Source organism: Streptomyces sp. NPDC057099 (assembly GCF_042671245.1).
Taxonomy (GTDB): Bacteria; Actinomycetota; Actinomycetes; order Streptomycetales; family Streptomycetaceae; genus Streptomyces; species Streptomyces purpurascens.
In genome coordinates this window covers 226,915-284,371 of the sequence record NZ_JBHUTX010000002.1, presented here as the reverse complement: position 1 = coordinate 284,371, position 57,457 = coordinate 226,915, and the positions used below count along the sequence as shown (strand labels likewise).

The 57,457-nt window shown below is 71.5% G+C and carries 49 protein-coding genes (1 of these 49 cut by a window edge); 26 read left to right on the top strand and 23 right to left on the bottom strand.

What is annotated here, in order from left to right:
• Positions 1-280, bottom strand: the 5' portion of a protein-coding gene (locus ACFT4A_RS03690) for an ArsR/SmtB family transcription factor (RefSeq protein WP_382825952.1). Its footprint begins 68 nt before the window's first position; 280 of the gene's 348 nt are visible here — the first part of the coding sequence; its start codon is at positions 278-280; its stop codon lies beyond the left edge, outside the window.
• 182 nt (positions 281-462) lie between these two features.
• Between ACFT4A_RS03690 and ACFT4A_RS03685 the strand changes: the two genes are divergently transcribed.
• The 6 genes from ACFT4A_RS03685 (at position 463) to ACFT4A_RS03660 (ending at position 6,355) form a co-directional block, all read left to right on the top strand.
• Positions 463-1,290, top strand: coding sequence for an SAM-dependent methyltransferase (locus ACFT4A_RS03685; RefSeq protein ID WP_382825612.1), 828 nt, complete (start codon positions 463-465; stop codon positions 1,288-1,290).
• Positions 1,291-1,504: 214 nt separating this feature from the next.
• Positions 1,505-2,509, top strand: coding sequence for a substrate-binding domain-containing protein (locus tag ACFT4A_RS03680; protein ID WP_382825610.1), 1,005 nt, complete (start codon positions 1,505-1,507; stop codon positions 2,507-2,509).
• Positions 2,510-2,655: 146 nt separating this feature from the next.
• Positions 2,656-4,977: a nitrate- and nitrite sensing domain-containing protein gene (locus ACFT4A_RS03675; protein WP_382825608.1), complete on the top strand. Its 2,322-nt coding sequence runs from the start codon at positions 2,656-2,658 to the stop codon at positions 4,975-4,977.
• Between the two features lie 14 nt (positions 4,978-4,991).
• On the top strand, positions 4,992-5,423 hold the full coding sequence (locus ACFT4A_RS03670) for a roadblock/LC7 domain-containing protein (protein ID WP_020271575.1): 432 nt from the start codon (positions 4,992-4,994) through the stop codon (positions 5,421-5,423).
• A gap of 1 nt (position 5,424) precedes the next feature.
• Positions 5,425-5,784, top strand: coding sequence for a DUF742 domain-containing protein (locus ACFT4A_RS03665; protein ID WP_215117859.1), 360 nt, complete (start codon positions 5,425-5,427; stop codon positions 5,782-5,784).
• Positions 5,771-6,355, top strand: coding sequence for an ATP/GTP-binding protein (locus ACFT4A_RS03660; protein ID WP_189721573.1), 585 nt, complete (start codon positions 5,771-5,773; stop codon positions 6,353-6,355). Before ACFT4A_RS03665 ends, ACFT4A_RS03660 begins: the two co-directional genes overlap by 14 nt.
• A 55-nt stretch (positions 6,356-6,410) precedes the next feature.
• Here ACFT4A_RS03660 and ACFT4A_RS03655 read toward each other — a convergent pair whose 3' ends face one another.
• From ACFT4A_RS03655 to ACFT4A_RS03630, 6 genes are all read right to left on the bottom strand, one after another.
• Entirely contained in the window at positions 6,411-7,367 is a 957-nt protein-coding gene (locus tag ACFT4A_RS03655; protein WP_382825606.1) for an ABC transporter substrate-binding protein, read from the bottom strand.
• A 63-nt stretch (positions 7,368-7,430) separates the two neighbouring features.
• Positions 7,431-8,096, bottom strand: a complete 666-nt coding sequence (locus ACFT4A_RS03650; protein WP_359888500.1) for an ABC transporter permease — start codon at positions 8,094-8,096, stop codon at positions 7,431-7,433.
• Positions 8,093-8,791 (bottom strand): ABC transporter permease, encoded by a 699-nt coding sequence (locus ACFT4A_RS03645; protein WP_382825604.1) that lies wholly within the window; start codon positions 8,789-8,791, stop codon positions 8,093-8,095. Before ACFT4A_RS03645 ends, ACFT4A_RS03650 begins: the two co-directional genes overlap by 4 nt.
• Positions 8,788-9,921 (bottom strand): ABC transporter ATP-binding protein, encoded by a 1,134-nt coding sequence (locus ACFT4A_RS03640; protein WP_382825602.1) that lies wholly within the window; start codon positions 9,919-9,921, stop codon positions 8,788-8,790. Before ACFT4A_RS03640 ends, ACFT4A_RS03645 begins: the two co-directional genes overlap by 4 nt.
• 67 nt (positions 9,922-9,988) lie before the next feature.
• Positions 9,989-11,482 (bottom strand): sensor histidine kinase, encoded by a 1,494-nt coding sequence (locus ACFT4A_RS03635; protein WP_382825600.1) that lies wholly within the window; start codon positions 11,480-11,482, stop codon positions 9,989-9,991.
• Entirely contained in the window at positions 11,479-12,177 is a 699-nt protein-coding gene (locus ACFT4A_RS03630) for a response regulator transcription factor (RefSeq protein ID WP_382825598.1), read from the bottom strand. Before ACFT4A_RS03630 ends, ACFT4A_RS03635 begins: the two co-directional genes overlap by 4 nt.
• A gap of 152 nt (positions 12,178-12,329) precedes the next feature.
• Between ACFT4A_RS03630 and ACFT4A_RS03625 the strand changes: the two genes are divergently transcribed.
• From ACFT4A_RS03625 to ACFT4A_RS03610, 4 genes are read left to right on the top strand one after another with little or no spacing between them, the layout of a single operon-like run.
• Positions 12,330-13,670: a ferric reductase-like transmembrane domain-containing protein gene (locus ACFT4A_RS03625; RefSeq protein WP_382825596.1), complete on the top strand. Its 1,341-nt coding sequence runs from the start codon at positions 12,330-12,332 to the stop codon at positions 13,668-13,670.
• Between the two features lie 13 nt (positions 13,671-13,683).
• Entirely contained in the window at positions 13,684-14,097 is a 414-nt protein-coding gene (locus ACFT4A_RS03620; RefSeq protein WP_382825595.1) for an FMN-binding protein, read from the top strand.
• Positions 14,098-14,101: 4 nt separating this feature from the next.
• Positions 14,102-14,845: an FAD:protein FMN transferase gene (locus ACFT4A_RS03615; RefSeq protein WP_382825593.1), complete on the top strand. Its 744-nt coding sequence runs from the start codon at positions 14,102-14,104 to the stop codon at positions 14,843-14,845.
• Between the two features lie 41 nt (positions 14,846-14,886).
• Positions 14,887-15,429: an MOSC domain-containing protein gene (locus tag ACFT4A_RS03610; RefSeq protein WP_382825591.1), complete on the top strand. Its 543-nt coding sequence runs from the start codon at positions 14,887-14,889 to the stop codon at positions 15,427-15,429.
• 25 nt (positions 15,430-15,454) lie between these two features.
• Here the strand turns inward: ACFT4A_RS03610 and ACFT4A_RS03605 are convergent, their stop codons facing one another.
• The 6 genes from ACFT4A_RS03605 to ACFT4A_RS03580 form a co-directional block, all read right to left on the bottom strand.
• Positions 15,455-16,393, bottom strand: a complete 939-nt coding sequence (locus ACFT4A_RS03605) for a Dyp-type peroxidase (RefSeq protein WP_382825589.1) — start codon at positions 16,391-16,393, stop codon at positions 15,455-15,457.
• A 133-nt stretch (positions 16,394-16,526) separates the two neighbouring features.
• A complete protein-coding gene (locus ACFT4A_RS03600; protein WP_382825588.1) occupies positions 16,527-18,581 on the bottom strand; it encodes a beta-galactosidase in 2,055 nt (684 codons plus the stop codon).
• Positions 18,582-18,610: 29 nt separating this feature from the next.
• Complete coding sequence (locus ACFT4A_RS03595) at positions 18,611-19,429, bottom strand: carbohydrate ABC transporter permease (RefSeq protein WP_382825586.1); 819 nt, start codon at positions 19,427-19,429, stop codon at positions 18,611-18,613.
• The gene (locus ACFT4A_RS03590; protein ID WP_382825584.1) at positions 19,426-20,367 is read right to left on the bottom strand and encodes a carbohydrate ABC transporter permease; all 942 of its coding nucleotides are present in this window, start codon (positions 20,365-20,367) and stop codon (positions 19,426-19,428) included. The genes ACFT4A_RS03595 and ACFT4A_RS03590 overlap by 4 nt, the downstream gene beginning before the upstream one ends.
• Before the next feature lie 12 nt (positions 20,368-20,379).
• On the bottom strand, positions 20,380-21,729 hold the full coding sequence (locus tag ACFT4A_RS03585) for an ABC transporter substrate-binding protein (RefSeq protein ID WP_382825582.1): 1,350 nt from the start codon (positions 21,727-21,729) through the stop codon (positions 20,380-20,382).
• 23 nt (positions 21,730-21,752) lie between these two features.
• Entirely contained in the window at positions 21,753-22,811 is a 1,059-nt protein-coding gene (locus tag ACFT4A_RS03580) for a LacI family DNA-binding transcriptional regulator (RefSeq protein ID WP_382825580.1), read from the bottom strand.
• A gap of 234 nt (positions 22,812-23,045) precedes the next feature.
• Here ACFT4A_RS03580 and ACFT4A_RS03575 point away from each other — a divergent pair, with 234 nt between their 5' ends.
• Entirely contained in the window at positions 23,046-26,168 is a 3,123-nt protein-coding gene (locus ACFT4A_RS03575; protein WP_382825578.1) for a beta-N-acetylglucosaminidase domain-containing protein, read from the top strand.
• 55 nt (positions 26,169-26,223) lie between these two features.
• Here the strand turns inward: ACFT4A_RS03575 and ACFT4A_RS03570 are convergent, their stop codons facing one another.
• Positions 26,224-26,988 carry a sugar isomerase domain-containing protein gene (locus ACFT4A_RS03570; RefSeq protein WP_382825576.1) on the bottom strand — a complete coding sequence of 255 codons (765 nt, stop codon included), beginning with the start codon at positions 26,986-26,988 and terminating at the stop codon, positions 26,224-26,226.
• Positions 26,989-27,108: 120 nt separating this feature from the next.
• Between ACFT4A_RS03570 and ACFT4A_RS03565 the strand changes: the two genes are divergently transcribed.
• The 6 genes from ACFT4A_RS03565 (at position 27,109) to ACFT4A_RS03540 (ending at position 36,363) form a co-directional block, all read left to right on the top strand.
• A complete protein-coding gene (locus ACFT4A_RS03565) occupies positions 27,109-27,993 on the top strand; it encodes a MurR/RpiR family transcriptional regulator (protein ID WP_189721595.1) in 885 nt (294 codons plus the stop codon).
• Positions 27,994-28,101: 108 nt separating this feature from the next.
• Complete coding sequence (locus ACFT4A_RS03560) at positions 28,102-32,310, top strand: NEW3 domain-containing protein (RefSeq protein WP_382825574.1); 4,209 nt, start codon at positions 28,102-28,104, stop codon at positions 32,308-32,310.
• Positions 32,307-32,960 carry a peptidyl-prolyl cis-trans isomerase gene (locus ACFT4A_RS03555; RefSeq protein WP_382825572.1) on the top strand — a complete coding sequence of 218 codons (654 nt, stop codon included), beginning with the start codon at positions 32,307-32,309 and terminating at the stop codon, positions 32,958-32,960. Before ACFT4A_RS03560 ends, ACFT4A_RS03555 begins: the two co-directional genes overlap by 4 nt.
• A 114-nt stretch (positions 32,961-33,074) precedes the next feature.
• Complete coding sequence (locus ACFT4A_RS03550) at positions 33,075-34,448, top strand: extracellular solute-binding protein (RefSeq protein ID WP_382825570.1); 1,374 nt, start codon at positions 33,075-33,077, stop codon at positions 34,446-34,448.
• 2 nt (positions 34,449-34,450) lie between these two features.
• On the top strand, positions 34,451-35,488 hold the full coding sequence (locus ACFT4A_RS03545; protein WP_382825569.1) for a carbohydrate ABC transporter permease: 1,038 nt from the start codon (positions 34,451-34,453) through the stop codon (positions 35,486-35,488).
• The gene (locus ACFT4A_RS03540; protein WP_382825567.1) at positions 35,485-36,363 is read left to right on the top strand and encodes a carbohydrate ABC transporter permease; all 879 of its coding nucleotides are present in this window, start codon (positions 35,485-35,487) and stop codon (positions 36,361-36,363) included. The genes ACFT4A_RS03545 and ACFT4A_RS03540 overlap by 4 nt, the downstream gene beginning before the upstream one ends.
• Here ACFT4A_RS03540 and ACFT4A_RS03535 read toward each other — a convergent pair.
• Positions 36,327-38,633, bottom strand: coding sequence for a glycoside hydrolase family 3 N-terminal domain-containing protein (locus ACFT4A_RS03535; protein WP_382825565.1), 2,307 nt, complete (start codon positions 38,631-38,633; stop codon positions 36,327-36,329). The two genes, ACFT4A_RS03540 and ACFT4A_RS03535, sit on opposite strands and share 37 nt — an antisense overlap.
• Positions 38,630-39,811, bottom strand: coding sequence for an N-acetylglucosamine kinase (locus ACFT4A_RS03530; protein WP_382825563.1), 1,182 nt, complete (start codon positions 39,809-39,811; stop codon positions 38,630-38,632). The genes ACFT4A_RS03535 and ACFT4A_RS03530 overlap by 4 nt, the downstream gene beginning before the upstream one ends.
• Before the next feature lie 18 nt (positions 39,812-39,829).
• Here ACFT4A_RS03530 and ACFT4A_RS03525 point away from each other — a divergent pair, with 18 nt between their 5' ends.
• Positions 39,830-41,098 (top strand): glycosyl hydrolase, encoded by a 1,269-nt coding sequence (locus ACFT4A_RS03525; protein ID WP_382825561.1) that lies wholly within the window; start codon positions 39,830-39,832, stop codon positions 41,096-41,098.
• Between the two features lie 4 nt (positions 41,099-41,102).
• Here the strand turns inward: ACFT4A_RS03525 and nagZ are convergent, their stop codons facing one another.
• A complete protein-coding gene (gene nagZ / locus ACFT4A_RS03520; protein ID WP_382825560.1) occupies positions 41,103-42,566 on the bottom strand; it encodes a beta-N-acetylhexosaminidase in 1,464 nt (487 codons plus the stop codon).
• Between the two features lie 208 nt (positions 42,567-42,774).
• Here nagZ and ACFT4A_RS03515 point away from each other — a divergent pair, with 208 nt between their 5' ends.
• Positions 42,775-45,672, top strand: a complete 2,898-nt coding sequence (locus ACFT4A_RS03515) for an ABC transporter substrate-binding protein (RefSeq protein ID WP_382825558.1) — start codon at positions 42,775-42,777, stop codon at positions 45,670-45,672.
• An 8-nt stretch (positions 45,673-45,680) separates the two neighbouring features.
• Here ACFT4A_RS03515 and msrB read toward each other — a convergent pair whose 3' ends face one another.
• The 4 genes from msrB to ACFT4A_RS03495 form a co-directional block, all read right to left on the bottom strand.
• Entirely contained in the window at positions 45,681-46,088 is a 408-nt protein-coding gene (gene msrB, locus ACFT4A_RS03510) for a peptide-methionine (R)-S-oxide reductase MsrB (RefSeq protein ID WP_382825556.1), read from the bottom strand.
• Positions 46,089-46,102: 14 nt separating this feature from the next.
• Entirely contained in the window at positions 46,103-47,494 is a 1,392-nt protein-coding gene (gene murC / locus ACFT4A_RS03505) for a UDP-N-acetylmuramate--L-alanine ligase (RefSeq protein ID WP_382825554.1), read from the bottom strand.
• An 81-nt stretch (positions 47,495-47,575) separates the two neighbouring features.
• Positions 47,576-48,049, bottom strand: a complete 474-nt coding sequence (locus tag ACFT4A_RS03500) for an indole-3-glycerol phosphate synthase (RefSeq protein WP_189721608.1) — start codon at positions 48,047-48,049, stop codon at positions 47,576-47,578.
• 164 nt (positions 48,050-48,213) lie between these two features.
• Complete coding sequence (locus tag ACFT4A_RS03495; RefSeq protein WP_382825552.1) at positions 48,214-49,020, bottom strand: pyrimidine reductase family protein; 807 nt, start codon at positions 49,018-49,020, stop codon at positions 48,214-48,216.
• 37 nt (positions 49,021-49,057) lie between these two features.
• Between ACFT4A_RS03495 and zapE the strand changes: the two genes are divergently transcribed.
• The 7 genes from zapE to ACFT4A_RS03460 all read left to right on the top strand — a co-directional run bounded on the left by zapE (position 49,058) and on the right by ACFT4A_RS03460 (position 56,532).
• Positions 49,058-50,158, top strand: coding sequence for a cell division protein ZapE (zapE, locus tag ACFT4A_RS03490; RefSeq protein ID WP_382825550.1), 1,101 nt, complete (start codon positions 49,058-49,060; stop codon positions 50,156-50,158).
• A 199-nt stretch (positions 50,159-50,357) separates the two neighbouring features.
• Entirely contained in the window at positions 50,358-50,783 is a 426-nt protein-coding gene (locus ACFT4A_RS03485) for a hypothetical protein (protein ID WP_382825548.1), read from the top strand.
• A gap of 82 nt (positions 50,784-50,865) precedes the next feature.
• Entirely contained in the window at positions 50,866-51,447 is a 582-nt protein-coding gene (locus ACFT4A_RS03480) for a carbonic anhydrase (RefSeq protein WP_382825547.1), read from the top strand.
• Between the two features lie 8 nt (positions 51,448-51,455).
• Entirely contained in the window at positions 51,456-52,955 is a 1,500-nt protein-coding gene (locus tag ACFT4A_RS03475; RefSeq protein ID WP_382825545.1) for a SulP family inorganic anion transporter, read from the top strand.
• Positions 52,956-53,149: 194 nt separating this feature from the next.
• Complete coding sequence (locus ACFT4A_RS03470) at positions 53,150-54,070, top strand: slipin family protein (protein WP_382825544.1); 921 nt, start codon at positions 53,150-53,152, stop codon at positions 54,068-54,070.
• Between the two features lie 90 nt (positions 54,071-54,160).
• On the top strand, positions 54,161-55,543 hold the full coding sequence (locus ACFT4A_RS03465; protein WP_382825542.1) for a PhoX family protein: 1,383 nt from the start codon (positions 54,161-54,163) through the stop codon (positions 55,541-55,543).
• Between the two features lie 158 nt (positions 55,544-55,701).
• On the top strand, positions 55,702-56,532 hold the full coding sequence (locus tag ACFT4A_RS03460) for a PPK2 family polyphosphate kinase (protein ID WP_382825950.1): 831 nt from the start codon (positions 55,702-55,704) through the stop codon (positions 56,530-56,532).
• A gap of 12 nt (positions 56,533-56,544) precedes the next feature.
• On the opposite strand, the gene ACFT4A_RS03455 is transcribed toward ACFT4A_RS03460, so the two are convergent.
• Positions 56,545-57,030: an SRPBCC domain-containing protein gene (locus ACFT4A_RS03455; RefSeq protein WP_382825540.1), complete on the bottom strand. Its 486-nt coding sequence runs from the start codon at positions 57,028-57,030 to the stop codon at positions 56,545-56,547.
• Positions 57,027-57,410 carry an ArsR/SmtB family transcription factor gene (locus tag ACFT4A_RS03450; RefSeq protein ID WP_382825539.1) on the bottom strand — a complete coding sequence of 128 codons (384 nt, stop codon included), beginning with the start codon at positions 57,408-57,410 and terminating at the stop codon, positions 57,027-57,029. The genes ACFT4A_RS03455 and ACFT4A_RS03450 overlap by 4 nt, the downstream gene beginning before the upstream one ends.
• Positions 57,411-57,457 lie beyond the last annotated feature (47 nt).

Sequence of the window (57,457 nt, the reverse complement as noted above, 5' to 3'; positions counted from 1 at the left end):
CGACGTCGACGATGTCGGGGTCGTCGACGTAGTACACCTGTCGGCGGCCCTCGCGGCGGGAGCGGACGAGGCCGGCCAGTTTCAGCTTGGTGAGGTGCTGGCTGACCGCGGGCAGCGCGCCGCCGACCCGCTCCGCGAGCCCGGTCACGTCGCTCTCGCCCTGGGCCAGCGCCCAGACGATGTGCAGCCGGGCGGGCGAGGCAAGCAGCCCGAAGGCCGCGGCCGCCTGGGCGAGCACGTCGGCGGAGGGGTCCTCGAAGCCACTGCCGGCTGCCGCCACCGTCACCGCCCCTTCCGTCGTGTCCGTCGCGCCCGTCGTCCCGCGAGCCGCACCAGTTTAGGCGGCCCGCGGCACCCGCCCCGGAAAGCCGTTTCTTCCCTCGCGGGGCCGGGAGTGATGGAATCGCGCGCGACGGTCCAACTGTGGCCGGTGACAGCCGAGTTGTGTACAGGGAGGCCCGGATGCCGGAGCACCGTATCGACACCGAGAGCGCGCACTCCGCGCGGATCTACGACTACATCCTCGGCGGCGACGACAACTACCCCGCCGACCGGGAGGCGGGCGACGCCATGTGCCGCGAGTGGCCCGCCCTGCCGGTCCACATGCGGGCCAACCGCGACTTCATGCACCGCGCCGTGCGGTATCTGGCCGCCGAGGCGGGGATACGGCAGTTCCTCGACGTCGGCACCGGCATCCCGACCCCGCCCAACCTGCACGAGATCGCCCAGGCGGCGGCCCCGGACGCCCGGGTCGTCTACGTCGACAACGACCCGCTCGTCCTCTCCCTCTCCCAGGGCCTGCTGTCCGGCACGCCCGAGGGCGGGACGGCGTACGTCGAGGCGGACATGCGCGACCCGGCGGCCATCCTCGGCGCCCCCGGCTTCCGGGAGACCCTCGATCTGTCGGAGCCGGTCGCGCTGACCGTCATCGCGATCGTGCACTTCATGCTGGACGAGCACGACGCCGTCGGCATCGTCCGCCGGCTCCTCGACCCGCTGCCGCCCGGCAGCTGCCTCGCGATGTCCGTCGGCACCGCCGACTTCGCCCCCGACGAGGTCGGCCGGGTGGCCCGGGAGTACGCCGCGCGCGGCATGCCGATGCGGCTGCGCACCCTGCCCGAGGCGGCGGAGTTCTTCGAGGGGCTCGACCTGGTGGAGCCCGGCATCGCGCAGGTCCACAAGTGGCGCCCGAACCGCACGGACGGTACGGAAAGCGGCGGTGCCGGAAACGGTGTCACGATTCGGGACGAGGACATCGCGATGTACGGGGCGGTGGCGCGCAAGCCCTAGCCCCGGGAAGGGGCCCTGACCTCGCCGTTCGGCCCGTCGGACGGATCATCACGATGCGGCAGCATCAACTCACGGCTTGTGGCCGCTCACTTGACGACCAGTGGTCACACACGGTTGGCTCCGGGCCAGAGAGAGTCATCGGGTCGTGCACGTTCACGGCCCCGCTGTGCTCTCACCCTGCTCTTGCTCGGCCGCACAGCGAGGTCCACCCCCCATGAACACTCCTCCCCCGCAGCCCACCACCGTGAGACTCTCCCGAACCGTGGCCCTGGCCTCCGCCGCGTGTCTGCTGGTGTCCGGCTGCTCCGTCCTCGGCGTGGCCGACGACGGGGCGGACACGGCGGACACGTCCGGCGCCGGGATGAAGGTCGCCCTCGTCACGCACGGCGGCAAGGGGGACGCCTTCTGGGACCTGGTGCGCAGAGGCGCGGAGACGGCGGCCGCCAAGGACGGCATCGACCTGACGTACGCCGGCGACTCGGACCCGGCGGCGCAGGCCGAGCTGGTGCGGGACGCGGTCCGCGACAAGGTCGACGGCATCGCCGTGACGCTGGCCAAACCGGCGGCGATGCGCGGCCCGGTCGCCCAGGCCAAGGCGGCCGGCATCCCCGTCGTCGGGCTCAACTCCGGCATCGACGCCTGGCGGCCGACGGGACTCCTGGAGTACTTCGGCCAGGACGAGTCCGTCGCCGGCCGGGCCGTCGGCGACAAGCTGGACGAGGTCAAGGCCAAGCACGCCCTGTGCGTGGTGCACGAGCGGGGCAACGTGGCGCTGGAGGCCCGCTGCGCCGGCGTGCGGAAGACGTTCGGCGGCGACACCGACAACCTGTACGTGGACGGCGCCGACATGGACGCGGTGACCGCCACGATCGCGTCCCGGCTGCGGCAGGACACGAGCATCGACGAGGTCGTCACCCTGGGCGCCCAGTACGGGCTCAGCGCGGTCAAGGCCGTCGAGCAGGCCGGCAGCAGAGCCGACGTGGCCACCTTCGACCTGAACAAGGACCTGGTCAAGGCGGTCCAGGGCGGCGATGTGCAGTTCGCCGTGGACCAGCAGCCGTATCTGCAGGGCTATCTCGCGGTGGACGCCCTGTGGCTGTACCGCACCAACGGCAACGTCAGCGGCGGCGGGACGGCTCCGGTGCTCACCGGTCCGGCGTTCGTGACCAGGTCGAACGTGTCCGCTGTGGCACGGTTCGCCGCCGCCGGGACCCGGTGACCGGACACTTCCTGTGACGGTGTCGCCAAAGATTCGGTCAGGCCCGGTTCGCACGCCCACTTGTACGGATAACATCCTGCGCATCCCATCTTCCCCGTTCCTCGCTCCCCGTTCCTCGCTCCCCGCTGATCGCCCCTAGGACGACGATGTCTCGACGGACAGGTGCCCGGCGCCGTCTCGGTTCCATACGCCTCTCCCTGTGGCTGCTGGCCCTGGTGCCCAGCGTCACCCTCGCCGCCATGTGGGGCGTGACGACGATCCAGATGTTCTCGGAGGGCCTGCGGCTGCGTGACCAGACGGAGCTGAGCCGCTCGACCGGCGCCATGGGCACCGACGCGACGCTCGCGCTGCAGCGGGAGCGCAGCCTGTCGGCCGCCTGGCTGGCCTCCCCGCAGGGCTCCCGCACCGCCCTCGACGCGCAGCGCGAGGAGACCGACAAGGCGGTCGCGAAGCTGGTCGGGCAGGCGGACGCGATCGAGAAGGCGCCCGCCCGCATCTCCGACCGGCTGTACTCGGTGCTGGGCTCGGTGGGAAGCCTCGAGTACTACCGGGACCAGGTGGACGACCCCACCGACATCACCCCCCAGCAGGCGCTGGACCAGTACTCCTCGATCATCGACGACCAGATCCACGCCTTCCAGGAGCTCTCCCAGGTCGACGACGGCGACCTCACCTCGCAGGCCGGCCCGCTGGTCGCGCTGGAGCACGCGGCGGAGCTGGTCTCCCGGGAGGACGCGCAGCTGACCCTGGCCTGGCCGTCCGGGCATCTGGACGACAAGGCGTGGGTGCAGTACGCGGAACTCGTGAACACCCGGCGCTGGCTGGTCCAGGACCAGGTCGTGCCGCAGCTCACCGGCGAGGCCAAGGCACAGACCGAGCGGATCCTGGCGAGCCCGGAGTGGAGGACGCTGGAGTCGATCGAGGACCAGGTGCTGGCGGCCCGGAACTCCGGCACCGACGCGGACCGGATCGCCCTGCCGGACGCGCAGAAGCGGTGGAACGCCGCCATGGACAAGCTGTCCGCGCACTACGCGAGTCTCATCGAGCAGCAGACGACGGGGCTGCTGGAGCGCAGCGCCGACAAGGCGGACGGGACGCTGATCAAGGCGGCGTCCCTGAGCGCCGGCGGGCTGCTCGCGCTGCTGCTGTGCGTCGGCATGTCCTGGCGGATCACCCGCTCGCTGTCCCGGCGGCTGCGCGGTCTGCGCCTGGCCACGCTCAGCCTCGCCAAGGAGCGGCTGCCGGACGTGGTGGCCCGGCTGGAGCGGGGCGAGAAGGTCGACCCGGAGTCGGCGACGACCCCGCTGGACTACGGGCACGACGAACTCGGCCAGGTGGCGCAGGCGTTCAACACCGCCCAGCGCACGGCCGTGCACACCGCGGTCGAGCTCGCCGACACCCGGCGCGGCTTCCAGAAGGTCATCCTGGGCATCGCCCGGCAGAGCCAGAACCTGGTCAACCTCCAGCTGAGCAAGCTCGACGCGCTGGAGCGCGAGCACAGCGACCCCGACATCCTCAAGGGCCTGTACGAACTGGACTCCACGGCCAGCCAGTTGCGCCGCTACGAGGAGAACCTCGTCATCGTCAGCGGCGAACGGCCGGGCCGCAGCTGGACCGAGCCGGTCGCGCTGATGGACATCCTGCGCAGCGCGGTGGGCGAGGTCGCCGAGTACCAGCGGGTGGAGGTGCACACCGAGGAGGAGGTGTACGTCGCCCCGCCCGCGGTCGCCGACGTGATCCATCTGCTGGCCGAGCTCATCGACAACGCGACCGCGTACTCCCCCGCCCCGAGCCCCGTCACGGTGCGGGCCGGGATGGTCGCCAAGGGCCTGGCCGTCGAGGTCGAGGACCGCGGCCTCGGCATGTCGGAGGAGGACTACGCGTCCTTCAACGAACAGCTCGCGGTGCCCCCGCAGTTCGACGTGGTCGCGCTCGCCGACGATCTGCGCCTCGGCATGTTCGTGGTCGCCCAGCTGGCCCACCGGCACGGCATCGCCGCCACCCTGCGCCTGTCGCCGTACGGCGGGACCACGGCGATCGTGCTGATACCGCACGACATCGTGGTCCGGGAGACCCCGTCGCCCGAGCAGGACTCAGTCGGCGTAGAGCCGCCTGCCAAGGTGTCCGAGAGTGTCACCGGCAGAGCCGAGGACGCCGGTTCCGCTCGTGAGGAGCCTCGGCCCCTCGTCGCGGCCCGGACCGCACCCGCCGCTCGCACCCCCCGCGGGGACGGTCTCGCCCCGCTCCCCCGTCGCGTGCCGCAGACCAGCCTGGTCGAGGAACTGCGCGAAGAGTCCGTGCCCGACGGCGACGACTGTTCCCTCGACGACTTCACCGCGGAAGCCGCCGCCTCCTCCCTGGCGGGCTTCCAGCGCGGCACGCTCCGGGCCCGTGACGAGGACCCGGACGCACCACCCCGGCAGGCCGCCGCCGACGCCGTCCCCTCGACTCCGCCCGCCGACCGCTGACGAAGGACTCCGCAATGACACGCCCCATCCCCGCCACCCACACCCAGCTCGACCAGCTGCTGACCGGACTCGTGGAGCGGGTCGCCGACGTGAACCAGGCCGTGGTGCTCTCCGAGGACGGCCTGGTGGTCAGCAAGTCCACCGGGTTCCTGCGCGACGACGCCGAGCGGCTCGCGGCGACCGCGTCCGGTCTGATGAGCCTGAGCAAGGGCGTCAGCATGGACTTCCGGGGCGGTCCGGTGCGCCAGGCGCTCATCGAGATGGCCAACAGCTATCTGATCCTGACCTCCGCCGGCCCCGGCGCCCATCTGGTCGTGCTGACCGGCCCGGGCGCGGACGTCGGTGTGGTGGCGTACCAGATGAACATGCTGGTGAAGAAGATCGGCGAACACCTCAGCGCGGCACCGCGGGGCATGGCCGGACCCGTCGTCGACCCAGGCGTGTGAGGTGGGCGAAGGCGATTCGGCGGGCAGGCTCGTACGACCGTTCGCCCTGACCGGTGGCCGGACCCGGCCCAGCCGTGCCGACTTCACGCTCATCGCGACGGTGACCGCGGTCGATCCGCCGCCGGCCACCGCGGCCCGGTGCCAGCCCGAGCACACCCGAATCCTCCGGCTCTGCGCCGAGCCCCTCGCCGTGGCGGAGCTGGCGGCCCGGCTCGACCTGCCGGTGAGCGTGGTCGTGATCCTGCTCTGCGACCTGCTGGAGGCGGGCCGGATCACCGTCCGCCCGCCGCGCCTCGTCTCCCGTACCACTCCGGACCTGGACCTGCTGCAGAAAGTGAGGGACGGCCTTGGCCGGCTCTGACCCCGTCACGGACGCGTCCTCGGCACCCGACACGGTCAAGATCCTCATCGCCGGGGGCTTCGGCGTGGGCAAGACCACCATGGTCGGGTCGGTCAGCGAGATCGCCCCGCTGCGCACCGAGGAACCCCTGACCATGGCCGGTCTGGGTATCGACGACCTCGACGGCATCGAGGAGAAGCGGGCCACCACCGTGGCCCTGGACTTCGGCAGAATCACCATCAGCCGGGAACTGGTGCTGTACCTGTTCGGTACGCCGGGGCAGCAGCGGTTCTGGTTCATGTGGAACGACCTGGCGCTCGGCGCGCTGGGTGCCGTGGTCCTGGTCGACGTCCGCAGACCCGAGTCCAGTTTCGCCGCGATCGACTTCTTCGAGCGCCGGGAGATCCCGTTCGTCGTCGGGGTCAACGGCTTCCACGGCAAGCACCCGTATCCGCCCGAGGACATCCGGGACGCGCTCGCGGTGCCGGAGCATGTGCGGGTGCTGCTGTGCGACGCGCGGGACCGGGAGTCGTGCCGGGACGTGCTGATCGCCCTGATCGACCAGTTGATCGCGTCGGCCGTACAGGCCTAGGGAGACATCGCGCGGCCCGGGCGGTGCGCACCGCCCGGGCCGCGGGAGCGGAGTGTCAGGCCAGGCCCTGCGACTTCAGCCAGGCCTTGGCGACGTCCAGCGGGTCCTGCTTCTCCAGCTGTACCCGCGCGTCCAGTTCGAGCAGGGCCTTCGTGTCGAGCTTGGCCGAGACCGCGTCGAGTGCCGCGGCGCCCTCCTTGGACAGCTCGCCCTTGCGGACCAGCGGCTGCACGTTCTGGAAGCCGAAGAGGTTCTCCGGGTCCTTCAGGACGACGAACTTGTCCCGGGCGATGGTCGGGTCGGTGGTGAAGAGGTCCGCGGCCTGCACGGTGTTCTTCTTCAGCGCCGCCTGGGTCAGCGGACCGCCCGCGTCGAGGGACTTGAAGGACTTGAACTCGAGGCCGTACACCGACTTCAGGCCCACCAGGCCCTGGTGCCGGGTCTGGAACTCGGGCGAGCCGCCGAAGTCCAGGTCCTTGGCGACGTCCTTGAGGTCGGCGATGGACGAGTCCGCGGTCAGCTTGTACTTCTTCGCGGTCTCCGCGTTGACCGTCACGGAGTCCTTGTTCTGCGCGGCCGACGGCTTCAGCAGCTCCAGCTTGGAGTCGAGCTTGCCGTTGATGGCGGTCGTGGTCTCCTCGACCGTCTTCGGCTTGGCCTTGGCGTCGAGGTAGGCCAGCAGGGAGCCGTTGTACTCCGGCAGCACGGTGACGCTGCCGTTCTTCATCAGGCCGTACGTGGTCTCGCGGCTGCCGATGTTGGGCTTGTAGGTGACCTTGATGCCCTTGGACTTGAGGGCCTCGCCGTAGATGTCGGCGAGCAGGATGGACTCGGCGAAGTTGTTGGAGCCGACGACGACGGCGCCGCCCTCCGCCCCGCCGCCCTTGAGCGGGTCGTCGGAGGTGCCGCCGGAGGAACAGCCCCCGAGAAGAGCTGCCGCCGCGGCCAGCGCGACCGCTGCCGCGCCGGGGTGCCTCGATATGGACCGGGTGCTGCTCTTCCGTGTAGTCATCACCCACTGATCCAAGCCAGCGGATATTCGGTCAGTCAAGAGCAGCTTGGTCACCAATTGGCGTCATCTCCTGCGCACACCCGGAGAGACCGCGACCCGGGCCGCCGCCCAGAACAGGGCGAGCGTGACCAGCGCGAGGACGGCCACCAGCGTCGCGCCGCCCACCACCTTCTCGTAGTTGCGCTGGTAAAGGCCGTCGACGATGTACCGGCCGAGGCCGCCCAGGCTGACGTAGGCGGCGATGGTGGCGGTCGACACGATCTGGATGGCCGCCGAGCGCAGGCCGCTGAGGATCAGCGGCAGGGCGACCGGCAGTTCCACCTGGAAGAGGATCCGGGACTCGTGCATGCCCATGCCGCGGGCGGCGTCCACCGGCGAGGGGTCGACGGAGCGCATCGCCTCGTAGGTGGTGACCAGGATCGGCGGGACGGCGAGGATGACCAGCGGGATCATCACGGGCAGCATCCCGAACCCCAGCAGGGTGGTCATCAGCACCAGCAGACCGAAGCTGGGCAGGGCCCGCCCGGCGGTGGCGACCAGGGACAGGGCGTTGCCGCCGCGCCCGTAGTGCCCGGTGACCAGGCCGATCGGCAGCCCGATCGCGGCGGCGAGGAGCAGCGCCTCCAGGGTGTACTGGACGTGCTCCCCGAGCCGGGCGGGGATGCCGTCGTAGCCCTGCCAGTGGGCGCTGTCGCTGAAGAACGAGTTGACGAAGTTGAGTACGTTCACCGGGCAGCGTCCTTAAGGGCGGGCGCCGGCTTGCGGCGGGCCGTCCCGCTCGGCATCCAGGGCGTCAGCAGCACGCGGACGAGGACCAGCAGGGCGTCGACGAGGATCGCCAGGAGCGCCGTGGTGATCACGGAGTTCCAGGTGAGTTCGGGCCGGTTGTAGATCTGCGCGTCGTGGAGCAGGTTGCCGAGCGCGCCCTGGTTGCCGATCAGCATGCCGACGCTGACGAGGGAGATGCTCGACACGGTCGCCACCCTGAGGCCCGCGATGATCGCCGGGACCGCGATCGGCAACTGCACCTGGAAGTACCGCCGTACCGGCCCGAAGCCCATCGCGGTGGCGGCGGCCAGGGTCTCCGGGGGCACCGAGCGCACCCCGTCGACGATCGCCGGGACGAGCACCACCAGGCTGTACACGGCCAACGGGATCATCACGGTGAGTTCGGTCTGCCCGGTGTAGTCGATGAGGACCACGAAGAACGCCAGGGACGGGATGGCGTACAGGACGGTCGTCAGGCCGAGGACGGGCGGGTACAGCCAGCGGAAGCGCACGCAGAGCTGGGCGATCGGCAGCGCCAGGAGCAGTCCGGCAGCCACCGGCAGCAGGGCCTCCCTCAGGTGCAGCCCGATCAGCCCGAACCAGCTGTGCTGGAGGTCGCTCGGGATGTCGAAGAAGTCGTGGAGGTACTCGCTCATCCGGCGACCTTCTCGTCGTCGCGCTCGTCGTCGCGCCGTGCCTCGTGGGCGCTGCGGATCGCCTCGCCGATGGTCTGCTGCGCGACCACTCCGGTCACCCGTCCCTCGGCATCCACGGCGACGGCCCAGCCGGTCGGGGAGAGCACGGCGCAGTCGAGTGCGGCCCGCAGCGAGTCGATGCCGGGCACGAACGGCCGCCCGTGGGACAGGAGCCGGTCCGGCCTGATGTCACCGGCCGCCAGATCGTCCGGCGCGCTCCAGCCGAGCGGCTTGCCGTCGGCGTCGGTCACCAGGAGCCACGGGGCGTCGGGGGTGGCGATCTGCTCGGCGGTGGCGTCGACCCGGATCACCGGGTCGGTCGTCAGCGTGAGCCCGGCCGACGGGAAGAACGACAGGCCCCGGATGCCGCGGTCGGCGCCGAGGAAGTCCTCGACGAAGGCGTCGGCGGGGTTCGACAGCAGCTCGGCGGGCGGTGCGTACTGGGCGAGGTGGCCGCCTTCCCGCAGCACGGCGACCATCGTGCCGAGTTTGATCGCCTCGTCGATGTCGTGGGTGACGAAGACGATGGTCTTGCCCAGCTCCTCCTGGATGCGCAGCAGTTCGTCCTGGAGGACCTTGCGCACCACGGGGTCGACCGCCGAGAACGGCTCGTCCATGAGCAGCACCGGCGGATCGGCGGCGAGCGCCCGGGCCACGCCGACGCGCTGCTGCTGGCCGCCGGACAGCTGGTACGGGTACCGCTTGGCGAGCGCGGCGTCGAGGCCCACGCGCTCCATCAGTTCGGCCGCCCGGTCCCGGGCCTTCTGCTTGCCCCAGCCGAGCATGCGGGGCACGGTCGCGATGTTGTCGACGATCGTGCGGTGCTGGAAGAGGCCGGCGTTCTGGATGACGTATCCCATGGAGCGGCGCAGGGTGGTGACGGGCTGCCGCTGGATGTCCTCGCCGTCGAGGAGGATCGTTCCCTCGCTCGGTTCGACCATCCTGTTGATCATCCGCAGGGTGGTCGTCTTGCCGCAGCCCGACGGTCCGACGAGGACGGTGATCGAGCGGTCGGGTATCTCCATGGAGAGCCGGTCGACCGCCACCGTGCCGTCCGGGTACCGCTTGGTGACTGATTCGATCCGTATCAAGGCGCCGGGGCCCTTCGGGTTGGCGGAGACTTCTGGCCATGGTCGTACGCACTGTTGCCGGACGAGTCTAGACGGCGGTGGTTTCCGGACCCTGGGCGGCCGGTGGCTCATTCCCGCTCCCGTTCCTGTTCAGCGGCAGGCGGACGGTGAAGGCCGTCGCCCCCGGCTCGCTGTCCAGCTCGATGCGGCCGCCGTGCGCCCGGACCAGGGACTGGGCGACCGCGAGGCCGAGGCCGCTGCCGCCGCGGTCGCGGCTGCGGGCCTTGTCGACGCGGTAGAAGCGGTCGAAGACCCGGGCCCGGTCGTCGGGCGGGATGCCCGGGCCGGTGTCGGCGACCCGCACCTCGGCCGAGCCGGGCGCGACGCACACCTCCACGGACACCTTCGTCCCGGCGGGGGTGTGCACGGCGGCATTGGTCAGGAGGTTGTCGACGACCTGCCGGATGCGCAGCGGGTCCATCCGCAGCCGCACCGGCCGCCGTCCCGCGAGCACGGTCAGCGGATGGTCGGGGCGGCCCGCGCGGAAGGCGTCAGCGGCCTGGCACACCAACTCGACCAGGTCGGCGTCCTCCAGCCGCAGCGGCTCCTCCACCTCCGCCGCGTCCAGGCGGGCGAGCAGCAGCAGGTCGTCCAGGAGGACGCCCATCCGGGCGGCCTCGGCGCGCAGCCGGGCCAGATGCCGGTCGCGTTCCTCGGGGGCGTTGGCGGCGGCGTACTGGAAGAGGTCGGCGTAGCCGCGTACCGACATCAGCGGGGTGCGCAGTTCGTGCGAGGCGTCCGCGACGAACCGGCGCAGCCGCTGCTCGGCCTCCGCGCGCACGGCGAGGGAGTGGTCGATGTGCTCCAGCATCGTGTTGAAGGCGGTCCGCAGCTCGTCCACCTCGGGCCCGCCGTCCCGGCCGTCGGCGCGCAGCGGCAGCCTGGCCGCCGACTCGGTCAGGTCGTGCGAGGCGATGCCGTGCGCGGTGGACGCCATGTCGCTGAGCGGTTTCAGTCCGCGGCGCAGTGTCCTGCGGCCGAAGACGACCAGCGCGAGCAGCGCGGCCCCGAAGGCGACGACCTGGATGGTGATGAGCTGCCCGACCGTGTCCTCGATGTCCTCCATGGGCGCGGCGCTGACCAGCACGACCCCGGGCTCTACCTGGCAGGCCCGCAGCCGGTAGGAGCCCGCGCCCTTCAGGTGCTCGGTGCGCAGGAGTTCCGTGTGCGCGGCGGTCTGCGCCCGGGCCAGGGAGGTGAAGTCGTCGACGTCCTTCGGCAGGTCGGCGGGGTCCTCGGGCCTGCGGAGCTCGGGCGTGCCGTCCGACACGTCGTACACGGCGTAGAACCAGCTGTAGTACTTCTTGCCCGAGAGCGTGCCGTAGTCCGCGATGCTCTTGGACTGGGCGATCTGGGCCTGTGCCAGCTGGGTGTCGAGCTGGGCCGAGAGGTAGTCCCGCATGTACGTGGTCAGGGCCGTGCCGACGACGGCGAACACGACCAGCGCCAGGGCGCCGAGGCCCAGGGCCAGCCGGGTGCCCAGGCGCATCCTGCGGTAGGTGCGCCGCAGTCTGGCGATCACTCGGAGGCCTGCCGCAGGACGTACCCGAATCCCCGCACGGTGTGGATCAGGGGCGCGCCGCCGTCGTCCGTCTCGTCGAGCTTGCGACGCAGCCGGCTGACGACCAGTTCGACGACGTTGGACCGGCCGCCGAAGCCGTACTCCCAGACGTGGTCGAGGATCTGCGCCTTGGTGAGCACGGTGGGCGACTTGCGCATGAGGTAGCGCAGCACCTCGTACTCGGTCGGGGTCAGCGACAGCAGCCGCTCGCCGCGCCGCACCTCGCGGGTGTCCTCGTCCATCGTCAGGTCGCCGACCTGGAGCACGGACCGCTGGAAGGCGGGTCCCGCGCTGCGCCGCAGCACGGTCCGCAGCCGGGCCATCAGCTCCTCCACCGCGAACGGCTTGACCAGGTAGTCGTCACCGCCCCGCGTCAGGCCCGCGACCCGGTCGGCGACGCCGTCGCGCGCGGTGAGGAACACCACCGGCACCATCGTCCCGGAGGCGCGCAGCCGGTCCAGGACACCGAAGCCGTCCACGCCGGGCAGCATCAGGTCGAGCACCACGATGTCCGGGTGGAACTCGGCGGCCCGCTTCAGCGCGTCCTCACCGGTGTACGCCGTGACCGCGTCCCAGCCCTCGTAGCGGGCGACGGTCGCGACGAGATCGGCGATGGGCGGGTCGTCGTCGACGACGAGGAGGCGTACTTTTTCCACCCGCTCATAGTGCTTCACCTGTCCCTCGCCTCCATAGCCGTCCGCCCCTTCCCCGCGCGATCGATAAACACTTGAAAGTTGAGCGACAGTATTTCGACAGCTCCCCCGCGACAAGCTCGGTATCCCAGGATCCGATCAAGGAGCTGCCGACCGTGACGACCCTCCAAGAACCTCCCGCGGCGACCCGCGCGGGCGTGCGCCCCAGAGTGGTGGGGCGCACCGGCCTGTACGCGCTGCTGCTCGCCAACGCGGTCGTGGTGGCCGTGTTCTTCGTCCAGGCCGGCTTCGCCTCGAACACGCTCATCGTGCTGGGCCGGCTGACCGGCCTGTACGGTTCGCTGCTCATGGCGTTCCAGTTGCTGCTGGTGGCGCGGCTGCCGTGGTTCGACCGGCGGATCGGCATGGACCGGCTGACGTCCTGGCACCGCTGGACGGGCTTCTCGGTGCTGTGGCTGCTGCTCGCGCACGCGGTGTTCATCGTCTTCGGCTACGCCCAGTCCTCTTCGCTGGACCCGGTGAACCAGCTGGTCGACCTCGCGGAGACCGTCGAGGGCGTGCTGCGCGCGATCACCGCCCTGGCGATCATCATCGTGGTGGGTGTGGTCTCGGCCCGCTCCGCCCGGCGCCGGCTGGCCTATGAGACCTGGCACTTCATCCATCTGTACACGTACGTCGCGGTGGTGCTGGCGTTCACGCACCAGGTCGCGGCGGGCACGACGTTCACCTCGTCGTCCGCGGCGAAGACGTACTGGTACGCCGTGTGGGGCGGGGCCCTCGCCTCGGTCTTCGTGGGCCGTCTGGTGCTGCCGCTGTGGCGCAACCTCCGCCACCAACTGCGCGTGACAGCGGTCGTCCCCGAGAGCGACAACGTGGTCTCCATCTACATCACGGGCCGCGACCTGGACCGGCTGCCCGCCCGGGCCGGACAGTTCTTCCTGTGGCGGTTCCTGACGAAGGACCGCTGGTGGCAGGCCAACCCGTTCTCGCTGTCCGCCGCCCCGGACGGCCGTACGCTGCGGCTGACCGCCAAGCGCGCGGGCGACGGCAGCGCGGCCCTGCGGCACCTGAAGGTGGGCACGCGCGTGTTCGCCGAGGGCCCCTACGGCGCCTTCACCACCCTGCACCGCACCCGCCCGGACGCCGTGCTCATCGCGGGCGGCGTCGGAGTCACGCCGATCCGGGCCCTGCTGGAGGAGCTGCACGGCCACGCGGTCGTGATCTACCGGGTGGCCACGGACCAGGACGCCGTCCTCCACGACGAACTGCGCGACCTCGCACTCGCCAAGGGCGCCGAACTGCACCTGGTGACCGGCCCGCCGGTGCCGGACCGGCTGGCGCCCGGGGAACTCACCCGTCTGGTGCCGGACATCGCCGGCCGGGACGTCTACCTGTGCGGCCCGCCGCCGATGATGAACGCGGTGCTCGGCAGCCTGCGCGAGCTGGGCGTGCCCAAGCCGCAGATCCACTTCGAACGCTTCAGCCTGGCCGGATGACGAGGAGATTGTCGTGAAGCGAGCCATACCCGTCCTGGTCCTGAGCATCGCGGGCCTGATCCCGGTCTGGCGCTACGCGCCCTCCCAGGACACCGGGTCGTCGTCGACCGTCACGGAGGCCGCGGCGCCGGCGTCCACGCCCTCGGCCTCCTCTTCGGGAGGCTCCACGACCACGGTCGTGAAGGGCTCGACCCTCGACACCGAGAAGGGCCCGGTGCAGGTCGAGGTCACCTTCGAAGGCGACAAGATCGCCTCGGTGCGGATGCTCCAGCAGCCGAACCACCCGCAGACCACGGCCGCCGTGCCCAAGCTGATCGAGGAGACGCTCCAGGCGCAGAGCGCGGACATCGACACGGTGTCCGGCGCCACCGTCACCAGCGACGGCTACAAGGAGTCGCTCCAGGCCGCCATCGACGCGAAGGGCTGAGGGGATGCGGCGCGTCGAGCACGTGATGGGGTTCCCGGTGTCGGTACGCATCGACGACAAGGGCTTCTCCGAGGCGGCGGTGGACGGCCTCTTCGCCTGGCTGCACGAGGTCGACGCGCGGTTCAGCCCGTTCCGGCCGGACAGCGAGGTGTCGCGGCTCGACCGCGGGGAGGTGTCCGACCCGAGCCCGGCGCTTCAGGAGGTCCTGGACCTGTGCGAGGAGTACCGGGTCGCGACCGGGGGCGCGTTCGACGTACGCCTGCCGGGGCGCGGTCTCGATCCCTGCGCCGTGGTGAAGGGCTGGTCGGTGCAGAAGGGCGCGGAGCTGCTGGCGGCGGCCGGGGCGCGGCGCTTCTGCCTCAACGCGGGCGGTGACGTGGTCGCCGTCGGCGGCCCCTGGCGCGTGGGCGTCCGGCATCCCGAGCACGCCGGCCAACTGTGCACGGTCCTGGATCTCACGGACCGGGCCGTCGCGACGTCCGCCCGCTACGAGCGCGGCGACCACATCGTCGACGGGCGTACCGGGCGCCCGGCGACCGGGCTGCTCAGCCTCACGGTGGTCGCCCCCACCCTGACCGAGGCCGACACCGTCGCGACGGCGGCCTTCGCGCTGGGCGCCGAGGGCGTCGAGTGGGCGGCGGCCCGGGAGAACTGCGAGGTGTTCGCGGTGGACGCCGGGCGCCGGGTCCTGCGGTCGCCGGGGTTCCCGTCCGCCGGGGAACGGACAGCGTCAAAGGCGGCGGGTTAGGCTCCTGGGAGATCACTGCCGAACGGAAGGGGGCCGAAGGCATGAGCGCGACGGTGACGGCGGTCAGCAGCAACGGCGAGTACTCGTTCACCAAGCCGAACCGGGACAGCATCACCCTGCTCGCGGGGCTGGGGGTGGAGGGCGACATCCACGCGGGGGTGACGGTCAAGCACCGTTCGCGGATCGCCCAGGATCCCACCCAGCCGAACCTGCGCCAGGTGCACCTCATCCACGAGGAGCTCTTCGCCGAGGTCGCGGACGCGGGGTTCGAGGTGACGCCCGGCGCCCTCGGGGAGAACATCACCACGCGCGGCATCGACCTGCTCGGCCTGCCGGTCGGCACCCTGCTGCACATCGGCGAGGCCGCGGTGGTGGAGGTGACGGGCCTGCGCAACCCGTGCATCCAGATCGACGCCTTCCAGGACGGGCTGCTGAAGCAGGTCGTGGGCCGCGACGAGGCGGGCCGGATCGTGCGCAAGGCCGGCATCATGAGCGTCGTCCGGGAAGGCGGCGTCGTACGCCCCGGCGACACCATCGAGGTGCGGCTCCCCGCCGAACCGCACCGGCCGCTGGAACGCGTCTGATCACCTTCGGGTGCCCAAGGGCCGGTCAGCCCTCCGGCAAGGCCTCCAGGAAGTCCGCCGGCGGTATGAAGAACAGGCCGCCGGTGACGGCCCGTGAATAGTCCAGCAGCGGGTCGGGCCCCGAGCCCGGCCCGCCGAGGAACATCTTGCGCAGCATCGTCTCGGGTATCCCGGGCGTGCGCGCGTAGGCCACGAAGTACGTGCCGAACTCCCCGTGCCCCGGCCTGCCGAACGGCATCGCCGAGCGCAGGATCCTCTGCTCCGAGCCGTCCGGGCCGAGGACGGTGTTGACGTCCTTGTGGGAGCCGGGCGCGTCGAGTTCGAGGTTGGTGAGCTTGGTGCGGCCGATCACCTTCTCCTGCGCCTCCACGGCGAGGGCCTCCCAGGCGTCCACGTCGTGCAGATACTTCTGCACCATCGCGTAGCTGCCGCCGCGGAAGGCGGGATCCTCCTCGCCGACCAGTGCCGCGTCGGCCGCGGGCGGGCCGACGGGGTTCTCGGTGCCGTCGACGAAGCCGAGGAGGTTGCGCGAGTCGAAGGAGGCGAAGGCCTGCGTCTCGTCCCGTACGGTGACCGCGCCGCGCAGCCGCCGCACCAGTTCGGCGGCGAGCGCGAAGCAGAGGTCGGTGCGGGCGGCCTTGATGTGGAAGAACAGGTCGCCCGGGGTGGCCGGGGCGTGGTGCCGGGGCCCGGCCAGTTCGCGGAACGGGTGCAGTTCGGCGGGCCGCGGTCCGCCGAACAGCCGGCCCCAGGCCCGGGACCCGACCCCGGCGACACAGCCGAGACCGCCGTCGGGGCTGGGGAAGCCGACGGAGCGCACCAGGCCCGCGAGGGAGCCCAGCGCCTCCCGTACGGCGGCCTCCCCGCCGGGTTCGATCGTGGCGACCAGGAACACCGCGATCGACGCCGGCGGGTTCAGCACCGGCTGTGACAGCGTCTCTCCCGGGGGCAGCGGTGACGTCATGGCTTCCCATCCCTTCGCCGGCCGACACGGCCCGCCCGCTCCCCCCTCCGGGGCGGCGCGGCCCACGCCCCTGACACGATGCCCAGCGAACAGACGGCCGGAACTCCCCTGCCGGAAAGGATGGTTGCCGGGTCTATTCCTCGCGCAGCACCTTCACGTCCCAGGGCCCGAGCGGCACCGTGTCGCCGTACACGGTGTCCGACAGCACGTCCCGCAGGGCGGCGGGCACCGGCACGGACACCTCGTCCCACGACCAGTTGTGCAGGAACCGCACCCGGCCGCCGTCCCGGGCGGTCGCCGAGGTCGCCGTGACGCTCGGGTGGGCCGGGCGCCAGGCGGAGTCGGGGGCGTACCGGTCGAACAGGGCCCGGGCGAAGACCGGGTCGGGCACGGTGCCGACGTAGGTGATGCGGCCGGTGCCGTGGCGGTGGGTGGTGACCGCGGGCCAGCGGCCGAAGTGCGGATGCGTGTACGCCGCCAGCGTCTCGGCGCCCTGCGGCCGCAGTCCGTCCGCCCAGTGCAGGGCGTGCGCGTCGGCCGGGAGGGGGAGGGAGTCGGTGCCGGTGACGGGCAGCGGATCGCGCAGGTTGCTGAACTCGTCGTACGTCACCCCGGCGGCCTCGGCCAGCCGGCCCGGCTGGAGGTCGGTGCGGGCCCTGGCCTCGGTGTCGCCGTAGCCGGTGCGCGGGCCGAGGACGAGATGGCCGCCGGCCTCGGCGTAGGCGCGGAGCCGGTCGAGGACGGAGTCGTCGGCGGCGTAGTAGCCGGGGACGACCAGCACGGGCGGCAGGTCGGCGTCCGGGAGCTGCCCGGGATGCAGAACACGTGCCTGGAGCCCGGCGTCGAAGGCACCGCGGTAGAAGGCGTCGAAGATCTTCTCGTACGACCGCCCGTCGGGGTGTCCGTCGGCGTCGGCGAGGGGCGGCTGGCCCTTGAGCGCCCACTTGCTGGGCCCGTCGTACAGGAAGGCGACGTCGGCGTCCGGGGTGAGGGCGGCGACCAGGTCCCCCGCCTTCTCCAACTCACCTCCCAGTACAGCAAGCTCGCGATAGACACGGCCGGGCCGGCCGTTGTGCGGGAGGATGCCGCCCCAGTAGGTCTCGGTGCCGAAGTGCAGGGTGTGCCAGTGCCAGTACTCGATCATCGAGGCGCCCCGGGAGATCAGCGCCCAGGCGGCCTGGCGCCACTGGCCGTCGTAGGCGGGGCGGTTGTCCCACGGCCCGCTGATGGCCTGCGCGTTGGTCTCGGTGACCAGGTAGGGCTCCTGGCGGGAGGAGTACATGCGGTCGGCGCTGCGGTACAGCGCCCAGGTGCCGTTGGTCGTCCAGTGCTGCCCGTCGCCGTTGACGTCGGGCAGGGCGAGGGCGTCCTGCATCGTGTAGTACGGGTTGCCCGCGGTGACGTCGAGGCGCTCGGTGAGGCGGTCGTCCTCGACGCCCTGGCGGTCGTAGGAGATGCAGGTCGTGACGAACTGGCCGGGGCGGGCGTACTCGCGCACGATCCCGGCCTGCCAGGCGATGAACTCGGTGGTGAGCCGGGCCTGGAAGCGCCGCCAGGCCAGGTCGTACTGCGGCTGGGCGTTGCCGTCCGGGGTCCACAGGTCGGCCCAGGTGGACAACCGGTGCGACCAGTAGACCAGGCCCCATTCGCGGTTGAGGGTCTCCACGTCGCCGTACCGCTCGCGCAGTTCGTCGGTGAAGCGCTGGAAGACGCCGTGGTTGTGGAAGAGGTGCAGGCCCGGTTCGTTGTCGACCTGGAAGCCGATGACCGCCGGGTGGTCGGCGTAGCGGCCGACGACCTTGCGGATGATCCGCTCGGCGTGGAAGCGGAACGCGGGGTGGGTGAAGTCGACCTCCTGGCGGGCGCCCCAGCCGTGGCGCTCGCCGGTGCGGGACTCGCCCGCGATCTCCGGGTACTGCCGGGCCAGCCACGGCGGCACCGCGTACGTCGGCGTCCCGAGGATCACCGAGATGCCCCGCTCGTGCGCGCCGTCCAGGACCGGCTGGAGCCAGTCGAGGTCGAAGCGGCCGTTCTCGGGCTCCCAGGTGGACCACACCGACTCGCCGACGCGGATCACCGTGAAGCGGGCCTCGGCCATCAGGTCGAGGTCGTCCTTGAGGCGCTCGTACGGCTGGTACTCGTGGTAGTACGCGGCACCGAACAGGACGCGTCGGGGCAGCTCGAACATGCTTCTCCTTCAGATGAGTTGGCGGTACGTCAGCCCTTGACCGCGCCCGTGGACAGGCCTTCGAGAAGCTGTTTGCGCAGCAGCACGAAGAGGGCGACGGCGGGCAGGACGGCGAGGACGGCTCCGGCGAGCACGAGGTCGTACTGCCGTTGCTCCGACACGAACAGGGTCTGCAGGCCCAGCGGCAGGGTGTACTGGGAGCTGTCGGAGACCAGCACCAGCGGCCACAGGAAGCTGTTGTAGCTCTGCAGGAACTGCCAGACGGCCAGGGCGCCCAGCGAGGGCCGCAGCAGCGGCAGCACGATGGTGCGGAAGATGCCGAACTCGCTCGCCCCGTCGATGCGGGCGGCCTCCAGCACCGAGTCCGGGACGGACTGCACGATGTACTGCTGCATCATGAAGATCCCGAACGCGGGCGCCACCCACGGCACGATCAGCGCGAACCAGGGGCTGCCGAGCCCGGTCTTCACGAGGATCACGAACAGCGGCACGAGGACGACCGCGAACGGGATCGACAGCGAGCTGAACATGACGTTGAACAGCAGCCGCTTCCCGGCGAAGCGGAACTTGGCGAAGCCGTAGCCGGCGAGCGCGCAGACGAAGACGGACACGGTGGTGGCGACGACGGCGACCACCGTGCTCATCAGGAACCAGCGGCCGAAGGGCTGCTCGGTGAGCAGGGTGCGGTAGTTGTCCAGGGTGAAGGGGTCGGGGAGGAGCTTCGGCGGGTAGCCGAAGATCTCGCCGCGCGGCTTGAACGAGCCGCTCAGCGCCCACAGCAGCGGGGCGAGGAAGCCCAGGAACAGCAGGACCAGGACGCCGTAGAGGGGCAGGCGGGCGCGTGTCATGAGGTGGCCCTCCCGATGCCGAGGAGACGGTTGACGAGCCGGCTGAGGCCGAAGACGAGGACGAAGAGGACGACGGCGGCGGCCGCCGCGTAGCCGAACTGCTGGCGCTGGAAGGCGGCCCGGTAGATGAACATGGTCACCGAGAGGGTGGACTCGGCCGGTCCGCCGCCGGTCAGCAGATACGGCTCCTCGAAGACCTGGGCGGCGCAGATGAAGGACGTGACGACGACGAACGCCGTCACCGGCTTCAGCGCCGGCAGGGTGACGGTGGTGAAGGTACGCAGCCGCCCGGCCCCGTCGATCGCGGCGGCCTCGTACAGCTCCCGGGGCACGTTCTGGAGCCCGGCGAGGAAGAAGACGGTGAGGTAGCCGGTCCAGCGCCACAGCATGACCAGGGCGATGCTCACCTTGGCGACGGTCGGGTCGCCGAGCCAGTCGACACCGCCGGTGCCGAACAGGGACCGCAGCACCGCGTTCGCCAGCCCGAACTGCCGGTCGAAGATCAGGCCGAAGACCAGGGCGACGAGGATCGGGGAGACGACGACCGGCACGAAGTAGGCGGTACGCCACAGGTCACGGGCCCTGAGGCCCTTGGCGTTGAGCGCCTGGGCAATCAGCAGCGCGAGCGGCACGATGACACAGACCGCGACCAGCACGAAGACGGCGGTGTTCCCGAGGGCCCGGTGAAAGCTGATGTCGGTGGCGAGCAGCCGGTAGTTGCGCAGCCCCACCCACTGCGGGGTACCCAGCCCCACCCACTCGGTGAGACTCAGCCACAGCGAGACCCCGACCGGGATCAGCATGAACAGGACGTAGAGGAGATAGAAGGGGGAGATGAAGAGGTAGGGCGCCCAGGATCTGCGGGGGCGGTGCGCTGTGCGGTCCGGGTCGCCGTGCCGGTGCGTGATGCGGGACGGTCCGGTGACGGTGGTGGTCATGTCGTCGTCCTCCTAACGTCCGGCCTGGTCACGAAAGTCCGCCGCGGTCTGCTTCAGGGCCTGCCGTGGGGTCAGGCTGCCGCGATAGGCGCGCAACAGGTTGCCCGCGAGGACGTCGTAGAGGATCGACTGGTCCGGGCTCTGATGGAACGCCGGCACGTCCGGCAGCAGCGAGCGGTAGAGGCCGAACAGCCGCTGGCCGCCGCAGAATTCGTCCCGGTACGCGCCCAGACGCGGATCCTCGTACACGGACCGCCGCGTGGGCAGATAGCCGGTCTCGGTGAACCGCCGCACCTGGCCCTCGTGGGTGAGCCAGGTCCTGAAGAGGAACTCCGTGGCCGCCCGGGTGTTGGCCTTGTCCCTGACGACGCCGAAGCCGGTGCCGCCGAGCGCGGCGGTCACTCCGCCGCCTCCGCCGAACCGGGGCAGGGCACGCACGCGCCACTTGCCCTTCTGCTCGGGCACGTTGGGCAGCAGGCCGTAGTTCTTGTACCAGATGGCCATGGGCAGACCGATGACCCGGCCGCTCTTCAGCGCCGTCTGCATGGCGGCCCCGTAGTAGTCGGCCACGTCGATGACGAACCCGCTGCGCAGCCCCTCGCAGAGGAACCGCAGCACCTCCTCGGCCTCCGGCGAGTCCAGCCGCAGCGTCCCGTCGGCGTCGAAGAACGCGCCGCCGCGCTGGTAGAGCAGCATCTGGAAGGACTGCACGACCTGGCCCGGGTCGCTGCCCACCGTGGAGACGACGCACATCGACGCGTTGTGGTCCCGGTGCACCCGGGCACCGGCCTCGGCGAACTCCTCCCAGGTCTGGTCGCCTTGGAGGAGCCCGTACTCGTCGAAGAGGTCCTCGCGGTAGAAGTACACGACCATCGGGGTGTCCGAGTCGAAGGCGTAGACCTGGCCGTCCCTGCTGAAGGGGGCGGTACGGGCGGGCAGCAGGTCGTCCTTGAGGCCGGGCACGGCCTCGATGTCGGGCGTGAAGTCGTGCAGCAGCCGTTCGGCGATGTCGCCGCGCAGCATCCGCGGGAAGCTGCCGATCTCGAAGCCCACCAGGTCGGGGGTGCCGCGCCCGGCGACGGCCTGGGCGAGGAGCTTGGTGACGATGTCCGGCGGTCCGGAGCGGGTGACCTTCAGGTGGTAGCGGAAGTCGGTGGCACGATCGGCCTCCGGGACGCCCTTCACGAAGAACGCCTCGTAGCCCGGGTCGTGGGTCCACAGGGAGAGGGTGACGTCGCCGGAGGTGCGGGGCGTCGTGTCACCCGTTCCGCAGGCGGAGAGTGCGGCGGCCGTACCGAGGCCGAGGGCTCCGCGCAGCAGGGCGCGGCGGGTCGGAGGGGCGGGGGACGGTGGGGTGTACACACGTGACTCCTCACGTGGTGCGGCTACGGGTGGGGTTGCGCGAGGCCCGGGTCCCGTACCGGGCCGGTGGAGGCCCGTACGGTCAGCTCGACCGCCTGGTCGGCGGGTTCGGCCGGTGCGGGGCGGCCCTCGATGAGGGCGATCAGTACGTCGACGGCGCGATCGGCGACGGCGGCGAAGTTCTGCCGGACGGTGGTCAGCGGCGGGGAGAGATAGGCGGCGGTGGGGATGTCGTCATAGCCGACGACGCTCACGTCACCGGGGACGGCGCGGCCCGCGTCGGCGAACGCGCGCAGGGCGCCGATGGCCATGTCGTCGTTGGCGGCGAACACGGCCGTGACATCAGAGAGCCGGGCGAGCTGCCGTCCGGCGGCGTACCCGGAGGCCGGGCTCCAGTCGCCGGGTGACGGCAGGGGTGGTTCGGGCGCGCCGGCGGCGGCGAGAGCCTCGCGCCAGCCGCGCAGACGGTCCCGGGCGGCCCACCAGTCCTGCGGTCCTGGCAGGTGCCAGACGGTGCGGTGGCCCAGGGACAGCAGATGCTCGGTGGCGAGCCGGGCGGCCGTGACGCCGTCGCCGCCGACCACGGCACAGGTGCCCTGGGCGAGTTCCACGCCCTCGCCGACGCTGACCACCGGCACATCGGCGCTGAGCCTGAGCGGCACGCCGTCGTCGATGGGCTCGGACAGCACGATGCCGTCCACGCCCTGCTCCAGCAGCGCGTCCACGGCGACGGAGACCTTCTGCCCTTCCAGGGTGCTGGCCAGGGCGACGGAGTACCCGGCGCGCTGCATCGCCCGTTCCAGGGCGATGAGCAGGGTCGAGGGGCCGTAGAGCGAACTGCCCAGGGAGACCACGCCGATCCGCCGGTAGCGGCCGAGGAGCAGGGCCCGGGCCGCGGTGTTGGGACGGTAGTCCAGTTCGCGGATGACCCTCAGAACGCGGTCGCGTACCTCCGGGCTGACGTGCGGCTCGCCGTTGACGACCCGCGAGACGGTCTTCTGCGACACCCCGGCGGCCCGCGCGACCTCGGTCATGCCGGGACCCCGGCGGCGACGGCCGCCTTCCGCTCCGGTCGTCGTCATGAGGGCTCCCAGGGGGTGGCACGGGCATGGACTACGTAGTCAGGCTGGGGCTCGCTGATGGAAAGAGCTGCTTGACTACGTAGTCACGCCAGTGTGGGAGTCCGGGCGGGCGGCGTCAATGCTCCGGACGGAGCCGATCTCCGACACCCCATTGATTGCTTGATTCAGCATCTCTAGCATCACTCGGTGGCTCCATTCACCTCTCCCTTCATCCCTCCCCGGGAAGGAGATTCCGTGTTCCCAGCCACTCGTCTCAGACTGCCCGCCGCCGCGCTGCTGCTGGCACTGGGCCTCACGCTCGCGCAGGTGCCGCCTTCGGCCGCCGCACCGGACGAGCCCTCGAAGGCCGCCGCCCTGCCCCAGGTGTGGCCGCGGCCGAAGAGCATCCACGCGGGGCCCGGCCGCCTCACGGTTCCCGAGCGGGTCGTGGCGGTCGTCGGGCGCGGGACCGACCCGTCGGCCCGGCGGCTCGTCGAGACCGTCCTGCGCGACGCCGGAGCCAAGCGGATCGTGACGGCCGGCAAGCCGCCCGCGAAGGCCGGGTTCACCGTCTTCCTCGGCGGCCCGGAGGAGAACACCGCCACGGCCTCGGCCCTGAAGCGCCTCAAGACCCCCTCCCCCGCCGGACTGCCCTCCGGCGGCTACGTCCTCGCCTCCGGCCGCAAGGACGGCCGCACCCTCCTCGCCCTGTCCGGCACCGACCGTACCGGCACCTTCTACGCCGCCCAGACCCTGCGCCGACTGGTCACGAGGACCGTGCCCGTGGTGACGGTCCGGGACTGGCCCACGGCCGCGCTGCGCGGAGTGATCGAGGGCTTCTACGGCACCCCCTGGTCGCACACCGAGCGGCTGCACCAGCTCGACTTCTACGGCCGCACCAAGCAGAACGTCTACGTCTACTCCCCCAAGGACGACCCCTACCTGCGCGACCGGTGGCGCGACGAGTATCCGCCCGCCGAACTGCGGCAGTTGAAGGAACTGGTCGACCGGGCCGACGCCAACCACGTCCGCTTCACCTACGCCCTCTCCCCGGGGCTGTCCGTCTGCTACTCCTCGGCCGCCGACATCGCCGCCCTCACCCGCAAATTCGACTCGCTGTACGCCATCGGGGTGCGCTCCTTCGCGATCCCGCTGGACGACATCAGCTACACGACGTGGAACTGCCCCGCCGACGAGAAGGAGTTCGGCACGGGCGGCGGTGCGGCGGGGGCGGCGCAGGCGCATCTGCTCAACGAGGTCTGGAAGGACTTCTCGGCCGGCCGCTCCGGCCTGCACCCCCTGGAGATGGTCCCCACCGAGTACTCCGATCTCGCCGACTCCCCCTACAAGAAGGCGCTGCGGGAGAAGCTGGACCCGTCGGTGGTCGTGGAGTGGACCGGCGTCGGCGTGATCGCCCCCACCATCACCGCCGAGCAGGTCGCGAAGGCCCGTGAGGTCTACGGCCATCCGATCCTGGTCTGGGACAACTACCCGGTGAACGACTACGTCACCAGCCGTCTGCTGCTCGGCCCCTACACCGGCCGCGAGCCCGGCGTGGCGAAGGCGGCGACCGGGGTGACCGCCAATCCGATGGTCCAGGGTCAGGCGAGCCGGCTCGCCCTGTTCACCTCGGCGGCCTATCTGTGGAACCCGGACGCCTACGACCCACGGGCCGCGTTCCTCGCCTCCGTCCGCGACCTGGCCGGGCCGGACGCCGCCAAGTGGCTGCGGATCTTCGCCGAGAACAACTACTCGTCCCAGTTGGACGCGACCGAGTCCCCGACGCTGAGCGCCCTCATCGCCGCGTTCCGCAAGGCGTACGACGAGGACTCCGGGCTCGACCGTGCCGCCGCCGCGCTCCGGTCGTACTTCGCCGACATGGCCGCCACACCCCGTGAACTCCGGGCCTGCCTCGACAACCCCGGGTTCCTCCGGGAGACCTCGGCCTGGCTGGACAAGCTCGGCCGCTACGGCACGGCGGGACGCACGGCCGTGGATCTGCTGCTGGCCGGCAAGCGCGGTGACTCCGACGCGGTCACCACGTACTGGAACCGGCTGAGGTCCCAGCGCAAGGAGCTGGACGCGATACCCCAGCAGGTCTCTCCGGGCGTGATGGACCGGTTCCTCTACACGGCGATGATCGAGAACGCGCCCGACCCGGGGGTGGACGCGGCGTTCGCGCCGGGTTCCGTCAGTCTGAAGCCGGGCGGTTCCGCGAAGATCTCGCTCTCCTTCTCCGACCAGGCCGCCACCGCCGCCCGGACGGTGACCTGGAAGCTGACCGCCCCCGACGGCGTCACCGTCTCGCCCGCCGAGGGCACCGCGACGGTCCCGGCCGGGGGCAGCACGTCGGCGACGGTCACCGTCACGGCCGGGGAGAACGCGCGTGCCGGAGTGCGATCGGTCGGGGTTTCGGGTGACGGCGTGCTCGACCGTGCGCTCCCGGTCCAGGTCACCGACGGCACGGGCTCGTCGAGGGCGCTGACGGCCAACTTCAGTGGGGCGTCGGTCAGTTCCGTCGACCTGTCCTCGAAGAAGGCCACCGACATCGCCGTGGGTGCCAACCCCGGTGAGGTGGTGACGAGTGCGGACGGGCGGACCGCCTACGCGGCCAACCAGGGCTCGAACACGGTCAGCGTGATCGACGTGGCGCAGGGCAAGGTCACCGCCACGGTCCCCGTCGGCAAGGTCCCGGCCGGGCTCGCGCTCACGCCGGACGGCCGCACCCTCTGGGTCGCCAACTACACGGACGGCACGGTCCAGCCCGTCGACACGGCCTCCCTCACCCCGGGAGCGCCCGTCCAGGTCGGCAACGGGCCCGAGAACCTGGCGATCACGCCCGACGGCCGGACGCTCTACGTGCCCAACATCAAGGACGACACGGTCACCCCGGTCGACCTGACCACCCGTAAGGCCGCTGCCGCCGTCCCCGTCGGCCCGAGCCCCTTCAACGTCGTGGCCGCGCCGGACGGGAAGACGGTGTACGTGTCCAACTCCGGTGGCTCGACGGTCACTCCGATCGACACGGCCACGAACGACACCGAGCCGACCCTCCTGGTCTCCGGCCAGGCCTACGGTCTCGCGCTGTCCCCGGACGGCCGGACCCTGTGGGTCAGCCCCAGCACCGGCGACACCGTGACGCCCGTCGACACGGTCACCGGCGCCCCCGGCAGGACGGTGAAGGTCGGCAGGTCCGCCTTCGACGTCGCGCTGGACTGGAACGGCGGCACGGCGTACGTCACCACCGCCGACGCGGGCGCCCTGGTGCCCGTCGACACGGAGTCGGGGACCGTCGGGGCGCCGCTGACGACCGGCGCGTATCCGCTGGCCGTCGCGCTGACGCCGGTGCCTGTGCCTGTGCCTGTGCCCGTGAAGTGAGATGCGGACGGCCGGGGTCCCTCATCGGGGCCCCGGCCGTTTCGTACGGTCCGGTTCAGCTCGCGGTGCGGCGGATCCGGCCCGCGTACTTCTTCTCCAGCTCCAGGTTGCCCTCGAAACCGCCGGGCACGTTGGCCGAGACATAGACCGGAGGGCGTTCGCCGGCGGCGAGGAGGCGTCCGGCGGCCTCGGCGACGGTCATCTGGACCAGCATCACGCCGGTGAGTGTGGACAGGGCGCAGACCGAGCCGCCGCCGGGGAGTTCGAGCAGGGAGTCGCCGCGCGGGGCCGCGTTGTCGAGGACGACGTCGGCGATGTCGGCCAGCTTCCGCCCGCTGGGATGGGCGGCGGGGACGGCCCGGGTGTGAGTGAGGGAGGTGAGGGCCAGGACGCGGTGGCCGTGCTCCTTGGCGTGCAGGGCCATCTCCACGATGACGTTGTTGACGCCGGAGTTGGAGATGACGACGAACAGGTCCTGGGGGTTCGGGGCGGCGAGATCGTAGATCCGCCGCGCCACCCCGGCCTGCCGTTCGAGGAGCGGGTCGTCGAGGACGGCCGGGTCCTCACCGCCGTAGAGGACGAGGTCGGCGATGCTCAGCCGGTTGGTGGGGACCAGTCCGCCGGCGCGGCCGGCGAGTTCGAGGACGAGGGCCTGCGAGTGGCCCGTGCCGAAGGCGTGGACGACACCGTCCGCACGGACGCACTCGGCGACCAGGTCGGCGGCGGCGGCCACCTCGTCGCGGGCGGACTCGATGACCTGCTGGAGGACGACGAGGCTCTCCCGCGCGAACCCCTGGGCGCTCACAGACTCGACGGACACGCGACACACTCCCCACTGATGGATTGAACCACCCTACACTTCTCCATCGATGAATCTATAAACCATATCGGGTCCTGGTATTCAAGTCATGCGAGGAAGGGTGGCTGGTACCTTCTCCCCATGCCTCCCACGGACGTCACCACACTGATCCGCACCGAGCTGCCCCGGCTGGCGGGCTCCCTGCGGAAGGTCGGCGAGCTGATCCTGGAGGATCCGGCCGCCGTCACCCACTGTTCGGCCGCCGAGCTGGGCCGCCGCACGGGCACCTCCCAGGCGACCGTGACCCGTTTCTGCCGGGCCATCGGGCTGGACTCCTACCAGCACCTGCTGATCGAACTGGCCCAGGAGCGCGGCCGGGGCGAGGTCTCCGACTGGGGCACCGCCGAGATCGGCCCGGACATCTCGCCGGACGACAGCCTGGAGCGGGTCGTGCAGGTCGTCGGCACGGCGGACCTGCGAGCCATCCAGCAGACCATCGACCGGATCGACCTCGACGCGCTCGAACGCGCGGCCCAGGCCCTGGCCCGTGCGCGGCGCATCGACGTCTACGGGGTCGGCGGCAGCGGCGCGGTGACCCAGGAGACGGAGACCCGGCTGTTCCGCATCGGCTGCTCGGTCCGCGCCTGGACCGAGGTGCACGCGGCCGCCACCTCGGCGGCCCTGCTCACCCCGGCGGACGTGGCCATCGGCATCTCCCACTCCGGTACGACCCGCGAGACCCTCGAACCGTTCGAGATGGCCAAGGAGCGCGGCGCCACCACCATCGCCCTGACCACCGACCCGCGCTCGCCGCTGTCCAGGTCCGCCGACATCCGGCTCATCCCGTCCTCCTCGGAGACCAGCTTCCGGGCCGAGAGCATCAGCAGCCGGCACTCCGTGCTGATGCTCGTGGACTGCCTCTACGTCCGGGTCGCCCAGCTCACCTACCAGCGGGCGAGCGCCTCGCTGGCACTGACCGACCACATCACCCCGCAGCACGCGGTGAAGTCCCGCCGGACCAAGTGAGCCTGGCCGAGGGTGCATGGATGAACCACCAAGTTGACGTGAAGATGGTTGTTTGAATCATTCCTGCCGTGCAGGATGGGGCTCCCCCAGAGCACTCGTAGGAGCCCCATGCGTGTCACCTCTGTCGAGTCGACCGAGCTCTTCACCGGGACCACCGAACAGCCGCGCCAAGTGGTGGCCGTCGAGCTGAGCCACGCCCCGGGCCGGACGGTCCGGCTCACCGTCGGGGGCCCGGGCCTCACCGGCACCGCGGAGACCACCGTCGGCGAGGACGGCACCGTACGGGCCGAGATATCCGTGACCGGCGAGGACCTGGTCCCCGGCGACCGCCGCGAGATCACCGTCACCGCCGCGGACGGGGACGAAGTCACCACCCGCACCGGCGAGTTCACGGCGGCCGAACCGGGCTGGACCATGTTCATGGTCAGCCACTTCCACTACGACCCCGTCTGGTGGAACACCCAGGGCGCCTACACCGAGACCTGGGACGTCGCCGACGACCCGGCGACCAGCGGACTGCCCGCCCGTACCTTCGACTCGCGCGGCCAGTCCGGCATGAGCCTGGTGAGGGCCCACTGCGACCTGGCCCGCCGCGACCCGGCGTACACCTTCGTGCTCGCCGAGGTCGACTACCTCAAGCCCTACTGGGACTCCTTCCCGGAGGAACGCGCCTTCCTGCGGCAGCTGATCCGCACCGGCCGCGTCGAGATCATGGGCGGCACCTACAACGAGCCCAACACCAACCTCACCGGCGCCGAGGCGACCGTGCGCAACGCCCTGTACGGCGACGGCTTCCAGCGCGGGATCATCGGGGCCTCGCCCGAGACGGCCTGGCAGCTGGACGCCTTCGGGCACGACCCGCAGTTCCCGGGGCTGATGGCGGACGCGGGCGTCACGTCCAGTTCGTGGGCGCGCGGGCCGTTCCACCAGTGGGGTCCGACGCTGTCGGTGTTCGGCGAGGAGCCGAGGGACCCGGGCCGGATGCAGTTCCCGGCCGAGTTCGACTGGATCGCCCCGTCGGGGCGCGGCCTGCTGACCGCGTACATGGTCAACCACTACGGCGCCGGCTGGGCGATCGACAACGCCCCCACCCTGCCGGAGGCGAACGCCGCCGCTTACAAGCTGTTCCAGCGGCTCAAGCAGGTCGCGCTCACCCGCAATGTGCTGCTCCCGGTGGGCGGGGACTACGCGCCGCCGTGCCGCTGGGTGATGGACATCCACCGCGACTGGAACGCCCGGTACGTGTGGCCTCGCTTCATCAGCGCGATCCCCCGGGACTTCTTCGCCGCCGTCCGCGCGGAGCTGGAGACGGAGGGCCGCAAGGCCTCCCCGCAGACCCGCGACATGAACCCGATCTACACCGGCAAGGATGTCTCCTACATCGACACCAAGCAGGCCCAGCGCCACGGTGAGTCCCTCCTCGCCGACGCCGAGGCCTGGGCGACGCTCGCCTCGCTCGTCACCGGGCACCCCTGTCCGGACGCGGCCCTGGACAAGGCCTGGCGGCAGCTCGTCTACGGCGCCCACCACGACGCCATCACCGGCTCGGAGTCGGACCAGGTGTACATCGACCTGATGACCGGCTGGCGGGAGCTGCACGACCTGGCCGGGAGCGTGCACGCCGACGCCACCCAGGCCCTGGCCGACCAGGTCGCCCCCGGTGACGGCCCCGACCTGGTCGTGTTCAACTCCGCGACCTGGGCGCGGCGGGACGTTCTGACGGTCGACGACCCTGGGCTCGTGCCCCGGGGGCTCCCCGCAGTCCGCGAGGACGGCCGGCTGCATGTCGTCGTCCCGGAGGTACCCGGCATGGGCCTCAAGGCGCTCCCGCTCACCGAGGGGTCCGTCCCGGGATGGGAGCCCGCCGAAGGCCTCACCATCCGCAACGAGTTCTACGAGGTGACGGTCGACCCGGCACGCGGCGGTGGCGTCAGCAGTCTGCGCGCCCTGGCCGAGGGCGGCCGGGAGTTGCTGCGGCCCGGGGACATCGGCAACGAGATCGTCGTCCAGGAGGAGTACCCGAGGCACCCGCGCTTCGGCGAGGGCCCCTGGCATCTCACCCCGACCGGCACGACCGCCGCCCGCGGCCGGGACGTGACAGCCGAGGTGCGCGCCGAGCACTCCCCCGCCGGTTCCCGGCTCACCGTCACCGCCGACCTCGGCCTCTTCCGCTGCACCCAGCGCCTGACGCTGTGGCAGGGCGTCGACCGGCTCGACGTCACCACGACCGTCGACGGGTACGACGGCGCCGACCGGCTCATCCGGGTGCGCTGGCCGTCGGACGTGCGGGGCGGGCTGCCGGTGCACGAGGTGGCCGACGCGGTGATCGGGCGCGGGTTCGGGTTCGTGGAGGTGGACAGCGAGCGGTTCCCGTGGACGCTGGACAACCCGGCGAACACCTGGTTCGGGCTCGGCTCCACCGCCCGGGTCGCGGTGCACGACGACTCCGGCACACTCCTCGGGCACCGCTCGATCGGCGTCGCCGAACTCGTCTACGCCGACTGGGACACGGCGGGCGACCTCGGGACCCCGCTCGCGGCGGCCCTGGTCCGGGCCGGGGTCACGGCGACCTCGACCATCGCGGGCGGCCCCCGCTACGGCGACCTGGAGGTCGACTCCAACCTCCCCGACATCCGGATCGCCGTCGGCGGCCCCGACCGCAACACCGTGGTCGCCGAGGCGCTCGGCTGGGACCCGGCGGCCGGGCGGGAACTCAGGCGCCAACTCGCCGAGCGGGGCGTGGCCGCCGTCTGGGTCGCACCGCGCGCCTCTCTGCGCGAGGAGTGGATCCCCGGCGCCGACCTGCGCGACCTGGAACGCCTTCCGCTGCTGGTGGTGGCGGGCGCCCGCCCCGAGGACGACGCCAAGGCGGTCGACGCGATCGTCGCCGACCTGGACGACTTCACGGTGACGGCGACGGCAGCGGGCGGCGGCGAGGCACTCCCGCCCGGTGACGCCTGGGACGGACGCGGCTTCGCCGTCCTCAACCGTGGCACGCCCGGCTGCGTCATCACCTCCTCCGGCGACCTCTACATGTCCCTGATGCGCTCCTGCACCGGCTGGCCGTCCGGCATCTGGGTGGACCCACCCCGCCGGACCGCCCCCGACGGCTCCGGCTTCCAGCTCCAGCGCTGGTCGCACACCTTCGAGTACGCCGTCGTCGCGGGCCCGGGCGACTGGCGCGCACTGCGCCTGCCCCAGGCCGGGCACGCGTACAACCGCCCCCTGACGGCCCGGCTGCGACGGTCCTCCGGCTCCCTTCCGAGGGAAGTCGCGTTGCTGCGCCTGGAATCCGACGGCGAGGTACTGCTCGACGCGCTCAAGCCGGCCGGCTCCCCGCTGGCCCGGGGCAGCGCGGCGCCCGTGGATCCGGGACAGGGCGTCGTAGTCCGCGTGCACGAGGCCGACGGACGCCCGACGCGGACCCGGCTGTCCGGCCCGCTGGCCTGGTCGACGGGCGCCCGCGCCGACGTCCTGGAGAGGCCCGGGGAGCCACTCGCCCCGGACGGCGACGGCGCCTTGGAGGTCGAGCTGTCCGGCTTCGAGGTCGCCACGATCCTGGCCACCCCGGCCCACGCGCCGGACCCCGCACCCGGGCCGGGCATCGACGCCCACGAGCCCGCCCAGCCGATCGCCACCCGCTACTGGCTCCACAACTCCGGCCCCGCCCCACGCGGCAACATGCCCGTCGCGGTCTACCTCTCCCCCACCACCCTCACCGCCGACGGCCCGGTCACGGCGACCGTCCGGGTCTCCTCGGAACTCACCGACGCCCCGGTGTCGGGCACGGTGACCTTCGAGGCCCCGCCCGACTGGGCCACCGACCCCGCCGAACTCCCCTACGCCCTCGGCCCCGGCGGCTTCACCCTCACCGACATCACGGTCACACCACCCCCGGCCGCCGCCCCCGGCCGGCACTGGCTCGCTGCCCGGCTGTCGTACGGCGGCCAGACGTACGAGGACGTGGTGGCCCTGGACGTACCGGACGGGCGCACCGGCCCGACTCTGGTGGCGGATCTGGGAGTCGAGCGGGTGACCGTCCGCCGGGGAGAACGGGCCCGGGTCCCCGTGACCCTACGGAACCCCACACGCGGCCCCGTCAACGGCACGATCTGGGCCGTGTCCTCCTGGGGCACCTGGCCCGGCATCACCCCGGGCTGCCAGGGCTTCACGGTGCCCGGCGGGGAGCAGGCCGAGTCCGTGATCGAGGTGGACGGCACCGCGATACCACCGGGTTCGTACTGGCTGATGGCAAAGGCTGCCTGGCACGGCTGTGTGGCGTACACGAAGGCCGTGGTACTGGAGGTGACGCCTTGACGGAGGACTACGCAGCGCGCGTCCAGGGTGAGGCGATCCCGAAGGAACGCGTGGCCGCCTTCCTGGACAGGGGCGGTGCAACCCCTCTTGGGGGCGCGGGGAACTGCGCGACCAGCCACAACACCGCCGCACACGCAAGACGACACCGCCAACAACGGCGCTGGGCGACGCAGGTGGTCATCACAGACGAACTCGCCCGCCGCGCCTGCACGGAACGAGGCCTCCCCCCACCGCCCGACGCTCTTCCGACGCACCTGCTCAACGTCCCCGAAACCGACATCGCCGGCCTCGGCAGCATCATCGCCGCAGCCCTGTCCCACTCCCCCGCCACCCGAGCCCTGCTCGCCGACCTGGAACACGAGCAGGACATCCCCGAGAGGGCCGTACGGGACTACTACGACCGCAACCAGGACCGCTTCCTCACCCCCGATGCCCTACGCCGCGGCGTCGACCCCTACGACGAATCAGCGACCTCGGACATCCAGCCGTACGGGCACGTACGCCACGGCATCGAACACGACCTACGCCAAGCCGCCGCCCGACGCGCCTTCTTCACCTGGCTCGACAAGGCCCGAGCCGACATCGAGTACGCCGAAGGCCACGAGCACCCCGGCGACCCCACACACCAGGACCACGAACACCGCCACTGAGCAAAACCATTGACCTCCGATGAATTCTGGTCCACATTTTCATCAATCGAAGTCCGACTTGGTGATTTGATCCAGCGACTCGATCCAGCGACGACTGGTCCCAGGAGGGCAGCAATGCGCGCAAGAAGACTCACCGGATCCCTGACCTGTCTGGTCGTCCTGACCCTGACGGCCGCCGGCTGCGGCCTGTCCGGCGGCGGTTCCGACGGCGGTGACGCCACGGCGGGCGGCTGCAAGGTCGACCAGGGCAACGTCGGTTCCGGCAAGCTCTCCGGCGAGGTCAAGGGAAAGATCACGTTCCAGACGACCAACCTGAAGAAGGACTTCGGGAAGTACTTCAACGGTGTCATCGACGCCTTCGAGCAGGCCCACCCCGGCGCCGAGGTGAACTGGATCGACGACCCGGGCGACGCCACCTTCACCCAGCGCCTGGTCGCCGACGCGCAGGGCTGCACGCTCCCGGACGTGGTGAACATCAACGTCAACACGGCGGTGGCGCTGACGAAGAACGGTTATCTGCTCAACCTGGACAACAAGGCGCCGGACGCGGGCAAGCCGTTCGCCCCCGCCCTGTGGAAGTCCAGCATGTACGCCGACGCGGACGGCAAGAAGGTGCACAGCGTGCTGCCCTGGTACTCCGGCGGCATCGTGCAGACCTTCAACACCGACCTGATGAAGAAGGCAGGCCTGGACCCGGCCAAACCTCCGACCACCGTGCTCGGCCTGTTCGACGACGCGGAGAAGGTGGCCAAGGCCTCCGGCGGCAAGTACTACGCGTTCCTCGCCAACCCGCAGCTGCGCATCCCGGCCGACTGGCAGCAGATGGGCATAGAGATCCTCTCGGCCGACGGCAAGAAGTTCACCTTCGCCGACGACCCGAAGACCGCGCAGTGGGTCGAGGCCATGACCAAGCTCTACAAGGCCGGCGGCATGCCCAGGGACTCACTGTCGTCCACGCAGGACCCGGCCAACGTCTACGGCCAGGGCAAGCTGGTCTACGGCCCGACGAACCCCAACTTCCTGCGGTTCATCCAGCAGAACAACCCGAGCGTCTACAAGAAGACCGGTGTCGGCCGGTTCATGCTCGACGCCCTCGGCCACACCGTCGGCGCCCCGCAGTACGTCGGCACCGCCTCCACCAGCAAGAACGCCCCCACCGCGCTGGCCTTCGCACAGTTCCTGACGAACGCCGAGAACCAGCTCGCCTGGGCCAAGGACCCGAACGTCGTCATCTTCCCCTCCACCACGGCCTCCCTGAACGACCCGTTCTTCCAGTCGGTCAAGGGTGACGACCCCTTCGCCGAGGCCCGCAAGATCGTCGCCAGTGACCGCAAGACCGCCACGGCCGACGAGATCGCCCTCACCCCCGGTGAGCTGAACGCCATCTCGGCCCAGATCCAGCTGGCCATGCAGGGCAAGAAGAGCGCAGAGGACGCTCTGAAGGAGGCACAGTCCAAGGCCACCCAGCTGATAGAGCAGGGCAGCTGAGGATGACGCAACCGACCGTCCACCAGGCGCCCGTCCCCGCTCCCCCGGGTGCGGGCGCCCGACACCCCGGCGGCGCTTCCTCCTCCCGGCCGCCGGGGCCCCTGCGCCGCGCCCTCCGCTTCGTGACGCCCGGCCCGAGCGCCGACGCGGGGGGCGCGGCGCTCCACCGCCGCTGGTGGCTGCCCTGGCTGTGGATGACCCCGGCGATCATCGGCGCGACCGTGTTCGGGGTGTTCCCGTTCCTCAACACGGTCGTCGTCTCCTTCACCGACGCCAAGCCGCTCGGCGGGGCGTACAACCTCGTCGGGCTGGACAACTACCGCCGGATGCTGGGCGATCCGGACTTCTGGCTGGCCACCCGCAACAGCCTGCTGTACGCGCTGTTCGTCGTCCCGCTGATGGTGCTGCTGCCGCTGCTGCTCGCGATCCTGGTGGAGAAGAACCTGCCGGGCATCGGCTTCTTCCGCTCCGCCTTCTACACGCCGGTGCTGGCCTCCAGCGTGGTCGTGGGCCTGAGCTGGCAATGGCTGCTGAGCGACCAGGGACTGGTCAACACCTGGCTGCAGAAGGCCCACATCATCCGCGAGGCCATCCCGTTCCTGTCCGACTCCTGGCTGATCCTGCTGTCGGCGATGGGCCTGACGCTGTGGAAGGGCCTCGGCTGGTACATGATCTTCTACCTGGCCGCCCTCGGGAACGTCCCCAAGGAACTCCACGAGGCGGCGGCCGTGGACGGCGCGGGTGCCGTGCGACGCTTCTGGCACGTGACCGTGCCCGGCGTACGCACCTCGATGATGCTGGTCGGCACCCTGACCGGCATCGGCTCGCTGCGGGTCTTCACCGAGATCTACATGCTGGGCGGCTCCACCGGCGGCCCCGGCGGCGCCGACCGCACGCTGCCCTTCTACATCCGCGACGTCGGCCTCGACCCGCTCACCGGCAACGCCGGCTACGGCGCCGCCGTCAGCGTCGCCTTGTTCGCCCTGACCCTGGGCCTCACGCTGCTCGCCCAGCGTCTGACGAAGGAGGACGAGGGATGACGACCGCCGTCGACAAGCGCCGCCGCCTGATGCCCCGCTGGCGGGACTACGGCAGGCCGCGCGAACTGCTCGTCCGCTATCTGCTGCTGGTGTTCGTCCTGTTCATCACCGTCGGCCCGCTGCTGTGGCAGTTGCTGTCGTCGCTCAAGGGCGCGGGCGAGGACGTCTTCGGCGCCGGTGCCTCGCTGATCCCCCACCACCCGACCCTGCGGGCCTACCGCGAGATCTTCGACCAGGTCCCGGTGTGGACGTACATCAGGAACAGCCTGGTCGTCGTCGCGCTGTCCGTCACGAGCCAGCTCGTCTTCTCCACCCTGGCGGGCTACATGCTCTCCAAGCCGGGCTGGAAGGGCCGCAAGCTGGTCTGGGTCGTGCTGATGGCGTCCATGATGTTCCCCTTCGAGTCGATCATGGTGTCGTTGTTCCTCAGCATCCGGGACATGGGCCTGGTCGACCATCTGGCCGGTGTCTGGCTGCCCGGCTTCGTCGCCGCGATCAACGTCCTCATCATGCGGGCCGCGTTCCTCGCCGTACCGCGCGAGATCGAGGACGCGGCGATGCTGGACGGGGCGGGCGAGTGGAAACGCTTCCGGTATCTGTATCTGCCCTCCGCCTACGGCGCGATCCTCGTCGTCACCATCAACACCTTCATCAGCGCCTGGGACGACTTCCTGTGGCCCCTGATCGTGCTGCGCTCGGAGGAGCACTTCACGCTGACGCTCGGTCTCGCCCGGTTGCAGAGTTCGTCGTTCGGCTACGACCAGCGGATGGTGATGGCGGGTTCCGTCATCTCCGTGATCCCGGTGCTGGTGCTGTTCGTCATCACCCAGCGGTGGTTCTACAAGGGCGTCTCGTCCGGTGCCGTGAAGCTCTGATCGACCCGGAGCCCGACCGGTACGGCGGTCAGGGCCCGGCGCGCCGACTCCGCTACGCGGATCTCGACCGTGCCGGGCAGGACCGCCGTCTCCAGGTCCGGGCCCACTTGGGCCAGTTGGTCCGGACCGAGATCGAACGCGACCGTACGGCACTCTCCCGGCTCCAGCTCGACGGCCCTGAAGCCCCGGAGTTCCAGCGCGCGCGGCCAGACCGGCGTGACGAGGCGGCGCAGGTACAACTGCGCGACCGTACGCCCGTGTCGTTCCCCGGTGTTGGTGACGTCGACCTCGACGGTCCGCCCCGACAGCCGTGGCGGCCCGTAGGCGAAGCTCGTGTACGCCAGCCCGTGCCCGAAGCCGTAGAGCGGCTCGGCGCTGTCGTCGACGTAGCCGCCGTACTCGGTGTCCTTGTGGTTGTAGTAGACGGGCAGGTGGCCTGCCGAGCGCGGCACGGACACGGGCAGCCGGCCCACGGGCTCGGCCCGCCCGAGCAGCACGTCCGCGATCGCCTCGCCGCCCCAGGGGCCCGGGTACCAGGCGGTGAGCAGCGCGGCGGCCCGTTCGGCGGCCTCGGGGACGGCGTGCGGGCGGCCCTGGATCAGGACCACGACGGTGGGCGTGCCGGTCGCCGTGACGGCGTCGAGCAGGGCCTGCTGGGCCGTGCCGAGCCGGAGCCCGGCCAGGTCGACGCCTTCTCCGCAGGTCATCTCGGACACGACGGTGCGCGCGGCGCCGTTGGCGTCGAACTCGGTGCCGGGCGTACGGGCGCTGCTGCCGCCCAGCACGAGCACGGCGAGGTCGGACGTGGCGGCCTCGGCGATCGCCTCGGGGATGCCCGAGAGGTCGTCGCCGGTGAGGGCGCAGCCCTTGGCGTGGCGTACGTCGATGCCGGTACGCCGGAGTGCGTCGAGGACACTCGTGCCGGTGCCGGGGCGTTGTGGTGCGGTGTAGTCGCCCAGCTGGTGGGCGACGGTGTCGGCGTGCGGCCCGAGGACGGCGATACGGGAGCCGATCGACACGGGCAGCACGCCCTGGTCGTTGTGGAGCAGGGTGACGGCGGCCCGGGCGAGGGCGGTGCTCAGATCGCGTCCGACGGCGGGGTCCGGGAACGGGACCGCGCTGTAGGGCTGTTCGAACAGCCCGAGCCGGAACTTGAGCCGCAGCACCCGCGCGACGGCCGTGTCCAGGGCCTCCTCGCTCACCAGCCCCCGCTCGACCGCCTCCTCCAGATGGGTGAAGCCCTCGTCCCACAGGCTCAGGTCGATCCCGGCGTGGAGCGCGAGAGCCCCGGCGGAGACCTTGTCGCCGGTGATACGGGCCAGCCGGTCCACGGCCAGTCCGTCCGCCATGACGAGTCCGTCGAAGCCCCAGCGGTGGCGCAGCAGTCCGGTGAGCAGGGCGCGGTTGCCGCAGCAGGGCATGCCGTCGACCTCGTTGTAGGCGGCCATGACGGCGGCGGCTCCGGCCCGGACACCGGCGTGGGCGGCGGGGAGGTGGATCTCGTGCAGCTCCCGGAGACCGAGTTCGGACTCGGCGGAGTTGCGGCCGCCGACGGTGGCGCCCTGCCCGGCGAAGTGCTTGAGGACGACGGGGGCCTTGTCCGGGGCGAACAGCCCGTCCGGCTGGCCGAGAGGCTCCCCCTGCATACCGCGGACGAGCGCCTCGGTGAGCCGTGCGGCCAGGTACGGGTCCTCGCCGAAGCACTCCTCGGTCCGGCCCCAGCGCGGATCCCGGGCGATGTCCAGGGCCGAGACCAGGGCGACATGCCCGCCGCGGGCGCGCAGTTCGGCGGCGGCGTGGGCGGCGGCCCGCTCGTGGAGCCCGGGGTCCCAGCCGGCGCCGACGGCCGGATTGACGGGCAGGACCGTGCCGTCGAGGGCCATGTGCCCGTGCGGCACCTCCTCGACGAACAGGGCCGGGATGCCGAGCCGACTGTGCTCGACGACATGCCGCTGCACGAGGTGGGCCAGTTCGGCACCGTCCTCGGCGCCGGACCCGGTGGTGTGGTCGACACCCGACCAGGCGTCGGCGCGCAACAGCCCGTACAGGGCCCCGAGTCCGGCGAAGCGCTCGGTCTCGGCGTACAGGGCGTCGGTGAGTTCGAAGCCGCCGTCGGGGGTGCGGCGGTAGGCGTCCCAGCCGTACATCCGCTGGTTGAGCTGGCCGGCCTTCTCGCGCGGGGTCATGCGCGCGAGCAGGTCGCGGACGCGGTCGTCGACGGGGGCGGTGGGGTCGCGGTACAGGGGCGTGGACTGCCGGGTGGCGGTCATGTACGGCCCTGGTGGGCGAGCCGGGCCAGGGCCACGGCGCCCCGGCGGCCGTCGGGCACCCAGTCGAGGGGCAGGTCGAGGGTCCGGAGGCGGGCTTCCAGGCGCGAGGTGAGCGGCCCGTCGGGCCCGAGCAGACCTCCGGTGGCCACGACCCGTTCTCCTGAGCAGGGGTCCAGCGCCTTGATGGCTTCGGCGAGTTGGTCGGCGGCCTCGTCCAGGATGGCCAGGGCGACGGTATCCCCGGCCGCCTCGACGACCAGCGGCGCGAGGCGTGCCAGGCGGATGGGGGGTTCTGCCATGACGGCGGGGAGCAGGTGTCTGCGGTAGGCCTCGCGGTGGGGGCGGGACCAGGCGGTGTCGTCGGGGGGCGGGAGGGGGCGCCGTTCGACCGGGGAACCGGTCACGCCGTTGGACACGGCCCCGGCCGCTCCGGTCCGTGCCGGGCCGCTCGCGGGTGGCGCCGCCGTGTCACCCGGCGCACCCTCCTCGATGCCCTGGACCACGTCGGGGGACAGCCTCCGCACCACACCACCGGACGCTCCACGGGGCAGCACCTCGCCCGGCACGCCGAGTTCCCGCCCCACCAGCTCCGCCAACACGGTCGGCGCGCCCCTCCCGTCGGCCATCCGCAGTGCGGCTCGGACGGCCGCGCGGCCGATCCAGAAGCCGCTGCCGTCGTCACCGAGGAGCCAGCCGTCGCCATCCACGGTGGTGGTGCCGCGGCGGTCGGTGATACGCATGGCGACCGCGCCCGTGCCGGCCACCAGGGCGAGGCCGTCGGCCGGGGCGCCCGGGGCGGAGGCGAAGGCCGCCTCGATGTCGCTGCCGACGACGGGCGGGCCGGCGTCGATGCCCAGTCGGCTCAGGGCGGCGGTGAGGGCGGTCAGGGCGTTGCGCCGCCCCGGTTCGTCGGCGACGGCGCCCGTCGCGCCCGCGAAACCGCCGGTGACGGCCACGACCCGGTCCCGGACGGACTCGGGCACGGCCTGTCCCACGGCCTCGGCGAGATGCTCGGTGAGCTGCGGCACCGGCACGGTCAGGGCGTTGCCCGGCCCGGCGGCGCCCTCGCCCAGCGGACGTCCGTCGGCGGCGGTCGCCAGGACCGCCCGGGTCCGGGTGCCGCCCGCGTCGAGACCGACCACCAGATCCCGACGTTCCTGGTTCAATTCATTACCCATCGCCGACTATGGTGATTGATGCATTCACCCAGAGCAAGGGATCTGGGTGCTCGACCCGAGGAGGATCCCATTCCCACGCTCCGCTTCGGCGTCAACTACACGCCCCGCCGCGGCTGGTTCCACGCCTGGCACGACTTCGACCCGGCGCACGCCCGCGAGGACCTGGACCAGATCGCCGCGCTCGGCCTCGACCACGTCCGGGTCTTCCACCTGTGGCCGCTCCTCCAGCCCAACCGCACGCTGATCCGCCCCGCGGCCGTGGACCAGCTGGCGCACCTGGTCGACCTGGCCGCCGAGGCCGGTCTCGACGTCCTCGTGGACGGCGTGCAGGGCCATCTGTCCAGCTTCGACTTCTATCCGGAGTGGACGCGCGGCTGGCACCACCGCAATGTCTTCACCGACCCGGAGGCCGTCACCGCCCAGGCCGAGCTGATGCGCACCCTCGGCCGCGCCCTGGCCGGCCGCCCCAACCTCATCGGCCTCCAGCTGGGCAACGAGCTCAACAACCTGGTCGAGCACAACCCGGTGACAGCGGACGAGGTGGACCACTACCTCGACACCCTGCTCGCCGCCACCCGCGCGCACCTGCCCCCGGGCCGGCTCGCGACCCACTCCGCCTACGACGCGGCCTGGTACGGCGACGACCACCCCTTCACCCCCGAGGCCTCGGCCCGCAAGGGCGATGTCACCACCGTCCACCCCTGGGTGTTCTCCGGTGACTGCGCCCGCCGCTACGGCCCCCGCTCCCCTCAGGTGCTGCACCTCGCCGAGTACGGCACGGAACTCGCCAAGGCCTACGCCGAGGGCCCGGCCCGCCCGGTCTGGGTCCAGGAGACGGGCGCCCCGGAACCCCACATCCCGGCGGCCGACGCCCCGGACTTCGCGCGGGCGACCGTGCGGAACGCGGCCGGGTGCGAGGGGCTGTGGGGCGTGACCTGGTGGTGCTCCCACGACGTGGACCGCTCCCTGGCCGACTACCCGGAACTGGAGTACACCCTGGGCCTCTTCGACGCACGGGGCGGCGCCAAGCCGATCGCGACGGCCCTGGCCGAGACGGTCGCCGAGGTGCGCGCGGGGCACCACCCCGCCCGGCCCCGCGACACGGCCCTGGTCCTGGACTGCACGCCGTCCACCCGTTCCGTGTCCGGCCCGGGAGGCGCCTACTTCGACGCGTGGATGTCGCTGCGCACGGAGGGCGTCCGCCCGGCGGTGGTCCTGGCGGGCCGGGCGGACGACGCCGCGTACCTGGCGGCGCGCGGCATCAAGGAGGTCGTACGGGTGCCGTGAAGTCTCAGGTGCCCGCCAGCGCCTCGGCGACGGCCCGCAGATTCACCCGCCCCCGCCCGTAGGAGCAGAGCGCGCCGCCCTCCGGCAGGCCGGTGTCGATCCGTACGGCGTCGGGCCGCCGGGACAGCAGGGCGGCGCGCAGCCGTTCCTGCCAGGGGTGGAGCCCGGCGTCGCAGGTGGCGACGGCCAGCGGTGCGTCACCGCAGGCGCGCAGGATCTCCTCCACGACGGCGTCCGGGTCCGCCGGGTCTCCGGTGACCGCGGTGCCCGTGGCCGTGGGGTCGACGGCACGCACCGCCGTCAGCAGGTCCTCGCCGCCCCAGTTGAGCGCGGGATGCGGCGGCGGGAACAGGTCGACTACGTGTGCGCCCCGCACGGCCGACGGCACCGGTCGGCCGCGGACGGCCCGGCGGGCGGCCTCGAGACCGGCCCCCGCGTCCCAGTCGTCGACCGCCCCGGCCGGTGCGGCGTACCGCACGGCGAGGCGCCGCACCCGCCCTGCGGCCTCCCGCACCCGCTCCTCGGGCAGCACACCGGTGCGCAGCGCGTCGAGCACCGAGTCCCGGCAGGCCAGGGTGACCTCCAGGTCCGGCACGGCCACGATGACCTGGTCGGCGCCGGCCGCGAGGGCGATCCGCGCCCCGGCGGCCTCGCCGTAGCGGTCGGCGATGGCCTTCATCTCCAGGGCGTCGCTGACCAGGACCCCGTCGAAGTCCAGCTCGTGGCGGAGCAGATCGCCCAGGATGCGGCGGCTCAGGGTGGCGGGCCGCTCGGGGTCCAGCGCCGGGTAGACGACATGAGCGCTCATGATCATCGGTACACCCGCGTCGACGGCCGCGCGGAACGGCTCGAAGTCGGCCCGCAGTTCGTCGTGCGACCGCGGATCGACGGCGATGCCGTGGTGGCTGTCGGTCTCGGTGCCGCCGTGCCCGGGGAAGTGCTTGGCGCAGGAGGCGACGCCCCGCCGCTCGGTGGCGGTGATCCAGGCCCGCAGATGCCGGGCGGCCAGGTCGGGTTCGGCGCCGAAGGACCGGGTGCGCACGATCGGGTTGCGCGGATGGTGCTGGAGGTCGGCGACGGGGGCGTAGGAGACCGTGATGCCGAGCGAGGTCAGATGCCCGGCCAGGGCGTCGGCGCAGCGGCCGGTCAGCGCGGGGTCGTCGGCCACTCCGAGCGCGTACGATCCGGGCACCTCGGGGGCGCCGGCGCCGACCAGGTGCCCGATCCCGCCGCCCTCGTTGTCGATGCCCACGAGCAGGTCCGGCCGCAGGGCCCGCAACTCGGCGGTGAGCCGCCGCACCTGCTCGGCGTCGCGCACGTTGCGGGTGAAGAGGATGACTCCGCCGAGCCCTCGGTCGACGAGCCGCTTGAGGGTGTCGGGCACGGCCGTGGTACCGGCGAAGCCGGCGACGAGGCAGCGGTGGGCGGCCTCGTCGAGGCCGGGGGGCGGGTGCGCGGAGTGGGTCACCCCGGGAATCTTCTGGCTCGTTCAACCAAATGTCAACAGCTTGATGGATTGACCATTCAGCGAGCCGAAACGATCCTGAAGTTCTTCCGTCACCCACTCGCACCCCACCCACACCGGCTAGCCTCGTAAGTCACCGAAGGCGAACGGGGGATTGCCCATGGTGAACGCTGATCGCACGCCGCCGGACTGTCCCGGGGGGCATGACGGCATGCCGGAGCGTGGCGCCGGGCTCCACCTCCAGGATCAGCTCGAAATCCTCATCCAGGACTTCCGCACGAGCGCAGAGCCGCCGATGCCGGTGTTCGTCGTGCACGCCCAGGAGAGCGCGGACGACGACGCGGTGACCGGGCTGGTCCGGCAGCTGCACGCGGGCCAGGAGGCACACGGCACGCGCTGCGCGGTGGCGCAGGACGCCTACGAGGGCGCCACGGAGGTGCGCCGGGCCGCGGCCATGGTGCGGGCGCTGAGCGACCCGAAGAAGTGGGGCGGCCCGAAGGCGGTCTACCGGCGCTACGCGTTCCCGCGACTGCGGCTGGTGCATGCCATCGACGACGCGGTCGCGGCCCTCGGCGAGACCTGGCCGGCGCCCGAGCCGGGCAGCCCCGAGGCAGGTCAGGACCAGCGGCAACGGCTGCTGAACCAGCTGGCCCAGCAGCGCTGGCGGCCGAGGAACACCGCGCGCTGGCGCTCCGGTCTGCCGCTGTTCGACATGGCGCACATCCTCCCGGCGAGCCTCGTGACCGTGCTCGCCGCGCTCATGGCCCGCAGCGAGTGGTACGTGGCGGTGGGCGCGGGTCTCGTCTTCCTGCTGCTGCTGACCGTCCTCAACTACGTCCTGCCGGGGCGGGCGCCGATCTTCCTGTGGCTGCGCAGGGAGAGCCGCTGGTTCATGACGACCACCTTCCTCAGGGCGGCGGACCACGAGGATCCCACCGAGGTCTCGCTGCTGCGGCCGGTGCGGTCCTGGAAGGCGATCGCGGCCCGGGCGTACGACGTGGCCGAGGCGCTCACGGCGGGCGGCGACTTCCACCTCCAGCTGTGCGTGCTGGCGCTGCGGGAGGATCTGCGGGACAACCACCGCCGCTGGAGCTGGGACCTGCGCGGCTTCAAACGGCCGCGCCCGCCGATGCTGTTCCTGCCCCACGCGGACGCCCGCAACGGCGGCATCGAACTGATCCGGGCCATCAGCGACGTCCGCAGCCGCCGCAGCGAGCTCGACCCGCTGGTGGTGGTCGCCGCGGTGCACACGCACGACGTGCCACGCCTGGAACGCGGCGCGGTGGCGACGACGCCCGACCCGGCCGCCGAACCGCCCAGGTTCGGCGAGCGGCTGCGCACCTGGCACCGGCAGTGGGCGCACAACCTGCGCGCCGAACAGTCGCCCAGCCGGGAGCGGTCCGTGCTGCCCTGGGTGATGAAGGTCCCGCTGCCGCACGACCAGCTCGGTCCCGTCGAGGAACGCACCCGCCATCTGCGGGCCTCCACCCGGCCCACGCCCGCCCGGCTGGTGTGGGCCCTGCACACCCTGGTCCTGGTGATCGCCCTGCTGACCGCCGGGACCGTCATGCGGGCCGAGGCCCTGCACGACCGGTACTGCTCGGCGTCCGTGCTGACCGCCAACCGGGACACCCGGCGCGCGCAGACACCCGGCGGCGGCACGGAGTGCATCGGCATAGCGACCGACGGCGTCCGCTTCGCCGACTGGCTCCCCGCCCCCGACCCCGCCGACGAGCCCAAGGCCCTGACGGCCGGGGACGCGAAGCCCTGGACGGTGGACGAACTGGAGGACCGCATCGCCGAGCAGAACGCGAACGTCCTCGCCCTCCCCCACTCTCGACTTCGCTCGAGCGGGGGGACCCCCATCTCCGGCAAATACGTCACCGTCGTCTACGCCGGACCGCTGAGCGCCGACGCCTCCGACGGCTCCTCACTCGTGAAGGGCGCCGAGGAACTGGCGGGCGTGTACCTGGCGCAGGCCGTCATCAACAAGAACTCCAGCGTGAAACTACGGGTCCTGCTCGCCAACGGCGGCGTGGACCTGGGCCACCAGGAGGAGATGGCCGAGGAGATCGCCGCGTACGCCGCCCACGACCCGACCGTGGTGGGGGTCGTGGGCACCGGCCGCGACCTCAAGTCGAGCAGGGCGACGACCCGCACGCTGATGGAGGCCGGCCTGCCGATCGTCTCCGGCACCAACTCCGCCACCTATCTGCCCCGCGAGTTCGCCAACTGGTTCAGCCTGGCCGCCACGGACCAGTGGCAGATCGAACAACTCGGCCTGATAGCGGCCCAGTTGCGCACACCAGGCCGACGGCAGTACGCCCTCGTCCTCGCCCGGGACACGGCGAAGACCGACGACCTGTACACCGACGAACAGGCGCGCTACGGCCAGGACATGCTGCGCCGGCAGGGCTTCACCCCGCTGGAGCAGCGCCGCTACACCCTCAGCGGCGGCAAGCCGGAACTCCGCTCGCACGCCCAGGAGATCTGCCGGGGCGGCCAGGTCCCGTCGGTGATCTACTTCGCCGGGCGGGTGGAGGACATCGATCCCCTGATGACCCAGCTGGGCACCGAGCCGGGCTGCGCCGGCACGCCCCTGGCCATCCTCACCGGCGACGACCTGTCCAAGGCCGACTTCACCGCCGGCGGACAGTCCGTCGCGCCGAAGGTCACGCTGTACCACGCGGCCCTGGCCGAACTGCGGGAGGCCGCCACCACCACGACCTTCTACCTGGACGCCGCCGCGCACCTGCCGGGACTGGGGGGCGGCCGCCTGCGCTACGACAGTCCCGACCTGGCCAGCGGCCAGACCGCCCTGGCCCACGACGCGACCCGTGCCCTGTACTGGGCGGCCACCCGGGACGACCGGCCCCAGAGCCGGGCCTCGACCTGGGTGAACCTGCGCAACGTCAAGGTCGAGGGCATGGCCACCGGCACCATCGACTTCACCGGTGCCCCGCTGTACGGCGACCGCACCGGCCACAGCATCGTCCTCAAGGAGGTCCGCCGCGCCCGCGACGGCACCTCCGAGCCCCGCGTGGTGTGCAGCCGCGCCGCGGGTGACACGAAGCGGCTGACACAGAAGGAGTGCCGGATCCGACGCTGAGGGCCGTCTCAGCCCTCGGCGGCGGTCAGGCGCAGCGCGATGCTGTTGATGCAGTACCGCTGGTCCGTGGGGGTCGGATACCCCTCGCCCGCGAACACGTGCCCGAGGTGCGAGCCGCAGCGTGCGCAGCGCACCTCGGTCCGCACCATGCCGTGGGTCCGGTCCTCGATCAGTTCCACCGCGTCGGTGTCCCTCGGGTCGAAGAAGGACGGCCAGCCGCAGTGGGACTCGAACTTCGTGTCCGAGGTGAACAGCTCCGCACCGCAGGCGCGGCAGGAGTAGACCCCTCGGGTCTTGGTGTCGGTGTACTCACCGGTGAAGGCGGGCTCCGTGGCCGCCCGGCGCAGTACCGCGTACTCGCCAGGGCTCAGCTCCGCGCGCCACTGCTCGTCCGGCTTCTCGACGTCGTACGGCATGAGCCTCCAGCCCCTCAGTTCGACAGACGGTCCAGGATGCGCGGGCCGAGGTCGGTGACGTCGCCCGCTCCCATGGTGAGAACGAGATCACCCGGCTTCGCCATTCCCGCGACGACCGAGGGGACGTCCGCCTTGTCGTGCACCGGCGTCACGTCCGCGCCCGCCGCCCGGGCCGCCTCGATGATCAGCTCGCTGGTCACACCGGGGATCGGGTCCTCGCGGGCCGGGTAGATGTCCAGCACGACCGAGGCGTCCGCGAGGGCCAGGGACTGGCCCATCTCCTTGCCCAGCTCCTGCGTCCGCGAGAAGAGGTGCGGCTGGAAGACGACCAGGATCCGGGAGTCGCCCGCCGCCGCGCGCATGGCCTCCAGGTCGGCGGTCATCTCGGTGGGGTGGTGCGCGTAGGAGTCGATGACCTGCACGCCCGCGGCCTCGCCCTTGAGCTGGAGCCGCCGCTTCACGCCCGTGTACGCCCCCAGCGCCCGGGCCAGCGCCTCGGCGGGGACGCCGAGCGCCACTCCGGCCGCCAGCGCGGCGACCGCGTTGTGCGCGTAGTGCCGGCCGGGGACGGAGACCGTGAAGGTCAGCGTCTCGCCTTCCAGCACCACGGTGACCTCGCTCTTCAGGCCCTGCGGCACGACCGACAGGATGCGCACGCCGGCGTCCTCGGACTCGCCGTACGTCACCACCCGCACGCCGCGCTCCGCGACCCGGCGGGTCAGCTCCCGGGCGCCCTCGTGGTCGGCCGCGATCACCAGCGTGCCGCCCTCGGTGATCCGGTCCACGAACGTCTCGAACGACTCGTAGATCTCGTCCATCGAGGCGTAGTTGGCGTGGTGGTCGAGCTCCACGTTGAGGACGATCGCGACCTCGGGCGCGTACTTGTGGAAGCTGCGGTCCGACTCGTCCGCCTCGGCGACGAAGATCTCGCCGTCGCCGTGCAGCGCGTTGGAGCCGGGCGCGTCCAGGTCCCCGCCGATCGCGTACGACGGCGTCAGGCCCAGCTCGCTCAGCGAGACCGCGAGCATCGAGGTGGTGGTCGTCTTGCCGTGCGTACCGGCGACCGCGATCGGCCGCAGGCCCTCCATCAGGGCGGCGAGTGCGTCGGAGCGGTGCACGACGGGGATGCCGAGCGCGGCCGCGCGGGCCAGCTCGGGGTTGTCCTGCCGGATCGCCGAGGAGACGACCACACAGCTCGCGTCGTCGGCCAGGTGCTCGGCGGCGTGCCCGATGTGCACCGTGACACCCAGCGCCCGCAGCGCCTCGGCCGTCGCCGACTCCTTCGCGTCACTGCCCGCCACGACGGCCCCGCGCTGGGCGAGGATCTTCGCGATACCCGACATCCCGGCCCCACCGATCCCGATGAAGTGCGGTCGGTCCATGGCGGTGGGAAGGCCGGGTGCCATGCATATCTCCAAGAGCGTTCTGGGACGGTGAGCGCCCACAGCCTATTTCAGAAGCGCCACCGCATCAGCCCGGCACTGCGACTACGCCTTGCTGTGCGAGAACAGCTTCAGCACCGGCACCCCCACCTTGTGCCGGGCCCGCGACGCCCAGTCCCGGTGGAAGAACTCCTCGACGTAGTGGGGGTCGGTCAGCACGATGACCTCGTCCGCGCCGACCTCCTCGACCAAGGACTTCAGCGCGTCCAGCGGATGGTCCTCGATCAACCGTCCCCGCGCCTCGCTGCCGGACGTCCGCAGCGCCGCGAGGGACACCTCCAGCGCCCGCTGCCCGACGCTCAGCGCCTCCTCGCCCTCCGGGGTCTCCCCCTCGCGGACGGCGTCGTCGAGTTCGCCGAGCGCGACGTCGTCGATGGCCCGCAGCAGACGGTCCGCCTGCTCGCCGCGCGGCTGGAGCAGCACCTCGAAGGAGACCCGCTCCTCGCCGTGCAAGGTGGTGACGAACTCCACGTCGGCGGACGTCAGGGCCTTCTCGATCATCAATACGCTTGTGAACACCAGGCGCCCCTTCTGATCCTTGCGGAAACCATCCGGCCCCGCGTTCGCACGGGAACTGCCGGATCCAGTGTGCCCTCCGGAATCCAAACAGAACGGCATATTCCGAACGTACTGACCGTCCGGCTTCCTGAGCGCCTCTACCCCGTGCCGCGCGGTTCAGTACGTCAGGACCGTCCGTACCTCGTGAACAGGAAGCCGTCCTCCTCCAGCATCGACAGCAGCGAGAAGCGCCGCGGGACCGTGACGGCGGGCCCCCCGGAGATGCGCTGGGCGTCGCCCGCGGTGAGCATCGGGGAGACGGTCAGACAGAGCTCGTCGAGCACGCCGGCCGCCACCATCTGCCCCAGCAGCCGCGGACCGCCCTCGGTCAGGAGCCGGGTGTGGCCGAGATCGGCCAGGGCCCGGACGGCACGGGCGGGGTCCACGCCGATGCCGTCCCCGGCGGTCACCACCCGCGCGCCCGCCTTCTCGGCGGCGGCGACGCGGTCCGCGGCGGCCGCGGCTCCCGTGAGGACCAGGGTGGGCACCAGGGGCGAGGTGAACAGCGGGAGCGAGAAGTCCAGGTCGAGGCTGGCGGTGACGACCGCGATCGCGGGGGCGGGGGCCTGCCCGGCCGCCTCCCGCATCGCCGCGAACTCGGCACGCGCGCGTGCCGGCCGGTACCCCTCCTGGCGCACCGTCTCCGCGCCGACGACCACGACGTCCGCCAGGGCCCGCAGCGTGCCGAAGATCCGCATGTCGGTCGCGTTGGAGATGGGCTGCGAACGGCCGTCGTGCTGGGCGGCCCCGTCCAGCGTGGACACCATGTTGGCGCGCAGCCACGGCACCGGCGCCCCGGCCCCCGGCTCGGGATAGGCGTACGCGGCGGCCAGCTCGGCCAGGCCCCACTCCCGCCCGGCACCCTCCTCACCGGCCGCCCCACCCGGGGCCGGAGCTGCTGTTTCATCGGTCACAGGGAACAGACGTCGCATGCCGTGCAGTGTTCCACGCGCCGTAGCATGGTGAACCGTGTCCTCCTCTCCCGCCCCCTCCGGTACCGGCCCGATAGCCGACGCGGCCCCGCTCTCCCTGTGTGCCCGTGAGCCGCACGTCCCCGCGGATCGGCTGGTCGCCGAGATGGTGCCGCCGCCGCGGTTCGACTCGGTGCGCTTCAGCACGTACATCCCGGACCCGAACCAGCCCAGCCAGACCGAGGCCGTCCAGGTCCTGGCGGGCTTCGCGGCAGGCCTCGACGGCGGAGCGGGCGGTTCCGGCAAGCGGCGGCTGTTCGGCTTCGGCAAGGCGCCGAAGAAGGCCCCGTCCGGCCCGCGCGGTGTCTACCTCGACGGTGGCTACGGCGTCGGCAAGACCCACCTGCTGGCCTCCCTGTGGCACGCCACCCCGGCCGAGCCCGAGCTCAAGGCGTTCGGCACCTTCGTGGAGCTGACCAACCTGGTCGGCGCCCTCGGGTTCCAGAAGACCGTCCAGACCCTGTCCGGCCACCGTCTGCTGTGCATCGACGAGTTCGAGCTCGACGACCCGGGCGACACCGTCCTGGTCTCCACCCTCCTCGGCAAGCTCGTCGACGCGGGCGTGGCGCTGGCCGCCACCTCCAACACGCTGCCCGGCAAGCTCGGTGAGGGCCGGTTCGCCTCGGCCGACTTCCTGCGGGAGATCCAGGGCCTGTCGGCCCACTTCCGCGCCCTGCGCATCGACGGCGAGGACTACCGCCACCGCGGTCTGCCCGAGGCGCCGCCGCCGTACTCCGACGAACAGGTGACCGAGACGGCGAACTCCACCGAGGGCGCCTCCCTCGACGCGTTCTCGCCCCTCCTGGAGCACCTCGCCCGGGTCCACCCCAGCCGGTACGGCGCGTTGACCGACGGAATCAGGGCGGTGTGCCTCACCGGTGTGCGGCCGGTTCCCGACCAGTCGACGGCCCTGAGGCTCGTCGTCCTGGCGGACCGGCTCTACGACCGCGAGGTGCCCGTGATGGCCTCGGGTCTGCCCTTCGACCAGCTCTTCAGCGAGGAGATGCTGAACGGCGGCTACCGCAAGAAGTACTTCCGGGCCATCTCCCGGCTCACCGCCCTGGCCCGCGACGCGGGCAAGCTGGCGAACTCCCGGTAACCACAACCCCAATACCGCACCAACCGCCGTGAGGCCAAGGGGTGGTTCAAGCCAACCCACCCACGGTTTTCAGGCTCTCTTCAGCTTGAAACGTTAAGTTAACCCTGCAAATGACTTTGCAGGGTTAACGTGTTTCTTGACCAGCCATTGACCAAGTGTTGGTCAGCGCTAGACGTGTCAATCACCTGAAGGGGGGCGCATGTACCGAGGTACGACGGCACGGACCGTGGTTTCGATCCTCGCCGCCGTCCTGCTCGCCCTTCAGTTCTTCGCACCGACGGCGTCCTTCGCATCCGCGCACACACCCCGTAAAGCCGAGGCCAAGGCTCAGCCCGGAACTGAACCCTCCGGCCTGTCATCGCGCCCCGGAATCACGTCCGGGAAAGCACTGCGCGACGAGATCGCCACCTGCCGCGCCGGACACCACGGGGACCCGACCGGTCCCCTGCGGACCCGCGACCGGTTCCACCACGCCGACTCCGCGCCCTGCGCGCCGGAGCGGCCCCTGCTGCGGCACATCCCGCCGACGGCACCGGACCAGGTCAGAGCCGGCGCCGCGCACCATCGCGCGTCGAGATCCTCGACGTCGCACACACCGGCAGCGCTTCAGGTCTTCCGCTGCTGAGGAACAGAGTCGTTCCTTCCCCCACCTCTGTCATGCCCGTCCGACGCGCCCCCACTGCGCGCCAGGAGGAGTCACCACACTCATGCAACCCCTCATCGACAACGCCCGCACGCACGGACAGCGCCCTGAGGAGTTCGCCCGCCTCGCCGAGGGCCAGTCCCCCGACGTCCTGTTCATCACCTGCTCCGACTCCAGGGTCGTCCCGGCCCTGATCACGGGAGCCCGGCCCGGCGAGCTGTTCGAGCTGCGCACCGCGGGCAACGTAGTTCCCCCCTACACCCTCGGACACCCCACCTCCGAGGCGGCCACGATCGAGTACGCCGTGGAAGTGCTGGGCGTCAAGGAGATCGTGGTCTGCGGCCACTCGCACTGCGGCGCCGTCGGCGCGGTGGTGCGGGGCGACGACCTCACCGGCGTACCCGCCGTGCGGGACTGGCTCGCGCACGCCTGCGACGAGCCCAAGTGCGCGGACCCGACCGACAAGACGGTCACCGAAGCCGTGCAGAACCACGTCCTGACCCAGGTGGAGCGGCTGCGCTCGTACCCGAGCGTGGAGAGCCGTCTGACGGACGGCCGGCTCCGGCTGCACGCCTGGTTCTACGAAGTGCACACCGGAACCGTGCGGGACCACCGCGCGGACACCGACACCTTCGAGAAGCTGTGAGGGGCACCATGACCAAGTTCCCCTATCTGAGGCAGGACTTCACCGCCTCCCTCGTTGTCTTCCTGGTCGCGCTCCCGCTGTGCGTGGGCGTGGCCGTCGCCTCCGGTGTCCCGGCCGAACTCGGCCTGATCACCGGCATCGTGGGCGGTCTCGTCACCGGATTCCTGCCGGGCAGCAGCCTCCAGGTGTCCGGGCCGGCCGCCGGTCTGACCGTGCTGGTCTACGAGGCGGTCGACACCTACGGGCTGCCCGCGCTCGGTGTGATCGTGCTCGCCGCCGGTCTGCTGCAGCTCATCATGGGCGCGCTGAAGCTCGGCCGCTGGTTCCGCGCGATATCCGTCTCGGTCGTCGAGGGCATGCTGGCCGGAATCGGTCTGGTGCTCATCGCCGGCCAGCTGTACGCGACGGCCGGACTGAAGGCTCCCGCCTCCGGCATCGACAAGATCCTGGGGCTGCCCGGCGCCGCCGCCGACGCGCTCGGCAGCACCAAGGCGCTCACCTCCCTCGCCCTCGGCGCGGCCACCATCGCGGTGATGGTGCTGTGGAAGAAGCTGCCGAAGCAGGCGCAGGCCGTTCCGGGCGCGCTCGCCGCGGTGATCCTGGCGATCGTGGCCACCGCCGCGTTCAACCTGCCGGTCGCCACCGTCGAGGTGAAGGGTCTGCTGGACTCCATCCAGCCGCCCGGCCTCGACGCCTTCGGCAGCGTGGGCGTCGGCATCATCGGCACGATCATCGCCTTCACCTTGATCGCCTCCGCCGAGAGCCTCTTCAGCGCCGCCGCGGTGGACCGCCTGCACGACGGTCCGCGCACCCAGTACGACAAGGAGCTCATGGCGCAGGGCGCGGGCAACACGCTCTGCGGTGTGCTCGGCGCGCTGCCGATGACCGCGGTCATCGTCCGCAGCTCGGCCAACGTCAGCGCGGGTGCCAAGACCAAGGCGTCCCGGGTGATGCACGGCGTGTGGCTGCTGCTCTTCGCGGCGCTCCTGCCGGCCACGCTGGCGCTGATCCCGCTGCCCGCACTCGCCGGCATCCTGGTCCACGCGGGCTTCAAGCTCATCCCGTTCCGCAAGATCGTGCCGCTGTGGCGTGAGCACCGGGGCGAGGCGGTCATCCTGGCCGTCACCGCCGTGTCGATCGTCGCGGTGAACATGTTCGAGGGTGTTCTGATCGGTCTGGCCCTGTCGGTCGTCAAGACCGCCTGGGAGGCCTCGCACATCAAGCTCGAGGTCATCGACAAGGGCGCCGGTCCCATCCAGGCGTACCTGTCGGGCAACGCGACCTTCCTGCGGCTGCCGAAGATCCTGGACAACCTGGAGAACCTGCCGCAGGACCGCCCGGTCGAGCTGGACCTGTCGGGCCTGCACCACCTCGACCATGCCTGCCGTACGGCCCTGGAGAACTGGGCCGAGCGCCACAGCGCGACGGGCACGGAACCGGTGAAGGTCACGGAGCCCGAGCTGGAGTCCGAGCAGTCGAAAGAGGGAGAGAAGGTGACGGTGGCCTAGCGGCCCGCCGCACACCGAATCCCCCGGCCCGGGACGCGCCCCCAAGCGCGCCCCGGGCCCTTCGCATGTCCGGCGCGGACCGGTGAGAGCCTGTCGCGCGGTTCCCCGCAGCACTGGGGCATGGCCTCCGACCCCAATCCCGGCATATCGTTGCAGAAGTAGACGAACAAGGACCTCTGGACGAGGAGGTCGGGATGGTCCAAGAGCTGATCGGGGTGGCGGCGGCGGTCGGCGCCGGTGCCCTGGTGTATCTGGCCGCGGCGGCACGGGTCGTCAAGCAGTACGAGCGCGGGCTGGTCTTCCGGCTCGGGCGCGTGTACGGGGACGTGCGGCGCCCCGGCTTCAACATGATCATTCCCGCCGTGGACCGGATGCGGAAGGTCAACCTGCAGATCGTGACCATGCCGATCCCCGCCCAGGAGGGCATCAGCCGTGACAACGTGACCGTACGGGTCGACGCGGTGGTGTACTTCAAGGTCGTGGACCCGGCGGCCGCGATCGTCAACGTCGAGGACTACCGCTTCGCCGTCTCCCAGATGGCACAGACCTCCCTGCGCTCGATCATCGGCAAGAGCGAGCTGGACGATCTGCTGTCCAACCGGGAGAAGCTCAACCAGGGCCTGGAGCTGATGATCGACAGCCCGGCCGTGGAGTGGGGCGTGACCATCGACCGGGTGGAGATCAAGGACGTGTCCCTGCCGGACACGATGAAGCGCTCCATGGCCCGCCAGGCCGAGGCCGATCGCGAGCGGCGGGCCCGGCTGATCAACGCCGACGCCGAGTACCAGGCCTCGAAGAAACTGGCCCAGGCCGCGCGCCAGATGGCCGACACGCCGTCCGCGCTCCAGCTCCGGCTGCTCCAGACCGTGATGGCCGTGGCGGCGGAGAAGAACTCCACGCTGGTGCTGCCCATCCCGGTGGAGCTGCTGCGGTTCCTGGAACGAGGCCGCGATGAGGGCCGTCCGGCACAGACACAGGCAACACCGCAGGAACAGACGCGGGAGCCGGAACAGATTCAGGCACCGCCACCGGCAGAGACACCGGAGCCCGCGGAGCACCCCCTCGACCAGACGGAACAGGCCATCGAGGAGCTGCGACGGGCGGTGGAGCAGTGACCCGCGCTACGCGCGTGGTTCACGTTGCCCGCACCAGGTGATAGACACAGCGGGATCACAGTTCCTGTCCGCCAGCAGGAAGGTTCCGCCATGACCACTACCGATCGTTCCGCCACTCGACGTCAGATGCTCGCCGGGACAGGTGCCCTGGGCGTCGGGATCGCGTTCTCAGGCGCCCTGTCCGAACTCTTCGCCGGCACCGCCACCGCACAGGGCCTCGGCCACACCGGCTACGGCCCGCTCGTCCCCGATCCGAAGGGCCTGCTCGACCTCCCGGAAGGCTTTCGCTACCGGGTCCTCTCCCGCGAGGGAGACCGACTCCGTTCGGGTGAGGGCAAGGTCCCCTCCAACCACGACGGCATGTCGGCCTTCGCGGGCAAGGGCGACCGGGTCCATCTGGTCCGCAATCACGAGAACCGCGCCGACGGCAGGGTCCCGGTCCCCACGATCGAGGGGATCACGTACGACCCGGCCGGCAAGGGCGGCTGTACGGCCCTGACGCTGGACTCCCGCAACCACGTCCTGTCGGAGCGCGTCGCGATCGCCGGCACCGCAGTGAACTGCGCGGGCGGCCCCACCCCGTGGGGCACCTGGCTGACCTGCGAGGAGACCGAGGACAAGGCCGGCACCAACGGCTACACCAAGGACCACGGCTTCATCTTCGAGGTCGACCCGGTCGACCCGCGCCGCACCGGAGCCGTACCGCTGACCGCGATGGGCCGCTTCCAGCACGAGGCGATCGCCGTCGACCCCCGGCGGGGCGTGGTGTACGAGACGGAGGACGCCTTCGAGAAGCCCTTCGGCCTCTTCTACCGCTTCCTGCCGAAGAAGCCGCTGGACGGCCGGGGTTCGCTGCGCGCGGGCGGCCGGCTCCAGGCCATGCGGGTGCCCGGCGTGCCCGACCTGTCCACGATCCAGGACATCGGGGCCGAGTTCGACGGCATCGAGTGGGTGGACGTACCGGACCCGCTGGCCGCGCAGACCGCGATCCGGTTCCAGGACTTCGGCCGCGGGGGCATCACGCACGCGCAGAAGCTGGAGGGCTGCTACTGGGGCGGCCGGTCGGTGTACTTCGTGTCGTCCTTCGCCCGCCGCTCGGACGGTTCGGCCGCCGACCACTACGGGCAGATCTGGCGCTACGACCCCGAGCGCCGCCGGCTGACCCTGGTGATCGTCTTCGGCCCCGACACCGACATCCAGAAGCCGGGAGAGTCGCCGGACAACATCTGCCTGGCGCCCAGCGGCGGCCTGATGGTCTGCGAGGACGGCAACGGCGCCCAGCACGTCTACGGCGTGACCAGGCGCGGCGAGGTGTACGCGATGGCCCGCGGCCGGCAGAACATCGGCACCCCCGAGGAGCCCGAGTGGGGTGAGTTCGCCGGCGTCACCTTCTCCCCCGACGGCGACACGATGTACGTCAACTGCTACACCCCCGGCACCACGTTCGCGGTGACGGGCCCCTGGCGCCGGTAGCCCCGGCCGCGCTCCCGACCGGGGCGCCGGGTGCGGAACCCGGCGCCCCGGCGGACGATCGGGAGACAGGACCGAGAGACGAAGGGGGCCCGGTGACGAAGAAGGACAGGGAAAAGGAGAGGGCGAAGGGGAAGGGCAGGAAGCCGGGCGGCGTCTCGCTGCGGGAGCGGCTGCGCCTCCCCGGCGGAGAGCCGCTCGACCTGTCCCGTCACGACGCCGCCGCCACCCCCGGCGGACCGGACGGCAAGACGGCGGGCCGGGCCGCCACGGCCCGGATCGGCGAGCGCCTCGCCGCCCTCCAGGAGCGGCTGTGGGCGGCGAGCACCGCGGGCGACCGGCGCCGCGTCCTGCTGGTCCTCCAGGGCATGGACACCAGCGGCAAGGGCGGCACGGTCAAGCATGTGATCGGCCTGCTCAACCCGTCCGGCTGCCGCATCACACCGTTCAAGGCACCCACGACCGAGGAACGCGCGCACCCCTTCCTGTGGCGCGTGGAGAAGGCGCTCCCGCTCCCCGGCGAACTGGGCATCTTCGACCGCTCGCACTACGAGGACGTCCTGATCGCCCGCGTCCGCGGCCTGGCACCCGCCACCGAGATCAACCGGCGCTACGAGCAGATCAACCGCTTCGAGAAGACCCTCGCCGACACCGGCACGACTCTGGTCAAGTGCTTCCTGCACCTCTCCTACGAGGAGCAGCGCCGCCGGCTGCTCAAACGTCTCGACCAGCCGGAGAAGCGCTGGAAGTTCGCCGCCTCCGACATCGACGACCGTGCCCTGTGGCCGGCGTACCAGGAGGCCTACGAGATCGCCATGGAGCGCTGCGGCACCTCGTACGCGCCCTGGTACCTGGTCCCGGCCGACCGCAAGTGGTACCGCAACTGGGCGGTCAGCACCCTGCTCCTGGAGCATCTGGAGGAGCTGGATCCGCGGTATCCCGAGGCGGACTTCGACGTGGCGGAGATCCGGAAGCGGCTGCTGGGGCAGTGAGGATCCGGCCGGTCAGGCGGCCAGCAGGGCGTCGATCTGGCCGACGGCCTCCTTCAGGCCCTCCTCCATGCCCATGGTGACCAGCTGCTCCATCTGCTCACGGGAGTCGAAGAGGGAGCGCATCTCCATGCGGGTTCCGCCGCCGTGCTCGGTGAGGGCCACCCGCACGGAGATGGTCGGCATGTCGTCCTTGGGCGTCCCGTCGTCGTCGGCGAAGCCGTCCGTGAACTCCAGGGCCGTCGGCGCGGTGACCGAGGTGATCCGCCACCAGCCGCGGTGCCGGTCGCCCTCCGGGCCGGTCATGAAGTACGTGACCTCCCCTCCCGGGGTCAGATCGTGCTGCTCCACCGTCGCCGGGTAGGTCGGCGGGCCCCACCAGCGCTCCAGCTGCCGGGGGTCGGCCCACAGCCGCCACACCCGCTCGACGGGGGCGGCGAAGTCGGCGATCAGGGTGAGGGTGAGGTGGTCGAGGTCCTTGTCGACACTGGTGACAGTCATCTCTCGGATCCTTCCGTGGCGTCGTTCTCTTCGGTCTCTTCGGTTCCGGGGTCCTCGGCGAGCAGCCGGGCCATCCGGTCCACGCGCCCGCGCCATGCCGACTCGAGTTCGTCGAGGGCCTGGCGTGCGCGGCCCACCGCTTCGGCGTCCGTGCACACGAGCTGCTCCCGTCCGCTGCGCTGCTTGATGACGAGACCCGCCCGCTCCAGCACGGCGACGTGCTTCTGCACCGCCGCGAAGCTCATCGGATAGGCCTCGGCCAGCCGCGACACCGACAGCTCCCCGCGCACACAGCGGCGGAGTATGTCCCGGCGCGTGGTGTCGGCCAGGGCGTGGAACAGCCGGTCCACCGTCTCGTCGCTCAACTCATCTACAACCATTTGGTTGTAGGTTAGCTCCGCCGGCCTCTTGCGTAAAGGCGACACAC

Coding starts and splice junctions, on each gene's coding strand:
- ACFT4A_RS03685 (WP_382825612.1), top strand. CDS start 463: ATGCCGGAGCACCGTATCGACACCGAGAGCGCGCACTCCGCGCGGATC.
- ACFT4A_RS03680 (WP_382825610.1), top strand. CDS start 1,505: ATGAACACTCCTCCCCCGCAGCCCACCACCGTGAGACTCTCCCGAACC.
- ACFT4A_RS03675 (WP_382825608.1), top strand. CDS start 2,656: ATGTCTCGACGGACAGGTGCCCGGCGCCGTCTCGGTTCCATACGCCTC.
- ACFT4A_RS03670 (WP_020271575.1), top strand. CDS start 4,992: ATGACACGCCCCATCCCCGCCACCCACACCCAGCTCGACCAGCTGCTG.
- ACFT4A_RS03655 (WP_382825606.1), bottom strand. CDS start 7,367: ATGACTACACGGAAGAGCAGCACCCGGTCCATATCGAGGCACCCCGGC.
- ACFT4A_RS03645 (WP_382825604.1), bottom strand. CDS start 8,791: ATGAGCGAGTACCTCCACGACTTCTTCGACATCCCGAGCGACCTCCAG.
- ACFT4A_RS03615 (WP_382825593.1), top strand. CDS start 14,102: ATGCGGCGCGTCGAGCACGTGATGGGGTTCCCGGTGTCGGTACGCATC.
- ACFT4A_RS03610 (WP_382825591.1), top strand. CDS start 14,887: ATGAGCGCGACGGTGACGGCGGTCAGCAGCAACGGCGAGTACTCGTTC.
- ACFT4A_RS03605 (WP_382825589.1), bottom strand. CDS start 16,393: ATGACGTCACCGCTGCCCCCGGGAGAGACGCTGTCACAGCCGGTGCTG.
- ACFT4A_RS03600 (WP_382825588.1), bottom strand. CDS start 18,581: ATGTTCGAGCTGCCCCGACGCGTCCTGTTCGGTGCCGCGTACTACCAC.
- ACFT4A_RS03595 (WP_382825586.1), bottom strand. CDS start 19,429: ATGACACGCGCCCGCCTGCCCCTCTACGGCGTCCTGGTCCTGCTGTTC.
- ACFT4A_RS03590 (WP_382825584.1), bottom strand. CDS start 20,367: ATGACCACCACCGTCACCGGACCGTCCCGCATCACGCACCGGCACGGC.
- ACFT4A_RS03580 (WP_382825580.1), bottom strand. CDS start 22,811: ATGACGACGACCGGAGCGGAAGGCGGCCGTCGCCGCCGGGGTCCCGGC.
- ACFT4A_RS03565 (WP_189721595.1), top strand. CDS start 27,109: ATGCCTCCCACGGACGTCACCACACTGATCCGCACCGAGCTGCCCCGG.
- ACFT4A_RS03560 (WP_382825574.1), top strand. CDS start 28,102: ATGCGTGTCACCTCTGTCGAGTCGACCGAGCTCTTCACCGGGACCACC.
- ACFT4A_RS03550 (WP_382825570.1), top strand. CDS start 33,075: ATGCGCGCAAGAAGACTCACCGGATCCCTGACCTGTCTGGTCGTCCTG.
- ACFT4A_RS03545 (WP_382825569.1), top strand. CDS start 34,451: ATGACGCAACCGACCGTCCACCAGGCGCCCGTCCCCGCTCCCCCGGGT.
- ACFT4A_RS03540 (WP_382825567.1), top strand. CDS start 35,485: ATGACGACCGCCGTCGACAAGCGCCGCCGCCTGATGCCCCGCTGGCGG.
- ACFT4A_RS03535 (WP_382825565.1), bottom strand. CDS start 38,633: ATGACCGCCACCCGGCAGTCCACGCCCCTGTACCGCGACCCCACCGCC.
- ACFT4A_RS03530 (WP_382825563.1), bottom strand. CDS start 39,811: ATGGGTAATGAATTGAACCAGGAACGTCGGGATCTGGTGGTCGGTCTC.
- ACFT4A_RS03525 (WP_382825561.1), top strand. CDS start 39,830: ATGCATTCACCCAGAGCAAGGGATCTGGGTGCTCGACCCGAGGAGGAT.
- ACFT4A_RS03515 (WP_382825558.1), top strand. CDS start 42,775: ATGCCGGAGCGTGGCGCCGGGCTCCACCTCCAGGATCAGCTCGAAATC.
- msrB (WP_382825556.1), bottom strand. CDS start 46,088: ATGCCGTACGACGTCGAGAAGCCGGACGAGCAGTGGCGCGCGGAGCTG.
- murC (WP_382825554.1), bottom strand. CDS start 47,494: ATGGCACCCGGCCTTCCCACCGCCATGGACCGACCGCACTTCATCGGG.
- ACFT4A_RS03495 (WP_382825552.1), bottom strand. CDS start 49,020: ATGCGACGTCTGTTCCCTGTGACCGATGAAACAGCAGCTCCGGCCCCG.
- ACFT4A_RS03485 (WP_382825548.1), top strand. CDS start 50,358: ATGTACCGAGGTACGACGGCACGGACCGTGGTTTCGATCCTCGCCGCC.
- ACFT4A_RS03480 (WP_382825547.1), top strand. CDS start 50,866: ATGCAACCCCTCATCGACAACGCCCGCACGCACGGACAGCGCCCTGAG.
- ACFT4A_RS03475 (WP_382825545.1), top strand. CDS start 51,456: ATGACCAAGTTCCCCTATCTGAGGCAGGACTTCACCGCCTCCCTCGTT.
- ACFT4A_RS03470 (WP_382825544.1), top strand. CDS start 53,150: ATGGTCCAAGAGCTGATCGGGGTGGCGGCGGCGGTCGGCGCCGGTGCC.
- ACFT4A_RS03465 (WP_382825542.1), top strand. CDS start 54,161: ATGACCACTACCGATCGTTCCGCCACTCGACGTCAGATGCTCGCCGGG.
- ACFT4A_RS03455 (WP_382825540.1), bottom strand. CDS start 57,030: ATGACTGTCACCAGTGTCGACAAGGACCTCGACCACCTCACCCTCACC.
- ACFT4A_RS03450 (WP_382825539.1), bottom strand. CDS start 57,410: ATGGTTGTAGATGAGTTGAGCGACGAGACGGTGGACCGGCTGTTCCAC.